The sequence below is a fragment of the Thermomicrobium sp. genome (assembly GCF_053493975.1).
In genome coordinates this window covers 1-54369 of record NZ_JBRBZA010000014.1, presented here as the reverse complement: position 1 = coordinate 54369, position 54369 = coordinate 1, and the positions used below count along the sequence as shown (strand labels likewise).

51 protein-coding genes are annotated in these 54369 nt (G+C 64.9%); 31 read left to right on the top strand and 20 right to left on the bottom strand.

The genetic code is table 11. The annotated features are described in order from the left end of the window. The 5 genes from ACWIVK_RS03055 to ACWIVK_RS03035 form a co-directional block, all read left to right on the top strand. The coding region (locus tag ACWIVK_RS03055) for a flavin reductase family protein (RefSeq protein ID WP_448575081.1) at window positions 1-216 on the top strand (216 nt) is incomplete at its 5' end. A 29-nt stretch (window positions 217-245) separates the two neighbouring features. Next, window positions 246-1091, top strand: coding sequence for an alpha/beta fold hydrolase (locus ACWIVK_RS03050; protein WP_448575080.1), 846 nt, complete (start codon window positions 246-248; stop codon window positions 1089-1091). Beyond that, window positions 1000-1320 (top strand): tautomerase family protein, encoded by a 321-nt coding sequence (locus ACWIVK_RS03045; protein ID WP_448575079.1) that lies wholly within the window; start codon window positions 1000-1002, stop codon window positions 1318-1320. The genes ACWIVK_RS03050 and ACWIVK_RS03045 overlap by 92 nt, the downstream gene beginning before the upstream one ends. 15 nt (window positions 1321-1335) lie before the next feature. Beyond that, window positions 1336-2064, top strand: a complete 729-nt coding sequence (locus ACWIVK_RS03040; RefSeq protein WP_448575078.1) for a 2-keto-4-pentenoate hydratase — start codon at window positions 1336-1338, stop codon at window positions 2062-2064. A 1-nt stretch (window position 2065) separates the two neighbouring features. Further along, window positions 2066-2869: a 2-keto-4-pentenoate hydratase gene (locus tag ACWIVK_RS03035; protein WP_448575077.1), complete on the top strand. Its 804-nt coding sequence runs from the start codon at window positions 2066-2068 to the stop codon at window positions 2867-2869. Between the two features lie 6 nt (window positions 2870-2875). On the opposite strand, the gene ACWIVK_RS03030 is transcribed toward ACWIVK_RS03035, so the two are convergent. Further along, complete coding sequence (locus tag ACWIVK_RS03030) at window positions 2876-3820, bottom strand: hypothetical protein (protein ID WP_448575076.1); 945 nt, start codon at window positions 3818-3820, stop codon at window positions 2876-2878. Between the two features lie 81 nt (window positions 3821-3901). After that, window positions 3902-5752 (bottom strand): methyl-accepting chemotaxis protein, encoded by a 1851-nt coding sequence (locus tag ACWIVK_RS03025; RefSeq protein WP_448575075.1) that lies wholly within the window; start codon window positions 5750-5752, stop codon window positions 3902-3904. 166 nt (window positions 5753-5918) lie between these two features. On the opposite strand from ACWIVK_RS03025, the gene hemE reads away from it, so the two are divergent. From hemE to hemG, 3 genes are read left to right on the top strand one after another with little or no spacing between them, the layout of a single operon-like run. Further along, window positions 5919-7007 (top strand): uroporphyrinogen decarboxylase, encoded by a 1089-nt coding sequence (gene hemE / locus ACWIVK_RS03020; protein WP_448575074.1) that lies wholly within the window; start codon window positions 5919-5921, stop codon window positions 7005-7007. Between the two features lie 19 nt (window positions 7008-7026). Further along, a complete protein-coding gene (gene hemH / locus ACWIVK_RS03015) occupies window positions 7027-7983 on the top strand; it encodes a ferrochelatase (RefSeq protein WP_448575073.1) in 957 nt (318 codons plus the stop codon). Continuing rightward, the gene (hemG, locus tag ACWIVK_RS03010; protein WP_448575071.1) at window positions 7980-9395 is read left to right on the top strand and encodes a protoporphyrinogen oxidase; all 1416 of its coding nucleotides are present in this window, start codon (window positions 7980-7982) and stop codon (window positions 9393-9395) included. The genes hemH and hemG overlap by 4 nt, the downstream gene beginning before the upstream one ends. Here hemG and ACWIVK_RS03005 read toward each other — a convergent pair. Further along, a complete protein-coding gene (locus ACWIVK_RS03005) occupies window positions 9392-10198 on the bottom strand; it encodes a tyrosine-protein phosphatase (protein WP_448575070.1) in 807 nt (268 codons plus the stop codon). The two genes, hemG and ACWIVK_RS03005, sit on opposite strands and share 4 nt — an antisense overlap. A gap of 285 nt (window positions 10199-10483) precedes the next feature. On the opposite strand from ACWIVK_RS03005, the gene tatA reads away from it, so the two are divergent. From tatA to mrdA, 7 genes are all read left to right on the top strand, one after another. Continuing rightward, window positions 10484-10687, top strand: a complete 204-nt coding sequence (tatA, locus tag ACWIVK_RS03000; RefSeq protein ID WP_015922329.1) for a twin-arginine translocase TatA/TatE family subunit — start codon at window positions 10484-10486, stop codon at window positions 10685-10687. A 141-nt stretch (window positions 10688-10828) separates the two neighbouring features. Then, entirely contained in the window at window positions 10829-11197 is a 369-nt protein-coding gene (gene crcB / locus ACWIVK_RS02995) for a fluoride efflux transporter CrcB (RefSeq protein WP_448575069.1), read from the top strand. Window positions 11198-11207: 10 nt separating this feature from the next. Then, on the top strand, window positions 11208-11567 hold the full coding sequence (locus ACWIVK_RS02990) for a DUF190 domain-containing protein (protein WP_448575068.1): 360 nt from the start codon (window positions 11208-11210) through the stop codon (window positions 11565-11567). Between the two features lie 94 nt (window positions 11568-11661). Then, window positions 11662-12096 (top strand): hypothetical protein, encoded by a 435-nt coding sequence (locus ACWIVK_RS02985; RefSeq protein ID WP_287417063.1) that lies wholly within the window; start codon window positions 11662-11664, stop codon window positions 12094-12096. 3 nt (window positions 12097-12099) lie between these two features. Further along, on the top strand, window positions 12100-12858 hold the full coding sequence (gene rnc, locus ACWIVK_RS02980) for a ribonuclease III (protein ID WP_448575067.1): 759 nt from the start codon (window positions 12100-12102) through the stop codon (window positions 12856-12858). Between the two features lie 4 nt (window positions 12859-12862). Then, the gene (locus ACWIVK_RS02975) at window positions 12863-13837 is read left to right on the top strand and encodes a ribose-phosphate diphosphokinase (RefSeq protein WP_448575066.1); all 975 of its coding nucleotides are present in this window, start codon (window positions 12863-12865) and stop codon (window positions 13835-13837) included. 103 nt (window positions 13838-13940) lie between these two features. Beyond that, window positions 13941-16115: a penicillin-binding protein 2 gene (gene mrdA / locus ACWIVK_RS02970; protein WP_448575065.1), complete on the top strand. Its 2175-nt coding sequence runs from the start codon at window positions 13941-13943 to the stop codon at window positions 16113-16115. Here the strand turns inward: mrdA and ACWIVK_RS02965 are convergent. The 5 genes from ACWIVK_RS02965 to ACWIVK_RS02945 all read right to left on the bottom strand — a co-directional run bounded on the left by ACWIVK_RS02965 (window position 16109) and on the right by ACWIVK_RS02945 (window position 23021). After that, a complete protein-coding gene (locus ACWIVK_RS02965; RefSeq protein ID WP_448575064.1) occupies window positions 16109-17662 on the bottom strand; it encodes an FAD-dependent oxidoreductase in 1554 nt (517 codons plus the stop codon). The two genes, mrdA and ACWIVK_RS02965, sit on opposite strands and share 7 nt — an antisense overlap. Before the next feature lie 12 nt (window positions 17663-17674). After that, on the bottom strand, window positions 17675-19078 hold the full coding sequence (locus tag ACWIVK_RS02960) for a cryptochrome/photolyase family protein (protein ID WP_448575063.1): 1404 nt from the start codon (window positions 19076-19078) through the stop codon (window positions 17675-17677). A gap of 203 nt (window positions 19079-19281) precedes the next feature. Continuing rightward, a complete protein-coding gene (locus ACWIVK_RS02955; protein ID WP_448575062.1) occupies window positions 19282-20655 on the bottom strand; it encodes a L,D-transpeptidase family protein in 1374 nt (457 codons plus the stop codon). Between the two features lie 94 nt (window positions 20656-20749). Beyond that, entirely contained in the window at window positions 20750-22237 is a 1488-nt protein-coding gene (locus tag ACWIVK_RS02950; RefSeq protein WP_448575060.1) for a hypothetical protein, read from the bottom strand. Between the two features lie 19 nt (window positions 22238-22256). Then, entirely contained in the window at window positions 22257-23021 is a 765-nt protein-coding gene (locus ACWIVK_RS02945) for an MBL fold metallo-hydrolase (protein ID WP_448575059.1), read from the bottom strand. A 157-nt stretch (window positions 23022-23178) separates the two neighbouring features. Here ACWIVK_RS02945 and ACWIVK_RS02940 point away from each other — a divergent pair, with 157 nt between their 5' ends. The 3 genes from ACWIVK_RS02940 (at window position 23179) to ACWIVK_RS02930 (ending at window position 27460) form a co-directional block, all read left to right on the top strand. Beyond that, window positions 23179-25374, top strand: coding sequence for a GAF domain-containing protein (locus tag ACWIVK_RS02940; RefSeq protein WP_448575058.1), 2196 nt, complete (start codon window positions 23179-23181; stop codon window positions 25372-25374). A gap of 118 nt (window positions 25375-25492) precedes the next feature. After that, the gene (locus tag ACWIVK_RS02935) at window positions 25493-26170 is read left to right on the top strand and encodes a response regulator (protein WP_448575057.1); all 678 of its coding nucleotides are present in this window, start codon (window positions 25493-25495) and stop codon (window positions 26168-26170) included. Between the two features lie 99 nt (window positions 26171-26269). Then, on the top strand, window positions 26270-27460 hold the full coding sequence (locus ACWIVK_RS02930) for a CaiB/BaiF CoA transferase family protein (RefSeq protein ID WP_448575056.1): 1191 nt from the start codon (window positions 26270-26272) through the stop codon (window positions 27458-27460). Here ACWIVK_RS02930 and ACWIVK_RS02925 read toward each other — a convergent pair. The 3 genes from ACWIVK_RS02925 to ACWIVK_RS02915 are packed head-to-tail and all read right to left on the bottom strand — an operon-like array spanning window position 27457 to window position 29594. Then, on the bottom strand, window positions 27457-28251 hold the full coding sequence (locus tag ACWIVK_RS02925) for an ECF transporter S component (RefSeq protein ID WP_448575055.1): 795 nt from the start codon (window positions 28249-28251) through the stop codon (window positions 27457-27459). The two genes, ACWIVK_RS02930 and ACWIVK_RS02925, sit on opposite strands and share 4 nt — an antisense overlap. A 14-nt stretch (window positions 28252-28265) precedes the next feature. After that, the gene (locus ACWIVK_RS02920; protein ID WP_448575054.1) at window positions 28266-29198 is read right to left on the bottom strand and encodes a cobalamin-binding protein; all 933 of its coding nucleotides are present in this window, start codon (window positions 29196-29198) and stop codon (window positions 28266-28268) included. 18 nt (window positions 29199-29216) lie between these two features. Continuing rightward, window positions 29217-29594 (bottom strand): winged helix-turn-helix transcriptional regulator, encoded by a 378-nt coding sequence (locus ACWIVK_RS02915; RefSeq protein ID WP_448575053.1) that lies wholly within the window; start codon window positions 29592-29594, stop codon window positions 29217-29219. A 207-nt stretch (window positions 29595-29801) separates the two neighbouring features. Between ACWIVK_RS02915 and ACWIVK_RS02910 the strand changes: the two genes are divergently transcribed. The 3 genes from ACWIVK_RS02910 (at window position 29802) to ACWIVK_RS02900 (ending at window position 31482) form a co-directional block, all read left to right on the top strand. After that, on the top strand, window positions 29802-30365 hold the full coding sequence (locus tag ACWIVK_RS02910; RefSeq protein WP_448575051.1) for a YceI family protein: 564 nt from the start codon (window positions 29802-29804) through the stop codon (window positions 30363-30365). A gap of 77 nt (window positions 30366-30442) precedes the next feature. Further along, on the top strand, window positions 30443-30832 hold the full coding sequence (locus ACWIVK_RS02905) for a DoxX family protein (RefSeq protein ID WP_448575050.1): 390 nt from the start codon (window positions 30443-30445) through the stop codon (window positions 30830-30832). Window positions 30833-30885: 53 nt separating this feature from the next. Next, a complete protein-coding gene (locus ACWIVK_RS02900) occupies window positions 30886-31482 on the top strand; it encodes a DsbA family oxidoreductase (RefSeq protein ID WP_448575049.1) in 597 nt (198 codons plus the stop codon). A gap of 939 nt (window positions 31483-32421) precedes the next feature. On the opposite strand, the gene ACWIVK_RS02895 is transcribed toward ACWIVK_RS02900, so the two are convergent. Continuing rightward, window positions 32422-32676 carry a hypothetical protein gene (locus ACWIVK_RS02895; protein ID WP_448575048.1) on the bottom strand — a complete coding sequence of 85 codons (255 nt, stop codon included), beginning with the start codon at window positions 32674-32676 and terminating at the stop codon, window positions 32422-32424. Between the two features lie 206 nt (window positions 32677-32882). On the opposite strand from ACWIVK_RS02895, the gene ACWIVK_RS02890 reads away from it, so the two are divergent. Further along, window positions 32883-33797: an LLM class flavin-dependent oxidoreductase gene (locus ACWIVK_RS02890; RefSeq protein WP_448575047.1), complete on the top strand. Its 915-nt coding sequence runs from the start codon at window positions 32883-32885 to the stop codon at window positions 33795-33797. Window positions 33798-33822: 25 nt separating this feature from the next. Here the strand turns inward: ACWIVK_RS02890 and ACWIVK_RS02885 are convergent, their stop codons facing one another. Continuing rightward, the gene (locus ACWIVK_RS02885) at window positions 33823-34548 is read right to left on the bottom strand and encodes a PIG-L deacetylase family protein (protein ID WP_448575046.1); all 726 of its coding nucleotides are present in this window, start codon (window positions 34546-34548) and stop codon (window positions 33823-33825) included. A 1-nt stretch (window position 34549) separates the two neighbouring features. Further along, window positions 34550-35362, bottom strand: coding sequence for a serine hydrolase (locus ACWIVK_RS02880; protein ID WP_448575045.1), 813 nt, complete (start codon window positions 35360-35362; stop codon window positions 34550-34552). 87 nt (window positions 35363-35449) lie between these two features. Between ACWIVK_RS02880 and ACWIVK_RS02875 the strand changes: the two genes are divergently transcribed. The 5 genes from ACWIVK_RS02875 to ACWIVK_RS02855 all read left to right on the top strand — a co-directional run bounded on the left by ACWIVK_RS02875 (window position 35450) and on the right by ACWIVK_RS02855 (window position 41502). Continuing rightward, the gene (locus ACWIVK_RS02875) at window positions 35450-36658 is read left to right on the top strand and encodes a DUF711 family protein (protein ID WP_448575044.1); all 1209 of its coding nucleotides are present in this window, start codon (window positions 35450-35452) and stop codon (window positions 36656-36658) included. 99 nt (window positions 36659-36757) lie between these two features. Further along, entirely contained in the window at window positions 36758-37225 is a 468-nt protein-coding gene (locus ACWIVK_RS02870) for a hypothetical protein (RefSeq protein ID WP_448575042.1), read from the top strand. A gap of 213 nt (window positions 37226-37438) precedes the next feature. Continuing rightward, complete coding sequence (metE, locus tag ACWIVK_RS02865) at window positions 37439-39730, top strand: 5-methyltetrahydropteroyltriglutamate--homocysteine S-methyltransferase (RefSeq protein ID WP_448575041.1); 2292 nt, start codon at window positions 37439-37441, stop codon at window positions 39728-39730. 25 nt (window positions 39731-39755) lie between these two features. Continuing rightward, on the top strand, window positions 39756-40109 hold the full coding sequence (locus ACWIVK_RS02860; RefSeq protein WP_448575040.1) for a cupin domain-containing protein: 354 nt from the start codon (window positions 39756-39758) through the stop codon (window positions 40107-40109). A 475-nt stretch (window positions 40110-40584) separates the two neighbouring features. Then, window positions 40585-41502, top strand: coding sequence for a hypothetical protein (locus tag ACWIVK_RS02855; protein ID WP_448575039.1), 918 nt, complete (start codon window positions 40585-40587; stop codon window positions 41500-41502). Window positions 41503-41546: 44 nt separating this feature from the next. On the opposite strand, the gene ACWIVK_RS02850 is transcribed toward ACWIVK_RS02855, so the two are convergent. Then, a complete protein-coding gene (locus ACWIVK_RS02850) occupies window positions 41547-42743 on the bottom strand; it encodes an MFS transporter (RefSeq protein WP_448575038.1) in 1197 nt (398 codons plus the stop codon). 481 nt (window positions 42744-43224) lie between these two features. Between ACWIVK_RS02850 and ACWIVK_RS02845 the strand changes: the two genes are divergently transcribed. Beyond that, window positions 43225-44160, top strand: a complete 936-nt coding sequence (locus ACWIVK_RS02845; RefSeq protein ID WP_448575037.1) for an LLM class flavin-dependent oxidoreductase — start codon at window positions 43225-43227, stop codon at window positions 44158-44160. Between the two features lie 94 nt (window positions 44161-44254). Here the strand turns inward: ACWIVK_RS02845 and ACWIVK_RS02840 are convergent, their stop codons facing one another. The 4 genes from ACWIVK_RS02840 to ACWIVK_RS02825 all read right to left on the bottom strand — a co-directional run bounded on the left by ACWIVK_RS02840 (window position 44255) and on the right by ACWIVK_RS02825 (window position 48121). Further along, window positions 44255-44908: a DedA family protein gene (locus ACWIVK_RS02840; protein WP_448575036.1), complete on the bottom strand. Its 654-nt coding sequence runs from the start codon at window positions 44906-44908 to the stop codon at window positions 44255-44257. 315 nt (window positions 44909-45223) lie between these two features. Beyond that, window positions 45224-46423 (bottom strand): enolase C-terminal domain-like protein, encoded by a 1200-nt coding sequence (locus tag ACWIVK_RS02835; RefSeq protein ID WP_448575035.1) that lies wholly within the window; start codon window positions 46421-46423, stop codon window positions 45224-45226. 10 nt (window positions 46424-46433) lie between these two features. Beyond that, window positions 46434-47495, bottom strand: coding sequence for a tartrate dehydrogenase (locus tag ACWIVK_RS02830; protein ID WP_448575034.1), 1062 nt, complete (start codon window positions 47493-47495; stop codon window positions 46434-46436). Window positions 47496-47590: 95 nt separating this feature from the next. Further along, window positions 47591-48121 (bottom strand): macro domain-containing protein, encoded by a 531-nt coding sequence (locus ACWIVK_RS02825; protein ID WP_448575032.1) that lies wholly within the window; start codon window positions 48119-48121, stop codon window positions 47591-47593. Window positions 48122-48313: 192 nt separating this feature from the next. Here ACWIVK_RS02825 and ACWIVK_RS02820 point away from each other — a divergent pair, with 192 nt between their 5' ends. Continuing rightward, entirely contained in the window at window positions 48314-49525 is a 1212-nt protein-coding gene (locus tag ACWIVK_RS02820) for an acyl-CoA dehydrogenase family protein (RefSeq protein WP_448575031.1), read from the top strand. 100 nt (window positions 49526-49625) lie between these two features. Further along, entirely contained in the window at window positions 49626-50750 is a 1125-nt protein-coding gene (locus ACWIVK_RS02815; protein ID WP_448575030.1) for a threonine synthase, read from the top strand. Window positions 50751-51272: 522 nt separating this feature from the next. Here the strand turns inward: ACWIVK_RS02815 and ACWIVK_RS02810 are convergent. Beyond that, the gene (locus ACWIVK_RS02810; protein WP_448575029.1) at window positions 51273-52094 is read right to left on the bottom strand and encodes a c-type cytochrome; all 822 of its coding nucleotides are present in this window, start codon (window positions 52092-52094) and stop codon (window positions 51273-51275) included. Between the two features lie 171 nt (window positions 52095-52265). Here ACWIVK_RS02810 and ACWIVK_RS02805 point away from each other — a divergent pair, with 171 nt between their 5' ends. Further along, window positions 52266-53882, top strand: a complete 1617-nt coding sequence (locus ACWIVK_RS02805) for an LCP family protein (RefSeq protein ID WP_448575028.1) — start codon at window positions 52266-52268, stop codon at window positions 53880-53882. Window positions 53883-54369 lie beyond the last annotated feature (487 nt).

Below are 54369 nucleotides of genomic sequence, written 5' to 3'. Positions count from 1 at the left end.
GTCTTTGCCTGGCGGGAGGGGGTGCCGCTCTTGGAGGGGGCAGTCGCGCAGGTGGTGTGCGACGTCTGGGAGCGGGTGCCCGCAGGGGACCATACGCTGGTGTTGGGACGGGTGCGCTGGCTGGACTATTGGGAGCGCGAGCCGCTCGTTTTCTTTGGCGGTGATTTCCGCTGCCTGGAGGTTCAGCTGCACGATACCAGTATGTGGTGGTGGTGAGCCGCGCTGCCGCGGAAGGGAGAGGGGACGTGACGATCGCCGAGTCGGTCGTGCACGCGGGGCGACTACCTACCCATTTCCATCGGGCAGGGCGTGGAGACCCGGTCATCTTTCTCCATGGCTCCGGCCCGGGAGTGACGGCCTGGGCGAACTGGCGCTTTGCCCTTCCTGCACTGGCGAGCGACTTCGATTGCATCGCCCCGGATCTCTGGGGGTTTGCCCGGAGCGGGCACCCTGATCCGCCACCGATCGGCGCGCGGGCCTGGATGGATCTCTGGGTCGAGCAGGTGATCGCGCTCATGGATCATCTTGGGCTCGGGCGGGCGCATCTGGTCGGAAATTCGATGGGCGGGGCGATCGCGCTCCATCTCCTCCATCGGTACCGCGACCGTTTCGAGCGTGTCGTCCTCATGGGAACAGTCGGAGCCCCGCACCGGATGACGGAACAGCTGGACGTCGCCTGGGGCTTTTACGAAGAACCGACGGCGGAACGCCTGGCCCAGATCATCCGCTGGTTCGTCTACGAGCCAGCGACGGTCGGTGGTGACCTGGACGCGATCGCTCGCGACCGCTTGGCGGCGGCGCTCGACCCAGCGGTGCGCCGGAGTTACGAGGCGATGTTCCCCGCACCGCGTCAGCAGCATCTGGATGCTCTCGTCCTTCCCGAAGAGGCTTATCGCGCGCTGGATCGACCCATCTTGCTCGTGCACGGACGCGACGACGTGGTCGTGCCGGTGGAAACGAGCCTCTGGCTCCTACCACGGTTGCCGCGGGTGCAACTCCATGTCTTCGGGCAGTGCAGTCACTGGGTACAGATCGAGAAACGCGAGAGCTTCAACGAGTTGGTCCGTGCGTTTCTGCGCGGCACGCTCTGAAAAGGAGAGCACGATGCTGGTCCTGAAGGTGACGATGGTCGAAGGGCGCACGCCGGAGCAGAAGGCCGAGCTGATTCGTCGACTTGCCGCAGCAGCTGGGCGTCATCTCGGTTTTCCCGTGGAGGAAATTCGTACCGTCATCTACGAGGTCGGACGCGATGAGTGGGGCATCGGGACGATGACGATGGCCGAGCGAGACCGTGCTGCCTCGTCGCAGTCAGGAGTCTGAGGGGAGTGTCGAGCGATGCTGAGCGAGGCAGAGAAAAAACTCCTGGAAGCGATCCGCGATGCACGAAAGCGGCGCCAGCCTCTTGCGCCGCTCGCGGAAAAACTCGGCGTCGACCTAGAGAGCGCGTATCGTGTGCAAGCTGCTTCCCTGGCCGACCACGCACTCGTCGGCTATAAGCTGGGGTTGGTGAGCCCGTCGAAGCAGCTTCAGATGGGACTGAGCAGCCCGATCTACGGTCGAATCAGCCGGGCCATGTTGCGTGAGCCGGTACTCTCCCTGAGCGAGTTCGTCCAACCGCGCATCGAGCCTGAGATCGCGGTCGTATTGCGTGATCCGGTCCGTCCCGGAGCGTCGCCCGGTACGGTTGCGCTGGCCATCGGGGCGGCCTTTCTGGGCATCGATCTTCTCGACAGCGTCTGGGAAGGGTATCGGTTCAGCGCTCCGGACGTGGTCGCTGACAATGCCTCTGGGGGAGCGTTCTTGCTCGGCGAGCAGGCCCTGCCCTGGCCGGTCGAGGGTGAACTCTCCCTCTACGTGGATGGCGAACTGGTCGCCGCCGGCGCGATCGCTGCGCTCGAGCCGGTGACCGAGCATGTCGCGTGGCTGGCACAGGCAGTCGGTGGCCTGGAGCTTGGTCACGTTATCTACCTGGGCTCGCCAGCGGCAGCAGTGCCGGCGAGAACTGGGGTGCTCGAGTTGCGCGGCCCGTCTGGAGCGGTCCTGCTGGGTCGACTGGAGGCGTGACATGGCGGATCAGGTGGTGGCAGTGGAGAGCGAGGCAGTGGCGCGCCAGCTGGAGCGTGCCCTGACGACGAAGCAGCCGATTCCCCCACTCACGGAGACACTCGGTCCCCTGACGCCGGAACAGGCGTATGCCATCCAGACACGCTGGACCGAGTTGCGGATCGCGCAGGGTGAACGCGTCATCGGTCGCAAGATCGGGTTGACCAGCCGGGCGATGCAGGAACAAATGGGGGTTCGTGAACCGGACTATGGGAGCCTCTGGGCCTCGCGCTTTTTCCCGGCTCGCGGCGGGCGAGCCGAGATTCCGACTGAAATGCTCATTCAGCCGCGCCTGGAAGGAGAGATCGCCTTCTTGATCGGTCGTCGCTTGGAGGGCCCCGGCGTCTCGCTGCAGCAGGTGCTCGCTGCGACCGAGGCAGTGGCGCTCTCAGTGGAAATCGTCGATAGCCGCATCGAGGCCTGGCGCATCAAACTGGCCGATACCATCGCCGACGATGCCTCGTTCGGTGCCTTCACTGTCGGTCCGTGGAGTCGGGCACTGGTGCACGAGGACCTTCGCACGCTCGGCATGATCATCCACAAGAACGGGGAAGTCGCGACCGAGGGAATCGGGGCAGCGGCGTTGGGTCATCCGGCTCGCTGTGTCGCGTGGTTGGCTAACAAACTCGCGGAATTCGGCATCGCGCTCGAGCCGGGGGATATCGTGCTCTCGGGCTCGCTCGCCCGCGCTCTTCCGGCGGCCCGCGGCGACGTGTTCGTCGTCGAGCTGCACGGTCAGCCACCGCTGACGGTTCGCTTCGTGTGAGCGACGCTACCAGCGACGCGGTTGGCATCCGGTCTCGTCCGGGAGAAGAGGGCGGACGAGCAGCACGAACTCCTGCTGGTCGCTCTCCCAACGCGTCGCTGTGTTCGCGGTGGCGAGTTCTTCCAAGAGACGGGGTAGCTCCTTGCGACTTTCGATGACCGCACAGCGGGCGGTCGGCCCTACCCACGGCGCAGGCTCGCCGATCTGGGACAGCGGCATCGGCAATGGCCACGGGCGGCTGCTCACGGGAATGTTCTCGGGAGACTGCGGTGCGAGGGGAGCATCGGCCGGGACAGCGACGATCTGCAGGCGCGTGATGACGTAGGGTATGTCGCGCTCGATGATCGTGTCTGCTGGTAGCCAGCTCGTGAGGTCGCGCGCCTTCGCGGCGAAAGCGGCGAGTTTCTGGCGTGCTTCCCGCTGCTCAGCAGTCAGGCGCGGATCGCTCGGATCCTCGATTCCCAGCGCGTAGACGGAGACACGGGTCCGCTTCCCAGCGGCGTTGACCGTGAAGAAGGTCGTCGGGGCATCGTAGACACCGGGGAGCGGGTAATCGGCATCCCCGGCGAGGAGACCGGCAGCGGCGGCTTCTCGGAGCAGCAACTGCAGACCGTCCTCGGTGATCCGGCTCTGCAGGAGGTTGGGAAGCGCAGGGGGTGGATAGATGAGGATCTGCGGTCCGAGCGTGATGACCGTTCCATCGCCATAGATGGAAAGCTCGGGTAACTCGGTGACGAGGACGAAGGGCGGAAGGAGCCCTCCGCTCGTCTCGATGCGCAGGATCAGGGCATCGGGCTCGCTCGGGTGTGCGATCGGGGTCGGAGTCGGTAGGGTGCCAGCCGGGCCGGCTGCGCAGGCCAAACCGAGGAGATTGACCAACACCAAAGCGACGAGCGAATAGAGACGCGGGTCGTGCCTCTGGAGTTGCTCACGTTTGGTTCGACGAGACATGACGAGCACCTACTGCCGAGAGCCTTCGAGGTTTCCTGAAGAGATGACGATCTCGCTCGGCAGGAGGTTCCCGTCGGCCGATCACTCGGCGGTGATCAAGAGTTGGCCTGTCGGTCGCTCGTTCGAGAGCGCGACGAGCTTCGCATCACCAGCAGCAGCGAAGGCGCGAGCGGAACTCCCGAGCGCTGCTGCTTGCTCTTCGATGAGCCGAGCTAGCCGTGCGGTTTCGCTCGCGATCTCCTCGAGCGCATCGCTCTCGCCGGCCACTTGTTCGGCTCGTGTGAGGCTGGCGCGTAGATGCGTTTCCAGCTCTTGCCATTGACGGTGGACCGCATGCATGGTCGCTTGGAGTTGTTCAGCGGCTGCAGCGTGCTCGCGGGTCACCGCATTGACCGTTTCGAGTAGCGTGCTGACCTGTTCGGTCGAGCGGCGCACGAGTTGGCCCTCGCGATCGATGGCGACGATGCTCTCGACGAGGGCGCGAGCTCGCTCCACGATTTCCTGAGCGGCTCGCTCGGCGTTCCCGGCCAGTTCCGAGCTCTGCTCGGCACGTTGGGCGCTTTGGCGGGCAGAGGCAGCGGCTTTGCCGATCGACTCGGTGATGGCGCCGACCAGTTCCAGGATCTCGCTGGTGGCCTGCTTCGACCGCTCGGCCAGCTTGCGGACCTCCTCGGCGACGACTGCGAATCCTTTGCCGGCTTCCCCGGCGCGGGCTGCTTCGATCGCCGCGTTGAGGGCCAGGAGATTCGTCTGTTCGGCGATCTCTTCGATCGTGCGTCCCATCTGACCGACCTGGCTGGCCAGGCTGGTCAGCTGTTCGACCTGTTCGGCAAGTTCGCGCATCCCTTCCGCCAGGAGACGAAGTTCGCCGAGCGTGACGGTGATGACCTGCCCACCTTGCTCAGCAGCGGTCAGTGCCTCGCGTCCACTCGTCGCTCCCTGACCAGCTCGCTCGACGATGGCTTCGATCCGTTGCGCGAGTTCGCGGGCCGCGCTGTGCAACTGCCGAATGGTCGTGTCCTGCTGACCGGCACCGCGGGCGATACCAGTGGCGGCTTGATCGATCTGCGTGTGGGCTGTGGCGACCTGGTCGACCAGATGCTGATCGTGCGCCATGGTGGTAGCCAGTTCCCGGCTCGCCGCAGCGATCGCCCGGGCGATCCGCTCCAAGTCGTTGCTCGTTCGCGCCAGGGCGTGGCTGAGCGTCGAAGACTGTTGGCAGCTGCCAGTAAGAGTGGTGACCGCTTCCGTGAGGCGTCGCCGCAGTTCGCCATGCTGGTCAGAGAGGTCCTCGCGAGCATCGCTGACTGGGATACTCCCGAGATCGAGACCGATCGAACGAAGGTAATCGAGGAAGAACGCGTCGGACACGGCTTGGAGATCGTAGTTGAAGACCGTGAGGATAGCGCGTTCCGCCTGCGCACGCAAGCGTGGACGAAGCCGGAAGGCACGGCGGAGTTCGTCTCGAACGAGATCCGTGTAGAGAGCGTAGCTTCCGACGTACCACTTGAGAGGAAGGTTGATCTGGTTGTGCATAGCACCGATGCGTAACCGCATCGTGTAGTAGGAGAGACCGAAGTCTCCACCGCGCGCTGCCTCCTCGAAGATGGAGCGAAAGTACGCTGCTTGGGTGCGCTCCAGGCGCTGCCTGACCTTTTCGAGCGGCATCCCGCGCTGGTTGGCGTACCGCTCGAAGAAGCGGCGCGTTTCGGGGAAGGTGAATTGGTGATCGTAGAGGCGGCGGGCGAGGCGGTCAGCGACGCGCTCCGCCCAGGGAGCGAGTTTGGCTAAGACAGCGCGATCGGTCGGCGTCAAGCGAATGAACTGGCGACGGTATTCGAGGTTCTCGTTCGTGAGCCGGAGTGCCTCAGCGAGCGCAGCTCCGCCGGCGGTCCAACGTTCGCGGCAATCGTGGTGCGGCCCTTGGCTCATCGGTATTTCCTCCTTCTTTCCTCACTCGGAAAGACTCGGCATTCGGCGATGACCGGTGCGTAGCCAATCGGTCCTATGAAGGTCCTGGTCGGCTGACTTCGCGCACAGGAGGTCGTTTGCACGGGTATGCAGAGTGGTAGACTCGGAGCGAAGCGGATGGGTCACCATGCCCATCGCGATGGCCGAAGAGGCAGAAGGCAATCGTCGATCGGATGACACAATGGTAAATTCACCGCTGCTTCGGGCATGCCGTCGAGAGACGGTCGAGGCGACCCCTGTTTGGTTGATGCGGCAAGCTGGACGCTATCTCCCGGAGTACCGTGCCCTACGGGAGCGGTATACGCTCTTGGAAATCTGTCGACAACCGGAACTCGCCGCCGAGGTGACGCTCCAGCCGCTCCGCCGTTATTCCCTCGATGCGGCGATCATCTTTGCCGATATCTTGCTGCCCGTGCTCGCGCTCGGTGTGCCGCTCAGGTTCGCCGAGGGCGAAGGGCCGGTCATCGGTACGCCGATCCGCGAGCCAGCAGCGGTCGACCGGCTCCCGGAACCGGACGAAAGTCCTCTCTGGCCGGTGGTCGAGGCGATCCGGATCGTGCGGGCGGAATTGCCGGAGCGGGTGGCAGTCATCGGCTTCGCCGGGGCTCCCTTCACGCTGGCCAGCTACTTGATCGAGGGCGGGAGCTCTCGCCAGTACGTGCGCACGAAACGCTTTCTCCTCACCGAGCGGTCTGCTTGGGAACGCTTGCTGGAACGCTTGACCGAGCTCACGATCCGCTATCTCACGCTGCAGGTTCGCGCTGGTGCCGAGGTCGTGCAGCTCTTCGACAGCTGGGCCGGTGCATTGGCACCAGCTGTCTACCGTGACGCGGTGCTTCCGTGGACACGGCGCATCGTGACAGCGGTTCGAGCGCTCGGGGTCCCGGTCATCGTCTTCAGCACCGGAACAGCCGGCTATCTCGAGCTCGTCGCTGAGACGGGAGCCGATGTCATCGGCGTGGACTGGCGGATCGAGCTCGATCGTGCTTGGGACGCGATCGGCCCGCGAGCGATCCAAGGGAACCTCGATCCGGCTTGGCTGCTGGCGCCAGCTGATGACCTCCGGAAAGCTGCTCGGGACATCTTGGACCGTGCAGCAGGTCGCCCCGGTCACATTTTCAACCTCGGGCACGGCGTGTTGCCGGAGACATCGCCCGATGCGGTCGCGATTCTCGTCGAGTTCGTGCATGAGTACAGTGCCCGTGTCCGACACTGAGTACAAAGGGAGGAAAACTGTGACACGCGAGCGCGTCGCTGTCCTGCTCATGGCCTACGGAGGTCCCGATCGTTTGGAGGATCTGCCAGCCTTCCTCCTCGACGTCCGTCACGGGCGGCCGTATTCCCCCGAACTCCTGGCTGATCTCACGGAGCGGTACCGGGCGATCGGTGGCCGTTCCCCGATCCTCGAGCACACCCGAGCCGAGGCGCTCGGGATCGAACGAGCATTGCAGGAGCATGCGGCCGAGGATGGGGTCGACTACCGCGTGTACGTGGCGATGCGGCACTGGCATCCGTTCATTCGCGAGGTGGTTCCAGTGATCCTGCGCGACGGCGTCGACCGGCTCGTCGCGGTCGTGATGGCGCCGCATTACTCCAGGATGAGCGTGGGCGCGTATCTGGCGCGGTTGGACGAGGCGCTCCGCGAACAGCAGGCGACGGTGCCCGTCCACGCGGTCGAGAGCTGGAAGGACGAGCCGGATTTCATCGCCGCCTGGGTCGACCGGATCACCACGGCGCTCCGTGCCGTTCCCGAGACGGAGCGATCCCGGACGCTCTTGCTGTTCACTGCGCACAGTTTGCCGACGCGGATCCTGGACTGGGGAGATCCGTACCGGGAGGAGATTCTCGCCTCTGTCCGGCTGGTCGCGGCGCACTTCCCCGAGTACGAGTGGCGTTTCGCGTTTCAGAGTCAGGGGGCGAGCGAGGAACCGTGGTTGGGGCCGACAGTCGAGGAGACGCTCGACGAGTTGGCGGCTGCCGGTGTCGCGCGGGTCTTGCTGATACCGATCGGGTTCGTCTGCGACCACGTGGAAGTGCTCTACGACGTCGACATCGCGCACAAGGAGTACGCGTTGTCCCGAGGGATCGTGCTCGAACGACCAGCGATGCTGAACGATCATCCCCTGCTCTGTCGAGCGATCGCGAATGCGGTGCGGCGGACGCTGCGCGAGGCGCGTGTCGAAGTACGATGAGCGCGGTGCACGCGCATGTGGTCGTCATCGGCGGGGGCATCGCTGGTCTCGCGGCGGCCTGGCGCCTCGAACGGCTGAGTCCGGCGGTCAGCGTCACGCTGATCGAGGCAGAGCCCCGCCTGGGAGGATGGATCCGGACCGAGCACTGGGGCGAGGTCATCATCGAGCATGGCCCGGATTCGTGGGTCGCGAGCAAACCTGCCGCAACCGAACTCGCCCGTGCCCTCGGCCTGGAGTCGGAGATCATCGGCTTGCGGTCGGATCAGGCCGAGACGTCGATCATGCACGATGGGCGCCTGCTGCCGCTTCCCAGCGGGCTTTCCCTCGTGGTCCCGACGCGCCTTCGGCCGTTCCTGACGAGCCCGCTCCTTTCGCCGCTCGGGAAGCTGCGGCTCCTCGCTGAGTACCTCGTTCCACCCCGGCTGGATGAAGACGACGAATCGCTGGCGAGCTTCGTACGCCGCCGCTTCGGTCGCGAGTTCGCCGAGCGTGTGGCCGAGCCGCTCTTCTCGGGGATCTTCGCTGGAGACGCGCGGCAGCTGAGCGTTCTCGCAACCTATCCGCATCTGCGGCACCTGGAGCGGGAGCGAGGCAGTCTGCTGAGCGCGATGGCCATGCCGGGACGACGACCAGCTGGACTACCCGGTGGTTCACCGTTCCTGACCCTGCGGTCTGGTATGGAACGTCTCGTACGAGCGGTCGCGAGCGATGTGCAGCGCACCGTGGTGCGGACCGGTATGACCGCGCTCGACATTGCGCCTTCCAACAGTGGATTCGCGATCGACCTGGCCGATGGGACACGGCTGGAGGCTGATGGGGTGATCCTCGCGGTACCGGCCTGGCGGGCAGCCCGACTGCTCGAGTCGTCCTTTGCTGAAGTCGCAGCGGGCTTGCTGGCTGTTCCGTACGCCTCCAGCGCGGCGGTCACGCTGGTGTACCGCCAGAGCGATCTCGCCGGATTCGCGCGGGGGCGAGGCTTCCTGGTCCCCGCACGCGAAGGGCGGCCGATTTCGGCTGTGACCTGGGTCACCAATAAATTCCCAGCACGAGCCCCAGAACATCTCGGGCTCGTCCGCGTCTTCTTCCAGACCGAGCGAGCGGGGCTCAGCGGCGATGCCCCGAGTGAGATTCTCGTCGCGGTCGCGCTTCAGGAACTCCGCTCCGTGGTCGGTTTGCGTGCCGAACCCCTGCATGCGGTCGTCTCCCGGCATGACCGGGCATTGCCGCAGTATCGCGTCGGTCATCGGCAGCGGATCGCCGAACTCTGGAGTCGCCTGGCTTCCTGGCCGGGACTGGCGCTGGCCGGCGCAGCCTATGACGGTGTAGGCGTATCGGACTGCATCGCGAGTGGCTGGCGGGCCGCCGAGGCGGTTCTGCAGGGGATCGGAGCGGTGCAGCGCGTGGGAAGCTAGAAACCGACCCAGGCGCGGACGCGTTCGAGCAGTGTCGTTGGAGCCGAAAGCACGTCAGGATCTGGACGGGGCGGTGCGACGTCCCCGTCGTGCACGACAGCCATCGCATTGGCTTGGAGCCGGATGACCGTCTCCTCGCCGAAGAGCGCGGCCACTCGCTCGAAGGCTGGTCGCAAGCGCGGAGCCCGCCAGTCTGGACTGTGCGCATCGCTGGCCAGCACGCTCACCGCACCTGCCCGGATCAGGCGGAGCGCGACTTGCTGCGCCGCGTAGCCATTCTGACCGAACAGTGAGTCAGCATTCACCTGGATCAGTGCACCGGCGGCGATCGCTTCCAGAAGGCGATCGGGCTGGTGCTGGACCGGTACGTAACGCTCGACGTGGGCGAGGATCGGGCGGAACCCAGCTGCGCGCAGTTCCAAGAGACGATCGGCGAGGTCGCTCGGCCAGGCAGTCCAGTCAGGCAACTCGACCAACACCCAGCGTGTGCCCGAGAGTGTCAAGGCGGTACCCGCGAGGAGGCGATCGACCAGATCGGGCCAGAGTTGTTCCTCCATGCCACTGGCCAGTCGCAGTGGCAGCCGTTCTCGCTCCATGACCGCCTGCAGGCGTTCGAGCGCAGCGACCACCTGGGCCGCGTCGGTCCGGCGCGCGTGCGGGGTCGCGACCACGATCTGCGTCCCGTCCGTGGCCGCGACGCGAAGCATGGCGAGGGATTGGTCGATGTCGCGAGCGCCATCGTCGATACCCGGTAGCACGTGCGTGTGGATATCCACTTGGATCGGAGGTTCCCCGTGGTGCAAGGCACTCCACCTCCTCAGTTGTCCCTTACCGAGTCTACTCGCACGGAGGCGAGCGACTGTGGCCGTACCATGTCGGCGGTGCTCTCTCGCTCGTGGAGATCGGGCACAGGATCCCCATCGTGCTCCTTCGCTGGCAGAGCGCATGCCGGTGCTGTCGAATCGGTGTGCAGCATGCGAGCCAGCGTGACAGCTGATGGCAGAGGGGAGTTGCCGCAGGCGGGCGGAGGGTGTTCAATTGGCTCAGCACGGTCGTGTGCCGTTCAGCGGAGGAGGCAAAGGCGAACGATGCCGCAACTAGGTTGGCAAGAACTCCTGATCGTCCTCTTCATCGTGATCGTCATCTTCGGCGCAGGCAAGCTGCCGGAGATCGGGCGAGGGCTCGGGCAAAGCATTCGCGAGTTCCGCCAGGCCGCACGGGAGGCACAGGAGGCGCAGCGGGCGGAGCAGGCGCAGCAGGCTCAGAGCAATCTCCCGGACAAGACCGCCTGACCGAAGAGACGGTGAGCGTCCGCTCTCCTGACCGACTATGTCGCGCGATCGGAAACATGATCGAGAATTTGTGAGGCCGGGCTTCTGATCGAGAAGCTCGGTTTCCTTTGGGTCTGACCGAGCGAAGAGAAAGCGAGCAGCATGGAGGTCGGGCTCGTCGCTCTGGGTGGTGTTCTCGGAGCGATCCTGCGTTATCTCGTGACGATCTTGGCCCAGCGTCGGGTCGATTTCTTCCCTTGGGGAACAGTCGTGGTCAATCTCGTGGGCAGTTTTCTCATCGGGATCGTGCTCGAGATGACTTTGCGCGGTTATCTCTCCAGTCATGTGCGTCTGTTGCTCGCCGTGGGTATTCTCGGAGGCTTCACGACCTTTTCGTCATTGTCATGGGAAATGTTGGCGTTACTCGAAGAGGGTGATATCCTGCCAGCGTTCCTCTATGGCTTCGGGTCGCTCGTCGTCGGGGTGTTCTGCGCATGGCTCGGCAGTATCGTCGTTCGGTGGGTATTCTGAGGGGCCAGCCATGGAGTTGAGCGGACCGGCGAAGTGGCTCCGCATCTATATCGGCGAACGGGATCATTGGCATGGGAAGCCGCTCTATGCGGCGATCCTCGATCTGCTGCGTCACGAGGGGATCGCAGGCGCGACCGTGCACCGCGGGATCGCTGGGTACGGGGCGAGCGGTGCTGTTCACACCACGCGTGTCCTCCAGCTGTCGGTCGATCTGCCGATCGTCATCGAGGTCATCGAAACAGCGGAGCGGATCGCCGCTGTCCTGCCACGACTGCGCGAAATGGTGAGCCAAGGATTGATCGTGCTGGTCGACTGCGAGGTGGTCCACAACCAGGCGGTTCGCCGGTCGGGTGCCTCCGGTCAGGACTGACGGTACCTGGTTCCCTTCTCCGTGCCTCATATGCGACAATTGCAACTGCCCGGTAGGGCGGGGCGCGACAGGTACGCAGTCGTGGTGGGGGCGCGTGGCGAGCGAAGCGCAGCGATTATTGCATTACCTCGCCGAACACTATACTGGTCGCGAGGAGGCCAAAGACCTCGAGCGGGCTTCGGCTGGGTTGGAAGAACACGAGATCGCAGCCGAGCAACGGCGTGTGATCCGGCGCGAACACCAGCTCGCCGACAAGCTCGCGCGTGCGTTCCAGCGTGGCTTGCGACGGGCGTACGAGGCCCATCGTGCTGGCGGGAATGCCATCACGCTGGACGATCGCCGGCGGGACGAGAACGAAATGGCGGAAGCGTTGATCCATTTCCTTGTCGGTCCTGGTCTCGCCAAGTCGACGACACGCGAGACGCAGCCGATGCATTACCTGTACATCATCTCGATCGATTGGGAAGCCTTGGAGCGGGTGGCGCGCGACGCGCAGGTCGATCTCGCGAGCGTGCTCGAGGCTCATTGATCGATGGAGGACCAGCAGACGAAGCGAGCCCAGTCGAGTGGGCGCGACGAGCGCGTCGAGCAGGCGATGGAGGCTCTCGGGGTCGAGTTCCGTCGACCAGACCTCCTGCGCCAGGCCTTGACGCACCTTTCGTATGTCTACGAACGGAGCCGGAGCACGCAGGCCGCGGTCGAGGAGGCGAACGAGCGCTTGGAGTTTCTCGGTGACGCCGTGCTCGAACTGCTGGTGAGCGAGTTCCTCTACCGGCGGTTTCCCGCGGCGAGCGAGGGGGAACTCACCGCGTACCGCGCGGCCTTGGTGCGTACGCCGACGTTGGCACGCTGGGCGCGGCGTTTCCGACTCGACGAGTTCTTGTATCTCGGTCGAGGCGAGGTGCCCCGACCGGGGCGGCCAGTCCGCGAGCGGATTCTCGCGGGAGCCTTCGAGGCGGTGCTCGGTGCACTCTACCTGGATCGCGGTATCCGGGCCGTGCGGCGGTTCCTGCACCGGCTCTTATTGGAAGAGGCCGAAGGACTGATCGCGATCGGCCAGAACGAGAACTACAAGGGACGGCTCCAGGAACTGATTCAAGACCGGTTGCGTATCACGCCAGTCTACCGCACCATTGCAGTGACGGGGCCGGCACACCAGCGTACGTTCACGGCGGAAGTGATGATCGGCGAGCGCCCGTACGGAGTGGGGCACGGCCCGAGCAAGCGGGCAGCGGAGCAAGAGGCAGCACGGCGTGCACTCGAGCGGCTGCGGGCGGAGGGGATCGGCTGAGGCGATGGGCGGGCTCTACGACCAACTGACGATTTTCGGTGGCAATTCCAATCCGGAACTCACCAAGGCGATCTGCGCCTATATCGACATCCCACCCGGACGAATCGAAGTCTTCAAGTTCAGCAATGAGAACATCTTCGTACGCATCGGCGAGAGCGTGCGCGAGAACGATGTCTTCGTCATCCAGTCGTTCTCGAGTCCCGTGAACGAGAGCATCATGGAGTTGTTGATCATCATCGATGCCCTCAAGCGCGCGTCAGCCGGTCGGATCACCGCGGTCATCCCCTATTACGCCTACGGCAGAACCGACAAGAAGGACCAACCGCGTGTGCCCATCACTGCTCGTCTCATCGCCGACATGATCACCGTCGCTGGAGCGGATCGCATTCTGACCGTCGATCTGCATGCCGGGCAGATCCAAGGTTTCTTCAACATCCCGGTGGACGAGATGACCGCGCTGCCGATTCTGGCGCGGTACTTCCAGGAAAAACGACTGGAGAACCCGGTCGTCGTTTCCCCCGACCTCGGGAGCACCAAGCGGGCACGCAACTTCGCCGAGGAACTGGACGCTCCCCTCGCCATCATCGAAAAGCGTCGGCTGGGGAACGACGATCGAACCGAGGTGCTGAATCTCATCGGGTCGGTCGATGACGCATCGGTGATCCTGATCGACGATGAGATCGATACAGCGGGATCGATCACCCAAGCGGCCGAGCTCTGTATCGCCCGCGGTGCGCGTGACGTGTATGCGGCCTGTACCCACCCAGTCCTGAGCGGACCAGCGATCGAACGGCTCGCCCTCAGCCCGATCAAAGAAGTCGTCGTGACCGACACGATCCCGCTGCCTCCACACAAGCGGCTGGACAAGATCACGGTTCTTTCGGTGGCACCACTGCTCGGTGAATCGATCCAGCGGATCCACACCGGGGCGAGCGTCAGCTTGGCCTACCGCAGTGCCGGGCGTCTGCCCTTGCGATGAGTTCTCCGCGCCGGGGGAAGGATGTCATCGCTTGACGTCGCCCGGCTGAGCATGCAACGCTTCTCGGGCACGAAGCCGGACGAGTGTCGGGTGAGGTGCGAGGATGCCACGCGCTACGCGCCGTTCGTCGCACCGGAGAAGCGCGTCGGGATCTCTGGTCGCTGGCCTGCTGATCTTCGCGATCGTGACCGGTGGTCTCGTCGCGGTCGCGCTCCAGTTCGGGAACCAGCATGAAACCGCGACGATCGGAGTCGCAGGTCAGGGAAGTGCACCAGCCACACCGACGCGCGCGTTCGCTGCGCCGCGGACAGCCCGCGAAGCAGCTGAACGTTTCGTGCGCGCTTGGGAAGAGCGGGACTACCGGGCAATGTATGCGCTCCTTTCGTCGGCTGCCCGTCAGCAGATCGATGAGGCGCGGTTCGTCCGTCGTTACGAGGCGATCGCGGCCGAAATGGGTGAACGCTCGCTCCAGGTCACGCTGGGAGAGGCCTTACCTGGCACCATGCGCTTTCCGATCCACGTGGTACGCGAGACGACGCGGGTCGGCCGGCTCGAGGAGGATAACGCGATCCCGGTCGTCCGCGAAGGGGACACGTTCCGGGTCGATTGGACCCCCTCGCTCATCGTCGCCGACTTGGGTGACGGTCGTGTCGAGTGGATCCCGACGGTTCCCCAGCGTGGCCGTCTCCTCGACGTGAAGGGAAGACCGCTCGCCCAGCTGGGTTTGGTGAACAAGGTGGGTGTCGTACCGGGTCAGATTCGCGACGAGCAACTTTTACTCGAGCGCTTGAGTGTGCTCTTGAACCTGCCCTCCGAGACGATCCGGCAGCGATATGCTGGTGGACAGCCGGATTGGTTCATGCCGGTCGCGACGCTCCCCGATCCGATCGATCCCGGTTTGCTCGAGCAGCTTGCCGGCATTCCCGGGGTCGTGGTGCGTCGTTGGCCCGAGCGCGTCTATCCGCTCGGCCCGGCGGCCGCGCACGTGACCGGCTATCTTTCCGAAGTCACTGCCGAAGAACTCCAGCAGCGTGCCTCTGACGGCTACGAGCCGGGCGATCGGATCGGACGAGCGGGGATCGAGGCTTGGGCGGAAGACTTCTTGCGTGGTCGCCGTGGAGGGCGGCTCGTCATCGTCGGGCCGGATAGGAGAGAGCGACGACTCCTCGCCGAGATCCCGGCACAGCCGGCGGCGGACGTGCAGACCACGATCGATGCCGACCTGCAAGAGGCAGCCTACCGCGCGCTCGGCGATCGAGTCGGGAGCGTCGTCGCGATCGATCCACGGAGCGGTGCGATCCGGGCTTTGGTGAGTAACCCGAGCTTCGATCCGAATCGTTTTATCCTCGGGTTGCGAACCGACGAATGGCAGGCGCTCACGGACGAGCAGCGACGCCCACTGATCGACCGTGCGACGCAGGTGGGATATCCCACCGGATCGACCTTCAAAGTCGTGACCATGGCTGCAGGAATGGCGTATCTGGGGTTGCGCGCCGAGAGCCGGTTCGATTGTCCGCCTACCTTCAGTCTCCCGGGAAGTTCGGTGGTCTGGCGCGACTGGAACCCGCGAGGGCAGGGACAGTTGACGCTTCACGATGCCCTGGTCCAGTCCTGCAACACCGTCTTCTTTCAGATCGGTGCGCAGCTCGACGAGCGCGATCCCAACCTACTTCCCCAGATGGCGCGTGCTTTCGGTTTCGGGTCGGAGACCGGATTGATCGAGCTGCCCGAGACGTCTGGGCTGGTCCCTGATCCCAGCTGGAAGCGTCGGGAACGTGGGGACTACTGGGCGCGCGGCGATGCGGTCAATCTGTCGATCGGCCAAGGATTCTTCCTAGCCACTCCGCTGCAGTTGGCCGCTGCCTATGCGGCGCTGGCCAACGGGGGCACGCTCTGGCAGCCGTTCCTCGTCGAGCGAGTCGTCGCGATCGACGGCAGCGAACGCTTCCGGGCCGAGCCGAAAGCGCGCGGAGCGCTCCCGTTGACACCAGAGCAGATCGACACGATCCGAGCCGCGTTACGCGATGTGGTCGCTCGGCCGAACGGGACAGCGTGGAGTGCCTTCCAAGGTTTTGCGGTTTCCGTGGCAGGCAAGACGGGTACGGCCGAGTCTGGCCAGGAGGCGCCGCATGCCTGGTTCGTGGCGATCGCGCCAGCCGAGACCCCGGAACTCGTCCTGGTGGTCATGCTGGAGCACGGCGGGGAAGGGTCGCGCGTCGCTGCACCGATCGCGCGGCAGATCCTCGAAGCAGCGCAACAGGCAGGTTTCTTTCAGTGATGGGCCATGACGGGCTCGCCCTCTCCCACCGGTGCCTGCACGCGCGGTTCCTGCGGAGCGAGTAGGAGCTCCGCACCGAGTGCTCGCAAGATCCGGCGCGCGACGCGGAGTCCCGCGAGGGCCGTCGCCGGAATCGATTGGCCGGGGAAGACGCTATCGCCTACCAGATACAAGCCCGGCACGATCTCCGTCGGCCAACCGACGAACGGGTGGCGCTGCGGAAAACCGCCGACCCAGCCCCAGGGGCGCCGGGCGAAGCGCTGGAACGCGAGGGGTGTACTCGGCAACACGGCGCGGATCGCGCCCGGAAGCCAGGGCAATGCCCGCGCGGCCGTCTCCACCATGCGCTCGGTGTAGCGCGCGACTTCGGCCTCGTATGCTGCCCGATCGGCGTGGGCGAGCTGCCACCAGTGCTCGTAGCGCGTGTGCGTGCTCATCGTGGCGACTCGGCGGCCAGCCGGTGCCCGGCGGCTGTCCCACTCTGGACTGAGCGAGAGGAACACCGAACGCCCCTCGCCGAGTTGACCGGATGCGAGAATTTGCTGGTGGATCGGCGTGCCTGGCGGGATGGCGCTACTGTCCAGGCTCAGATAGAGCATGAAGGCTCCCCAGCCGCGCGGTGGACGCGCAGTTCGGGAGCGTAACCAGTGCGGCGCCTCGGGCCAAAGACGTGCCAGTCCCCATGGCGTGAGGTTCGCCACGAGATGCGACGACTCGAGAACCGATCCTTGCCGGGTTCGGAGGCGCCAACCGGTGCGCGTGCGTTCGATCGCGTCCACCTCTTGGCGGAAATGGACCGAGCCGCCATGTCGTTGGATCGCTTCGACGAGCAGACGGGCGATCGTCCCGGTACCACCGGCCAGTTCGGCCACACCAGTATTGGGCAGGTCCAGTGCGGCGGCGCCATAGAGCGCAAAGATCTCCGCCGCGAGACCCTGCGCGGCGATGAGGAGCTGAGCATCGATGAAGCGGCGGAAGACGGGATCGTCCGGCAGATGTCGCGCCAGGGGACGCCACAAGTCGAGCACGATCGCGGGCGACGGGCGGGCAGCGACGAACCACTGCGCGCCGGCTGCGACCAGGTCACGGAAAGAGCCGAACGAGCGGGGTCGAAGCTCGGGGAGTCGCAAGGCGAAATCCCAGAGAAGGCGTGCCGTCTTCTCCTGCCACGACCAGAAGGGCAGACTGCCGGGGAAGAGCGTGCAGTACGTCTCCCAGCGTCGCTCGTCAGCGTAGCGGGGGACCACCATGCCGTCCTCCAGATGGACGACCATGGTCGGATCGCAGAGCCGTGCTGGCCAAGCCTCGATCCCAGCGGCGCGCCCGAGCAATTGGAGCGGTCCTCTCGGAGCCAGTCCAGCGACGAGGGTCGCACCAGCATCGTACCAATGGCCCTGATAGCGGAACGTGGCTGCGCACCCACCAGGGTAGATGTGGGCCTCCAGCACGGTGACTGGGACTCCCGCATGGGCCAGTGCCGCACCAGCGGCGAGCCCAGCGATGCCGGCGCCGATGACGACGATCCGTGGAGCATGCGGGGATGTCATGCGGAGCACTCCTCAGGCTTGCACTTGCCGGACAGATCGGAACCACTCGAGCGCGCGGGCACGAGCAGTCTCGTACTCGACGATGGGTGCCGGGTAGTCGCGGCCGATCCGGCAGCCTGAGCGCAACTGAACCTCGACGGGCATATGCCACGGTGCGAAGAGGTACTCCCGCGGCACTCCAGCCAGTTCGGGCAGCCAGGCTCGGACCCAGCGGCCGTCCGGATCGTGCTGTTCACCCTGCAAGACCGGGTTGAAGATCCGAAAATACGGGGCGGCGTCGGTTCCGGTCCCAGCTGACCACTGCCAGCCACCGACGTTGGCTGCCAGGTCACCATCGACGAGCTCGCGGCGGAAGACGCGTTCGCCCCTTCGCCAGTCGACGAGGAGCAGCTTGGAGAGAAAGCTGGCGACGATCATTCGAGCACGGTTGCTGATCCACCCCTCGCTGTGGAGTTGGCGCATCGCGGCATCGACGACCGGAAAGCCGGTGCGTCCCTCTTGCCAGGCCGCGAAGGCATCGTCACGCCCAGGCCAAGCGACGCCGCGGAATTCGGCCTGCATGCTCGTTTGCGCGCTCTCCGGCCAAGCGGCTAAAAGGTGCTGATAGAACTCCCGCCAGAGGAGTTCGTCGAGCCAGGCGCGGGCTCCAGCGGCCGCGTTCGGGTCATCCAGGTACCGTGCTGCTGCACACCAGGCCTCGCGTATGCTCAAGAGCCCGAAGCGGAAATAGGGCGAGAGCTGCGAGGAGCCGCTTCCGTCCAAGGTGTTCCGCCGCGTGTGATAGGACGCCAGCCCTTGGTCGAGGAAACGATCCAAACGGCGTCGTGCTGCGTCCTCACTCGGAGCGAACCGCTCTGGTACGGGAACAGGTGAATCGGGAATCGGCTCGCTGGCTACGCGTGGGACTGGTGGAAGCTGCGTGGGCGCGGGCACCACGTCCTGCGGGCTCGGGATCGGGAGGCGGAACCAGGCGCGACGGAATTGCGAGTAGACACGATACGGTTCACCGGTCGGCGCGCGGACCGAGCCGAGTGGTCGCAGGGTCAAACCCGGGACGAGTTGGAGGGGGGTACGCTGCGCCACTGCCCTGTCGCGTCGCTGAGCGTAGGGTGAGCCATCCGCTTCGGCTACGACGAGTGTCGCCCCACACTCGCGAACGACGGCGGGGAGAATCTGCTCGGGACGGCCGGTGCGAACGATCAAGCGACTGCCGCGCTGGCGGAGTGCTGCGTCTAGTGAGCGGAGCGCCGCGAAGAGGAACGCGTTGCGCCGCTGGCTACTGGTCGGGCCGGAGAGCAGGATGGGATCGAGCACGAAAAGCGGCACGAGTTCGCGCGCGTGGGTGAGTGCTGTGGCGAGTGCCTGGTTGTCGTGGAGACGGAGATCGCGTCGGATCCACCAAACGACGGTTGCCATGATCGCTCGGCCTGCTTTCTCGGTACGTCATCGGACATCAGCCGCGCGGTCGTGTCGTCGCTCTCCCGAAAGAAGGGTTCAGCATTTCTGGGTCGGGAGGACGGGGGCAAGCAGCCGCTGTTCCAGCACGATATCGCCGCCAGGAATCGATGCGCACTCGAGCGTGTTGGCAGCACCTCCGTTCGGACTCTGCGGAAGCGCCCTCAATAATGGATACTCACCACCGAGCCGATTTGCAAAAAATTCCAGAACCACTCGGCGTCGCTGTTCATCAGCCCCACGCAACCATTGGAGGTGAATCCCCCGAATTGTGCAGGCGGAGTCCAATAGTTGCCGTGGAGCGCGTAGCCACCTGACTTGAAATACTGGGTGAACTGAACGTTCGTCAGATAATAGTAGCCGGGGGAACCCGGCGGGATCCCGACAGTGGCTGCGTCCATCGTCTCGTTGCGGACGCGATAGAAGATCCGGAAGACGCCGACCGGTGTCTTCCCGTCTCTTCCGGCAGTGATGATCGCCACATAAACGGGACGATCGCCGTCGTATGCCACAGCGTAGAAGGACCGGAGGCTGACGTCGACCCACCGGCCACCGAAACGGCGCGGTGGAATATCCGGCACGAGCGGCTCGACCCAGGCGGCTGCCACGTAGCGACCGTCTCCCAGTTCGTACCAAATCGGATTCCCTCCGACCGGGTCACCGAGCGTGAGTCCACGGATGGGAACCGGATGCCGGGCATAGGTCCATGCGACTGCCGGAGCGCTGTTCGAAGGGGCATTGCGGATCGCCAGGGTAGGTGCGGTCACCCGACCGAAGATCGCGCCGTCATCGGTCGCGACGGCCCGCGACCAGCGATAGTCGAGCAGCTGCGCTGGGACCTCGATCGCATCGGGACGCTTCGGGACAGGCCGGGTATCGACTCCGCGGGCTCGAGCATACTGTGCCCCGAGCCGACCGAGCAAGACCTCGAAGGGAGTTCCTTGGTTTTCGGGATGGTATTCGAACCGGGCTCGTTCGAAGTACTGAACCGTGTAGAGCTCGCCGGTATCAGGATTCCGTTCGGTGAACTCCTCGGAGATCGGGTAGCCGAACGTGTACAGTCCCCCGTTCGCTTCCCAGTAGGACTTGAAACCGTAGGCCAAGGTGTGACCGGTTTCCGGAAAATAGCGGCGCTGCGGGTCGTTGTTCAAGGCCGCCGGATTGTCGGCGACGATCGGGCGGAAGGCCGGCTCGTTGCGTCGCGTTTCGGCGAGCCAACTGCCGAGGAGCGTGGCGAGCACCGCGTAACGTGTCCCGCTGTTCTGTGGATGGTACTCGAAGCGTGCCCGCTCGAAGTACTGGACCACCATGCCATCCTGAGTGAACGGCTCGGTGATCGGGTAGCCGAAGGTCATGAGTCCGCCGTTGCTGATCCACGCCCAGAGGAACTCTCCACTGAGGTGGTGACCCGTCTGTGGGAAATAGAGGACGAGATTTTGCCATTCGACGGCATGTGCGTGACGAACTGGCAAGAGGAAGGGCGAAACGAGCGCACAGAAGAGCACCATTCCGATGAACCACGCGAGGCGACGAGGCATCGCTGACCCCTTCCCTACCCCGGAGTGAGTTCCCGGTGAAACCGGGTCTCCTCATACAGTCTAACGCGCACTCGTCGCGATCGGTTCCATCCGTTCAGGAGGGAGCGGAGAACTCCCGAAGCTGCGCGGCATATCGATCGCTGGTCCACTGGACGATACCCACGTTGGGGCTGAACCACACCGTGCTCACGAGATAGGCAGGGACCAAGGTCGGGGGATCGCTCGTCTGGAGCGAGAGTCGCCAAGCTGGAACTACCCCATAGGGCGTGCCGACGAGTGTTTGCTCATCGACCTGGACACGCAGGGTGATCGGATGGGCGCTGACACGCGTCGAGAGATAGAGGGCAGTGGTCTCGCGGACGGTCCCCTCCACCAAGTCACCCGCACCGATGACGTGTAAGGCTGGCCAAAAGAGGACCATTTCGATGAATGTTCCTGCTCGCGTGAATCGTTCCCAGCCGGCCAGCGCGATCCCTGACTCGGTCACTCGCCAGTAGGTGATCCAGCGACTCGATCCGCGCAGTTCCTCGCGAGCGACGAGTTGCGCTCCCGCGACGAAGCGAGTATTCGGGCCGATCACCTGCCAGGTTTCGTCGCTGCGACTACTGGTCGCGAAGACGGACCGCGTACCTGGGAGCATGCCGAAGTACCCGGCGCTGGACGCGACCGCAACGGGTGGAGTCGCGCTGTACCGCCACTGGAGGTAGTGCGAACCGATATTTCCCATCTCGACCTGCCAACCTGGTGGATTGTTCGGGGTATAGGTGAGGATGCGTCGCTCGAACGGCTGGACGAGAACCCAAGTCGGTTCGCCACGAAGCCGCACTCGGATCCAGAAGGGATCAGCGATGGGATAACCGAGAACGAACAGCCAGTCGAAAAGGGGGCGTTCCGCAACCAAGCTACCACCGTGCCATACCAGCCCGGCCTGCGTCATGAATTCCCAAAAAGCGCGCGGAATGTTGTACCCGACCGGCTCACCGACCGGTCCGCTGTACGTGACATAGCGGACGAACTCTGCCCCGGGGTCACCAGCTGCTGCCGGATACTCTTGCCATCCCTGAGGAGTGAGCGAGGCGATCGCGTGCTCCCCAGTTCGATCGGGTTGCGAACGATCGATCACACTGGCCAGATCCGCATAGGTGGGAAACGGGTTATCAGGATCCCCGGCGATCGGCACGCGCGCTCCGCTGCCCGCGTCCAGGAAGAGCTGATCTCCGACCTGGATCGACCCACTGACGAGTTCACGCGTCAAGAGCCCACTCGTGACGTACCAAGGTGAAGTCGGATCACCATCCGGATGCGTCAGTTCCATGCGACCTTTGTCGAAGTATTGGACGAGACGAGCGCGCTCGGGCGCCTCTTGGTACCGTTCGTGCAAGGGACCGGTGAGCGGAGCAGGTCCCCAGACCCAGGAGCGCTGGGTCGCTCCGGCTGCAACCGGACGGTCGACGCGTTCCCAGCGCGCTGCGAAGGCAGGGTCCGCAAAACCTGGTTCAGCGCGAGCTAACCGATGACTCGGCAGCCACAGGAGAGCAGTCAGGATGCTGATGATCGAGGCGATCGAGGACCAGCGTGACACCGGACTCGCTTCCCCCTCCTCATACCCAAATCTGGAGCCCATCGTACGCGAGTTGCACACCGGGTGGAAGCTTTGAGCTCCAGTCGGCATGCATCACCTCATGACTGAGGTGGGTCAGGTATGCCCGTTCCGGGCAAACTTGCTCGATAATGGTCAGAGCTTCTGCCACGCTCAAGTGCGTCGGATGGGGTCGATCGCGGAGTGCGTTGAGAACCAGGACAGTGACGCCACGCAGCAGCTCGATGGAGCGAGGAGGAACGGTTTTCGCATCGGTCACGTAGGCGATCGGGCCGCAGCGGAAGCCGTACACCGTCCACCGACCGTGGTCGACCGGGATGGGGACGATCTCGTACCCGAAGAGGTGGAAGGGACCAACGAACTCGTGCAAGCGGAGATCCGGTTTCCCGCCGTAGAACGGCAAAGGCTCGCTGAACGCGTAGCCGTAGCGAACACGCAATTCACGAGCTGTTTCCGGATCTGCGTAGATGGGCAGCGGTGCTTGTGCCAGGTAGTTGAACTGGCGCAGATCATCGAAACCGGCGACATGATCAGCGTGCGCGTGCGTGAAGAGAACAGCCTCGATATGACTCAGGCCGGTGGCGATCGCCTGCAGGCGAAGTTCCGGAGCAGTATCGATCAACACGTTGTGTTCCCCGAGATGCAGCACTGCCGACGAGCGCGTTCGTCGATCGCGTGGATCGACCGAGGTGCAGGTTCGGCAGCGGCATCCGATGACGGGTATTCCGTTGGAGGTTCCTGTTCCGAGAAATGTCAGTCCGAGCACGCTCGTTCTACCACTCTCGTCGCTCCGACACTGAGGCTATGGCTGCCTGAGGACGAGTCTCCCCAACAGATCGGTACCGATGATACTCGCTCGACGTTGGGACGCTGTCGATCGTTTCGGTGAGTGCAGTCAGTGAACTGCACGCGAAAGGTGCAGCATGACCGAGCATCGCTTGCGTTGGCTGAGCCGCGGACAAGCGCGCAGCCACTCGGAAGCACCAGGCATGGGGGGTGGCGTAGTCCCGTTTTGGGTCGAGCGGTTGCTCGATCTGGGAATGCGTGCTAGCGCCGATCAGCTGGACTGGACCGAGCTTGCGAGGATTGCCTGTCAGGTACTGTCAGCACAGATCGCGCGGATCTGGCGCATGACGGCGCGGAGCGAGCTGGTGTTGCAGGCAGAGGTGGGCGACGGTCGGGAACCCCTTTCTTCCCCGCGGCCGACACCGACCGGATTCGACCGGCTCGCTCCTGGGATGCTGGCTGTCGGTTCGTTGGATGGTCCGCTCGCCGAAGGTTTCTTGACAGCTGAGGAGCGGGCGGCTTTGCGGCGGTCCGGTGTGCAGCACGTTCTGGTCGCACCGTTGCATGCCGGTGGGGCGATGGTGGGGCGGCTCGACGTGGCACGCACCCGGCCGGAACCGTTTTCGGCCGAGGAGCGCGCACGTGCCATCGTCCTGGCTGCACTTCTCGGCCCGTTGGTGGGGCGAGTCGTGGGAGCGGGCGAGCCGCTGCCTGCCGACCAGGCAGCGGAACTGGTACGGCAGGCACTGGCGTTTCCAGGGAGCGCGCGCGAAGTTCTGGCGCGGATCTCGGAGACGCTGCGCTGGCGGGTCCGAGCGAGTGCGGTTCTGTTGCTCCGCTGGCTGCCCGAGGAAGGCGTCGAACTGCTCGCGGCGTCGGCCTCCTCTGAACTGATGCCCGATCCGACCGCCTTGACTTCCGCCCGCGTCCTCCTGCTCGTGCGGAGCGTGTTGGAGCACGGCCGGCCGCAGCGGTGGCGGGCCGGCTCCGGGAGCGAACTGATTTTCCCTGTCGTGATGGCCGAAACCCTCGCTTTTCCGCTTCCAGTCACCGGCACTGCTGCGCGCGGCGTTCTCGTTCTGGCTTGGCGAGATCGTGACGAAGGGGGAGAGGAGCGTGCCCAGGTTCTGGTCCCCGAACTCGCCCCGAGCTTGCTGACGCTCGTGGGATTCGTCGAGCGGGAGGAGCGAGCGATTGCTGACCAGGCTGGCATCGAACGTCGCGAGCTTCTCCTGGATGCTTTGTTGCGTGCCAGTGGACCGACCGTCGTCGCTGAGGCGTTCTGGCGCCGTGCGCAGAGCGTACCCGGGGTCATCGCGACCGGTATCGTCTTGGAGCGGGACGAGCGTTTCGTCTGGTTCTGGGTTGTCCAGGGGGAACCGCGCGTGCTCGTGGAGACCGATCGTGAACGCTCCCCGGCCCAACTGGCTTTTCCCCAGCGTCCTGTAGCGGTGTTCGGCCCAGAGCGTTGGGCGACGTGGCGACCGGTGGTGCCGCTCAGCCTGGAGCGGGCCTGGGTCATGACTGCCCCGCTGGGGACAGTGCGTGGTAGCCTGGTCATCGTAATGCATGAGGAGCAGGCTACAGCGAAAGCGGAACGACTCGTCACCGACCTGGTTTCCCTCTTGGAGGCAGGCGCGGCTGGCCTCGTTACTCGTCTGGATCGTGATCTCGCGGAGATGCGTCGTCAACGCGCCTTGGGCGATGCGTTGGTCCAGCATGCGGAGGAATGGCGGACGCTCGTCGACGCCATCCATACGACGATCCTGCAAGGCCTGGCCTCGTCGCTATACCGGATCGAGTTGACGGCGCGGCGTGTCGATCACCAGCCGGTGGAACAGACGCTCCTCGAATTAGAACAGGTGCGCGATCTCCTGGCTGGCCACATCGCAGCACTGCGGGATACCATTTTCCGGCAACGCCCGGCTTCGCTGGAGCATCTCGGGCTCGCAGCTGCTCTCCGGGACTATGCCGTACAGTTGCAGCGCGCCCATGGCCTGGAAGTGGAGTTCTTGGGGGAGCTGTGGCAGCGTCCCGAGCGGCACGTCGAGGAATCGCTCTTCGGTCTGGTTCGGCTTTTGGTGGAGCGGACACGGCTGCCGCTCGGCGTGCGCAAACTGGTGATCCGGCTCCGTCAGCGAACGGATGGCACGATCGTGCTCGTCATTGCTGACGATGCTCGCTGGACTGGGCGCGCTGCCTGGGATGAGTTGCCCGGTGCTGCGCTGGCGGGCGAGTGGATCCGATTGCTCGGTGGCACGCTGCACGTCGCAGGACTGCCGGATGGCGGGACAGCCATCGCATGCACCGTGCCGCTCAGGCCAGTGTCGTGAGCACCATCGGAAAGATCAGGACGTTCCGGTGATGACAACTGAGCGAGACTTGGAGTTGAATGAAGCAGAAAGTGAGCAGAGCCCAACCTGTGATGGGTAGGCTGAGCGGGAGCGCGAGATGGGGAACGAACGTCGGATTCGGGTTCTGATCGTCGATGACCATGACCTCTTTCGCGAAGGGCTGCGCCAGCTGATCGAGACCGATCCTGCGATCGAGGTCGTCGGTGAAGCAGCCAATGGGCAGGACGCGCTACACATGGTCGCCGAGCTCCAGCCAGATGTGGTGCTCATGGACATCAACATGCCGGGAATGGATGGAATCCGTGCGACGGAGGCGATCGTGCAACAGTACCGGCATGTTCATGTCGTCATGCTGACGATGCACGACGACGAGGAGTATGTCCTCCACGCTATTCGCGCCGGAGCGCGCAGTTATCTCGTCAAAAACAGCAAGCCGGAGGAATTGCTGCGGGCGATCCATGTCGCTGCCGAGGGTGGTGCCACGATCGACCCGGATCTTGCCCCGATCCTGATGCGTGAGTACCAACGGCTTCTCACGAAGGCACCGACTCGCGGTCAGGAACTTTCGGATCGTGAGCTGACCATGCTGCGGTTGTTGGCACAGGGGTACAACAATCGCCAGATCGCGGATGCGCTCAATCTGGCTGAGAGCACGGTCAAAAATAACCTTTCTGCCCTGTTCCAAAAGCTGGGAGTGCGGGATCGCACACAAGCGGTGATCTACGCCATCTCGCACGGCTTGGTTCCCCGTCCGACTGACGTGCCGCGTCGCTGAGTGTGGCGCTGCGAGCTACCATGTGGCACAGTATGTGATGCGCCACCGGTGTCGGTGGCGTTCGTCGTTGTCTTTGGATGGGTGGGAGGCGAAGGGATCATGGAGCGACTGCCCCTCAGCGGTGTGCGCGTCGTCGATCTCACGCGCGTGATGGCTGGCCCCTACTGCACGATGCTCCTCGGTGACCTCGGTGCAGACGTCATCAAGATCGAGCGCCCCGGAGCCGGCGACGATACGCGAGCCTGGGGACCACCGTTCATCGATGGTGTGAGCGCCTACTACCTTTCGGTGAATCGGAACAAGCGGAGCATCACCCTCGATCTCAAGCATCCAGCGGGCCAAGAGGTGTTCTGGCGACTGGTCGATCGCGCTGACGTCGTCGTCGAGAACTTCAGCCCGGGGACGGTCGACCGACTGGGTATCGGCTATCAAGCGGTACGGGGGCGGCGCCCGCAGATCATCTACTGCTCGATCTCAGGTTTCGGCCAGACCGGACCAGGCAAGGACCGCACGGCGTACGACCTCATCGTGCAAGGGATGTCAGGCCTCATGAGCGTCACTGGGTTTCCTGAGGGGGAGCCAGTGCGCTTCGGTGTCCCGATCGCCGATATCGGTGCCGGCATGTTCGCTGCTCTGGCGATCGTTGCCGCACTCTATCATCGTGCCCAGACCGGTGAAGGGCAGTACATCGATACCTCCATGCTGGGTGGCCAAGTCGCGCTCCTCACCTACCAAGCGGGGATCTACTTCGCCACGGGGGAAGCACCCAAGCGGACCGGGAACGCGCATCCGATCGTCGCGCCTTACCAGACGTTCCGCAGTGCCGATGGGCACGTCAATATCGCGGCGGGGAACGATGCGATCTTCACGCGCATGTGCCGCGCGCTCGGGTTGGACGACTTGCTCGAGGACGAGCGATTCGCGACCAATGCCGGCCGGATCACCAACTTGCCGGAGCTGGTCGAGCGGATCGAGTCGGTAACGCGCACGCTCACGACTGCCGAGATCGTGCAGCGGCTCGATGCTGCCCAAGTGCCGTGTGGGCCGATCTACACGGTTCCGGAAGTCTTCGCTGATCCGCAAGTGCAACACCTCGAATTGCACCAGCGCATCCCACACCCCACATTGGGTATGGTCGACCAGACCGGTTTTCCCTGGCGTTTTTCCCGTACGCCGGCTCGTATCCAGCGTCACCCTCCGCTCTTGGGCGAGCACACCGAGGAAGTGCTCGGCGAACTCGGTTACACGTCGGATGAGATCGCGGCTATGCGCCAGGTAGGAGCCATCTAGTCAGTCGGGAGCTCGTACCAGGGGTGCCAGTGCGAGCGAACTTTCCAGCGTTCCAGCACCATGACGAGCGGTTCGCCGAGCAAGAGAAGCAATGCGGCATTGCCCAGTGCTCGCGTTCCATCGAAGAGGAGGGAGGTCGCGACGTAGAAGCGCGCGTAGGCAGCGATCGTCTCGCGCAGCGTCATGCCTGGTGTCCAGTAGATGCCGCCGCTCGCCGCGACGCCAGGTGCTGCGAACGGCCAGAACCACAGGTTCATGAGCGCGCCGAACGCGAACCCCCAAAAGGCACCGAAAGCGACGAGAACGAGGCGGCGCGGCCATCCTCGCCACTGGGGGAGCCAGCTGGCAGTGAGACCCATCCATCCGGCTGCCAGCATCTGAAAGGGTAACCAAGGACCGATGCCGCCCGTCAGTGCGGCCGAGACGAGCAAGGTGAGGGCACCCATGAGAAAGCCGAACCGTGCTCCGAAGACATAGCCGCTGAGCACGATCAGGAGAAAGATCGGACTGGCTCCGATCAGGCTCGGGACGAACCGGAGCAGGCTATCGACAGCGACCAGTACGGCGAGGACAGCGATCGTCCTGGCTCGATCTGCGAAGGTTCCCGCGTCATCGGCGAACCCGGTCACGAGCACGATGAGCGAAAGCAAGGCGAGGGCGGCAAAGAGCAGCGGTACCTCGATGCCTCGTGTCGGACCTGGATCGTAGCCGGCTGCCGCGAGCAGAAACGGATAGAAAAACGCGAGCAGCCCGCCGATGCTGGCGAGCAGCAGACTTGCCGTGCTCGTCACCCGCAAAAGCATCGTCATGCTTGAGCCAGTAGAGTACCGGTACGCACGGGAACAGCGAGGCGCTGCACCTCGCTGCTGCAGCGTTCCGGATGCAAGATGGCGGCGAGAATTTCGACGCCACGCACGATGCGCGGACCGGGGCGACTGAAGTAGGCGGAGGCATCCACCGCCCAGAGCGCACCCCGCTGGACCGCCGGGATCGACTCGAGGATAGGGTGGCGGAGGAGCTGGCGAGCCAAATCGACCGTCTCGGAAAGGGTGTACCCACAAGGCATAGCGACCAGAACATCCGGCTCGAGGGCTGCTATCTGCTCCCAGGTCACGGTGTACGAGGGTTGTCCGGCGATACCCAGCACGTCTGCGCCACCGGCTGCCGCGACCATTTCCGGAACCCAGTGACCTGCGACGATCGGGGGCTCGAGCCACTCCAAGCAGATGACTCGCGGCTCTGCCGTTCGACCAGCCAATCGCGCCGAGATCCACGCGAGCCGCTGGCGAAGCGCCGAAACAATGGCGTGCCCCGTTCGCTCGCGCCCGGTCTCTCGAGCGACGAGTTCGACCGACGTCAGGATTTCCTCGAGCGTCGTCGGCTCGACCGACAGCACGCGTGGTGGACCGGGAAGAGTAGCGGCGAGCTGGCAAACGTCATCGATCGAGACAGCACAGACCGGGCAGAGCGCTTGGGTCAGGATGAGATCCGGCTGCAGGGTGGCGAGGAGTTCCGTATCGAGCGCATAGAGCGGCAACCCTGCGGCAGTGCGCTCGCGGACCGCTGCATCGATCTCCGCGTGGCTGAGGCCTGGCGGCAGCAGGCTGCGCGTGACGCGCGGTTTGGAACGCACTGCGGGCGGATAATCGCATTCGTGCGTCACGCCGACGAGTTCGTCGCTGAGCCCCAATGCCCAACAGATCTCGGTGAGACTCGGTAGGAGCGAGACGATGCGCACTGGACTTCCCTCTTCGTTTCATGCGTCGCCTGAAGCTGGCTCGACGAACTCGAGGTCAGCGTTCTCGGGGGGTTCCGGACTCAGCCAACGTTCACCGTATTCGCGCAGTTGGTCGATGAGCGGAAGAGCAGCCCGTCCCTTTTCGGTGAGCGCATACTCGACGCGCGGAGGGATCTCGGCGTATGCATGGCGGGAGACGAGACCTTCGGCTTCGAGGTACCGCAAGCGCTGCGAGAGAACGGCGGGGCTGATTCCGGTACCGAGAAGAAGTTCCTGGAAACGACGGTTCCCTCGACCGAGTTCGCGGAGAATGAGGAGCACCCAGTGGTCACCGAGCAGTCGAGCTGCGCGTGCGATCGGACAGGTGGCTTCGTGTGCGCTCTCGCGTCGCATCATCCAACCTCGCTGTTCTCATTGTACTGCGCTACTCTCCTGGGACGTGTGGTGCCATCCTCGACGGCAGAACTGACCAGGAGACCAGCGACCGAGCCGCGCAGGCCAGCGATGTCAGGATCGCGCTCTTGACAGCTCGCCATGCGATCACTATGCTAGCCGTAGTTGCTACGGATTGCGTAGCGTCGGACGGGGAAAGGAGGATCCGAGGTGACGACGGTCGCGCCGGAACTCACAGGCTTGACCCGTTGGGAGATCGACCCTGCCCACAGCCAAATCACCTTCGCGGTTCGGCATCTTATGGTGACGACCGTGCGTGGGCAGTTCAAGTCGTTCTCGGGATGGGTCGAGTTCGATCCAGCGCACCCGGAGAATGGCAAGGTCGAGGTGACGATCGATGCAGCGAGCATCGATACGCGCGAGGAGCGACGAGACGCGCATCTTCGCTCAGCGGACTTTCTCGACGTCGAGCAGTATCCGACGATCACCTTCGTGAGCAAGCGCATCGAGCCACTCGGAGGAAACCGTTACCGAGTCGTCGGTGATCTCACGATTCGTGGAGTGACCAAGGAAGTCGTCCTCGACGCCGAGTTTCACGGTGTCGCCAAGGATCCCTGGGGAGGTGTTCGTGCCGGGTTCGAGGCGCGAACGAAGATCAACCGGCATGATTTCGGGGCCAGTTGGAACGTGGCTCTGGAAGCCGGTGGCTGGCTGGTCGGTGACACAGTCGACGTCTTCATCGAGGTCGAGTTGGTGCGCAAGGACGCGGCGTGAGAAGCAAGGGCGGGGGCTTCTTTGCGCCCCCGCTTCGCTTTCGCTGCAGCTCGATGAGCGACAGAGAGGGGGAGAATATGGAGTGGGCCTTTTTGGCTGGTCGAGTGATTTTCGGGCTCTTCTTCGTGATCAACGGCGTCAATCACTTGGCGATGTGGCGAGCGATGAGTGGCTATGCTGCATCCAAAGGAGTTCCAGCCCCGGAGGCCGCGGTCATCATCACCGGGATCATGCTGCTCCTCGGTGGTGCGAGCGTCGCGACCGGGTACCAGCCGGTCATCGGTAATCTCCTTCTCATCATCTTTCTCGTGCCGGTTGCCTTTTGGATGCACAATTTCTGGGCGGAAAGCGATCCCATGATGCGGGCCAATCAGATGGCACACTTCTTGAAGAATCTCGCGCTGGCTGGGGCAGCGCTCGCTTTCCTCGGGGTGCCGACGCCGTGGCCGCTCAGCTTAGGGAGCTGACCGTGACCATCGTCGTCGAGTTCTTTCACGACGTTCTCTGAGCATGGTGCGCCGTGGCGTCGCCACGGTTGCGACGAGTAGCGGCCCGTCATCCTGAGATCCGTTTCGTGCACCGGTGCTTTGCCTTGGCACCGACACCGGAGGCGATCGTCGCGCTCTTCGGCTCGAAGGAACGCGGCAAAGCCGAAATCCTCGAGCACTGGCGGATGGCCAACCGATACGATGACGAGCACCGCTTCCGACCCGACCTGATGGCGACACGACCATTCGATTATCCGTACTCCTTACCTGGTCTCCGTGCCTGCAAGGCAGCCGAAGTGCTCGGTGGCCAAGCTGCGCATTGGGACCTGTTCGATCGAATTCAGCAGGCGCATTTGATCGAATGCCGCAATATTGCCGACGAGACGGTGCTGCGCGAGTGCGCAGCTGACGTCGGCTTGAATGTCCAGGCGTGGGAAGAGGCGTACCGCAGTCAGACTGTCCTCGACGCTGTGCGGGCAGATTTGTCCCGGGCGCGGGAACTCGGTGTCTGGGCGGTGCCGACACTGGTCGCCGCTGGGGAGTATCTCTCGAGCGGTGCGCGCAGCGAAGCGCAGTACGAGGCTTGGTTGCACGCGGTGGAGGAACGGCTGGCTCGCACGTCTCAGTAACGGTGGGTCAGTGCGGCCCGCTCTGTCCACTCTGTCCACGCACTCTCCTTTCCGGCAGTGAGTGCCGACGCGGTCGTTGCTGGAGGTGGTGGGAGGTCGGATGGGTCGTGACGACGGGCATATTGCGTGCGCGAGTCGGCGCAGGTCGCAGACCTGGCGAATCTCGACCTGGTGACCGTTCAGGATCACCCTACCGGACTCGATGTTCATGACATCCTGCACATTGCTTACTGAGCTCGCTGCACACAACGAAATGGGACACTTGGCACATGTAGGAGCCAATCTTCCCTCGGCTCAGCTAGGAGTCCTGGCGCGAGCTGCGGCCAGTCTCGACCGCGTGACGCACCAGCGTCCTCGCGTTAGAGGATCGCGAGGCGGTCGCTGCGTGGGATGCTCTCGAGACCACGGGTGGTTCACGCCCTCACCTCTGAGAGGCAGTCATGGTGCTGAGCGAGGCTTTCGTTCACTCCGGTTGGCTGTCGGACACGTGCGCGATTGGACTCACGGTGACCGGAGGATATCGAGAGGAGCGAGCCGCGAACCGACCCCGGTCCACTCGATCGAGGCCCTGATCGGTAGAGGCTGGCCACGGATGCGATCGTTGCTCGGCAAGAGCTGATGAATGGCTGCCTCCACGCGTCTCTCTGCCGAGGCTTTACGACGTGCGGGGCGCCCAGTCACTGGAGGGGACACGCATCGAGAACTGGGCACATTGCTGTGCAGCGGCGTCCGACGACCGCACGAGCGTTTTCTGGCTCATGCCGAAGCAATGCGGACTACCCGTTCCCGGACGCGCGTTCGCCGTACGCACCACTCCCCAGGTCGATCGAGCGAGTCCGGTTCGCTCGATCCCAGCCAGGATCAATCGATCGTTCGACCGAGCGGTTGCCCGCTTGCCGTATGCTGGACTCGTCCAGCCGTACGATGCCCCCGAGGTCGTCAGCAGACGGTGACGATCCGCAATGGCTTCCAGCCCAGGATGACGCGCGCAGGGGACGAGACCTGAGCGGTCATGCTCGCGCTGAGCCGCTCACGGTGCTGGTGGAACTGCGAACGATGGGTGAGGCGGTCGAGCGGATCGATCCCGCGGCGATCGCTTTCGTACACTGCTGGCAAGACCGGTTCACCAGTCTGTGGTTTTGGCCTGCGGCGTTGGACGAGCCGGATCGAGTGTGCAGCTTCATCGCGCCGCAACTGCAGACACCATACATTGCCTGGACCTCCAACGTTCGCTCCGAGCGCGTTCTCCAGTGCGATCCGGAGGCTGCAGCCGACTCCTCGGCAGCCATAGAGCGATGCGACGATCCGGTGAACGCGTTCCGGCGCGAGTTGGTCGTCATCCTACAACTGCTTAGGTGGAGAAAGAGGAGCAGTGCGCAACTGGAACGGGGGTACCGACGGTGCGTGAGCGAGCGAGCTTGGCCTTCGGACTGAACATCGACCCAGTCATCGATCGTCCATGGGAAGTCGAAGCACTGGCCCAACTCGCAGATACCGCTGGCCTCGCCCTAGTGGCGATGCAAGATCACGCCTACAACCCGCGCTTCGCGGAGACGTGGACAGTCCTGACAGCCGTTGCGCTGCGGACCCAGCGCGTCCATGTTCTGATCAATGTGGCCACACTCGCTCTCCGTCCAGCGCCGATGCTGGCAAAAGCAGCAGCGACCCTCGACCGCTTGACCGGAGGGCGGGTCGAGCTGGGATTGGGATCGGGTGCATTTTGGGACGGCATCGCCGCGATGGGTGGACCCCGTTGGTCGCCAGGTGAGGCGCTGGCAGCGATCGAGGATGCGTTGCGACTCTGCCGGCTCCTGTGGGAGAAGGCGGCGAGCGGTGAGCCGGTCACCTATGAGGGGTCGATCTTTCGCGTCGATCATCTCGCGTTCGGGCCTGCGCCGACTCGCCCGATCCCGCTCTGGGTCGGTGCGATCAAGCCACGAGCGCTCCGACTCGCCGGCGAGCTGGCCGATGGCATCACTGTCTCGACGCCCTACGTTCTCCCAGAACAGTTATCGCAGGTGAACCAGTGGGTGAACGAAGGTGCCGAACGAGCTGGTCGCGACCCTCGCACCATCCGTCGGCTCTATAACCTGCTCGGGGTGCTCGACGTTCCGGGCGGCCGATCTTATCGGGTCACGCGCCCGGGTTTTCTGAGCGGGCCAGCGGAGGCATGGGTAGACGCCATCGCGCGCTTCGTCGAGCTCGGTATGGACACGTTCATCTTTTGGCCGGTAGCCGGCGATTATCTGGCCCAGGCTCGCCACTTCGTCGAGGAGGTGATCCCGCGCGTCTGGGATCGGGTCGGGCTGCCGTGAGTTGCGGCGCACCGTTGCAGCGTGCTCACTCGAGGTCGACCCACAGGAATGCTTCGGCGAGTTCCAACCCTGCTGGTGCGCCAGCCTCGCGGGCGCGCGTGCGTACTCGGGTTTCCAACCCTCCTGGAAAGGCGTTGACTTGACTGGCATGACGGCGGAGCGCAGCGAGCTTCCGTTCGAAAACGGGTGCGATGTCGATGAAGGTATCGGGCCGGTCGGTACCGAAGAGCAGGGCGACTCGAACGGTATGGGGCTCGAGCCCAGCTTCCTGTTGCTCAGGGAAGAAGGTGGCCAAGCGGCTCGCTGGGAAAGCCGCTGCCAGGGCCGCTGCTCCCACCGCGCGGTGATCGGGATGCTGGCGGTAAAGTCGCGTCAGCGGATCGTGTGTCAAGACGATGTCGGGACGAAAACGCCGAATTTCCGCAGTGAGTTGAGCACGCAGGTCGAGCGTATCGAACACTTCACCGTCAGGGAGACGCAAAAACGTCACACCCTGCACGCCGAGTTCTTCAGCGGCAGCGAGCTGTTCGTACTCGCGAACCGTGCTGAAGGGACGAGGATCAGCCCAGTCCTCTGGTAGTCCCTTGTCGCCCGATGTCACGACGACATAGTGGACGATCGTCCCGGCAGCGATCCAGCGGGCGATCACCCCGGCACAAAAGAATTCCGGATCATCGGGATGGGCACCGATCACCAGGACGCGCTGCGCCGCCGGCGGTGCCCCGACATGGCGCAGCAGGACATCGGACATCTCAGTGTCCTCCTCTCGTCGATTCGCCTCGCTGCCTTGTCTGTTGCCAGTGCTCGACGATCTCTTTGGCCAGATCAGCGAGCGCGCGTCGGGTCGCTTCGAAATCCGTCACCTCGCTAGTGAGCAGAACGAGCACAGCCCGTCCGAACGGGGCCCAAAGCAGAGCAGCATCGTGCACATAGCCGGGGAGCGTACCGGTCTTGTTACCGACGATGATCGCTTCTGGCAGACGTGCCGGAATGATGTCTCGAAATTGCTGTGCGCGGAGCAGCCTGCGCAGATCGTCCAACCAATGTCCTTCTGGGACGATGTGACCGAGTTCCAGAGCAGCGAGGAGCGTGGCGAGATCGCGGGCGGTCACCAGATTTTCCGGCTCGCCGGGGTAGGCTGCGCGTCCCCAGAACGGGCGTCGCAGTGCGGTGCCGGTGAGGCCGAGTTCGACGACGAGTTCCTCCATCGCCGCGAAGCCGAGCACGTCGATGAGTGCATTCGTTGCGACATTGTCGCTCACGATCGTCATCAAAACAGCGAGGTCGCGGAGCCTCAGCGGAGGCGGCTCGGCCAACCAGCGCAGGACTCCGCTTCCGGGCACGAGCTGGTCAGATGCGATCCGCACACGGGCTCGCGGATCGAGCTGCTGGCGGGCGAAGGCGCGATAGAGTCTGGCCAGCACCAAGAGCTTGATCGTGCTCGCAGCCGCGACGGGACGGTCGGCGTCATATGCGATTTCGAGATCCTCGTCGAGGTCGCGAAAGAGGAGCATGACGCGAGCAGGCACCTGTCCGATGAGTTGCTCGATCGTGCGCTGCAGCATCGGGCGTTCCCCGCTGCTCCCCGCCCTCGGCACGCATGGCAGATATACGCCGGTGAAGGACCGGCGATATCTCGTGGGAGGCGAGCCGTGCGTGTCCGAGCGGTGACCGTCGGGTGGACGACCAGCTGGAACGGTGGGCGGATCAGGGGTGGAGAAGAGCTCGGTCGCGTCGTCGAGCGGGTGCGTGCTGGCTGTGTCGAGAGCGGTCTCGAGCTGCAATCGGTACGGCTGGCCACGCAGCCGTTTCCGACGATCGTCGCTCCGGGGGAGACGGGAGCGCTGGCGAGCGCCCTGTGTCGGCTGGCGGAGGCGTGGGGTTTCGACTATGTCTCGATAGGGCCAGTCCGTCCTCGGGAGCTTGCCTGGTGTCCGGGTCTGCTCGAGGCAGTGGTGGCTGAGGAACGCCTTTTCGCGGCACTCGCAGTGACCGACGAAGAGGGGACGCTCTCCTTGCCAGCAGTCCGCTGGGCCGCCGAGATCATCGCAGCACTCGCTCGCCGAACACCGGGAGGTCTAGGCAATTTACGTTTCGCGGCGCTGGCACTCTGCCCACCCGGAATCCCGTTCTTCCCGGCAGCGTACCATGACGGTGGACCGCTCGCGTTATCGGTCGCATGGGAAGCGGCGGACGAGGCCGGCGAGGCCTTCGCCGGCGCGCAGTCATTGGCTGAGGCTGAGCGTCGGTTGCGTGAGCGCTTGACGGCCCGGGTGCGCCGACTCGTCGCTGTCGCGGAACGAATGGCGGGCGAGGTGGGGGCGCGCTTTCTCGGCATCGACCTCTCCCTGGCACCGCACCCGGAGATCACGCGCAGTATCGCTGGCGCGATCGAGCGGCTCGGTGTCCAGCCCTTCGGGGGAGTGGGAACGCTGACGGTGATCGCGTCACTGACACGGGTCCTGCGCGACATTCCGGTGCCGCGCACCGGGTTCTGTGGCGTGATGTTGCCGGTTCTCGAAGACGGGGTACTCGGGATGCGAGCGGGCGGTGATCCGGTTTCGCTGCCGTTTTTGCTCGCTGCGGCTGCGGTCTGTGGCGTCGGGCTCGATGTCGTTCCCTTGCCCGGTGAGACGACGGTCGAGCAGCTCGCCGCGATCGTTCTCGATACTGCGACGCTGGCTATCCGTTTGGGGAAACCACTGACTACTCGTCTCATGCCTGTGCCAGGAAAGAGAGCTGGAGAACTCGTCCAGTTCGATTTTCCGTATTTTGCGCCGGCCCGCGTTCTTCCGGTATTGGGGACGATTCCGAGCAGCTGGTTCGCTCTGATGGATGAACAGAACACTCAGGGAGAGTGAGCCGGAAGAAAAAGGGTGGATAGGAGGACTTGCGTGAAATGCAGTGTGAGAGTATGATTCGTGTGTTGATCATGAGGATCGGTATTTCGGGAGGAAGCGATGGCGCGGATCGTCATCACGATCGAGGGAGACTCGCAAGAGATCGGGGCGATTCAGGAAGTGCTGCAACGACTCGCTGGACTGACGACAGGAGAGTTCGAGGTCAGTGAGAGCATGCGGCCACTCGGTGAGCGCGAACCGTGGACGTTCGAAGAGTTCCGCCAATTCTGGAGCCGCCTGCAGGACGGCGCGCGGCAGATTCTCGCGGAGATCGCCAAGCGTCCTGAGGGGTACCCGATGGTGGAACTCGAGCGGGCACTCGGGGTACCGGCCCGTGTCATCGGCGGGCGACTCAGTTCGGTTGGCCACGCGATGCGGCGTTTCCCACACAAAGAGGATCCGGTCGAGTTTCGGACGGGTGGAGACGAAGCTCCAGGCCGGCGAATCTACTTCATGAAGCCGGAGGTCGCGCGCATGATCCGGCGACTGGTGAGTGAGGGAGTCAGCGCCGACGGTGCCGAGTCCTGAAGAGATCGGCGCTCGAGAAAGGCGGGGAGGTGCACACCAACGTGCCTCCCCGTTTCTCGTCCGGAATGCCAGGTTTCGGTTGTGGCCAGCTCGCGATGCAGCGAGCGCTCGTCAGCCCTTTGACGATGCACTCGTCGCGTGTTATCGTCGCCGAGCGAGTCGTGGTGAGCGATCGCGAGTCTGAGTGAACCCAACGGAGGAGAGAGGGAGCACATGGCCCAGAGCTCGGTCCTCGGCTATCCCCGAATCGGCAAGCAGCGTGAACTGAAGCGGGCCCTCGAGCGCTACTGGGCCGGTCAGGCTGATGCAGCGGCCTTACAAGAGACGGCTCGGGCAGTCCGCGAAGCAGCGTGGCGCGTGCAGCTTCAGGCCGGGATCGATCAGATTCCATGTAACGATTTCAGCCTCTACGACCATGTCCTGGATGCGATCTGTCTGGTCGGGCTCGTGCCGTCCCGGTTCGGCTCGGCCGAGCCAGAGGTCAGTCTGCCGACCTACTTCGCCATGGCGCGGGGGGCACCGGGTGTTCCAGCGCTCGAGTTGACGAAGTGGTTCGATACCAACTACCACTATCTCGTACCGGAATTCGATGCACCCGGCCCCCGTCTGGCCAGCGCCAAGCCCTTCCTCGAGTTCGCCGAGGCGACGACGCTCTTGGGACGACCGGCCAAGCCGGTTTTGCTGGGTCCGGTTTCGCTGTTGCTCCTCGGCAAGTATCACCAGCGGCCGTTGCGCGAGCACCTGGAGCAGTTGCTCCCGATCTACCAGGAGGTCTTGGAGCGGCTCGCACAAGCTGGCGCCGAGTGGGTCCAGATGGACGAGCCGGTTCTCGTGCAGGATCGCAGCGACGAAGAGTTGCAGCTGCTCCGGGCAGCCTATCGCGTGCTCGGCGAGGCGAGCGCTCGTCCGAAGCTGATGCTGCAGACCTACTACGGCAGTCTCGACGATGCGAGTTGGGATGTCGTTATGAGTCTGCCGGTCGAAGGGATCGGCTTGGACTTCATCCGGGACGACGGCAACCGAGCTTTGCTCAACCGGCACGGCTTTCCGCAGGGGAAAGTGATCGGCGCCGGGGTCGTGAACGGGCGCAACATTTGGCGCACGAATCTCGTGGAAGCGCTCGAGAAGCTGGAAGAGATCGCCGAGCATGTGGAACCGGCCCGCATCTGGGTGCAGCCGTCCTGCACGCTGTTGCATCTCCCGCACGACGTGCGACTGGAAACCAAGCTCCCGGCTGCGGTGCGCGCATTGCTGGCGTTCGCCGAGCAACGACTGGAAGAGTTGGTGATCTTGACGCGCGCACTCAACGAGGGACGTGCGGCGATCCTGGAAGAGCTCGAGCAGAACGCGGAGGCGTTCCGCCTGGCGCTGGACGAGGTTCGCGTCTACCGGCGCGACGTCCGCGAACGACTGGCCGCGCTCACCGAGGACGACTTCCGGCGTCGGTCGCCGTACGAGCTGCGTGAACCGCTCCAGCGAGCGCGATTCCAACTTCCCCTCTTTCCGACGACGACGATCGGCAGCTTCCCGCAAACGCCGGACGTCCGCCAGGCTCGTGCACGCTGGCGTGCCGGCAAGCTCTCGGATGAGGACTATTGGGGGTTCATTCGCGAGCGGATCGCCGAGGTCATCCGGCGTCAGGAGGAGATCGGGCTGGATGTCCTGGTGCACGGCGAGTACGAGCGTGCCGACATGGTGGAGTACTTCGCCGAGCAACTGGAAGGTTTCGTCCTGACCGAGCATGGCTGGGTGCAGTCGTATGGCAGCCGCGTGGTGAGACCGCCGATCATCTTCGGCGATGTGGCGCGGCCACGACCGATGACAGTGGACGTGAGTCGGTATGCACAGTCGCTCACCGGGAAACCGGTCAAAGGCATGCTGACCGGTCCGGTGACGATCCTGAACTGGTCGTTCGTCCGCGAAGATATCCCGCGCCGTGAGGTCGCCTACCAGATCGCGCTGGCGCTGCGCGACGAAGTCCGTGACCTGGAGGCTGCCGGAATCAGCATGATCCAGATCGACGAGCCGGCACTCCGGGAGGGGCTGCCCTTGCGTCGAGCGGACTGGTCGGAGTATCTCGAGTGGGCCGTGCGCGCCTTCCGCTTGGCGAGTTCGGGTGTTCGCGACGAGACGCAGATCCACTCGCACATGTGCTATAGCGAGTTCAACGACATCATCGAGGCGATCGACGCGCTCGATGCGGATGTCATCTCGATCGAGAACAGCCGGAGTCGGGGAGAGCTCCTGCAGGCTTTCCAGGAGTACCGCTACCCGCGGCAGATCGGTCCGGGTGTCTACGACGTCCACTCCGCGCGGATCCCGAGCGTCGAGGAGATGCTCGAGCTGCTCGAGCGCGCGCTCGCCTTCCTGCGACCGGAGCAACTGTGGGTCAATCCGGACTGCGGGCTCAAGACCCGGCGTCCGGAGGAGGTTTGGCCATCGCTCAGCAACATGGTCGAAGCCGCGCGGCGACTCCGTGCGCGCTTCGCAGCGCCGGTTCGGTGAAAGGGAGGGACGTGGATTGGGGGCGATGATGGGCCGAGCAGTCGATACGCGTTCGCTCCCCGCCTTGCCGTTCGGCGCATTCACCTTGCGGCCCTTCACCGGCGATCGGCTCATGCTCGTTCGCGTGGAGGCACCACGCGGAGCGAAGACGCCGCCGCATGCCCACCCGCACGAACAGATGTGTCTCGTCATCAGTGGCCGGCTGCGCTTCCGCATCGGTGACGAGGAGCGGGTGCTCGGCCCGTTCGAGGCGATCCATATCCCTTCGGGTGCGGAACACGAGGCAGAGGCGCTCGACGCGGTCGTCTTTTACGATATCTTCCATCCGGTTCGGGAGGACTATCTGGAACTGCTCGCTCCGTCCGACGAGCGCGCCTGAGGAGCGAGGAGCAGCCGAGCGGTCGGCTGACTCCTGGCGGCAGGCTCGCAGGCGAGCGGACTCGATCGCGGGCGCGAGACCCTGGGGATGTCACGAGTCACTCTGCATCGTCGCGGCGCAGAGCATCGCTGCGTCCGGCTGGTGCTGCGCTCCGGGGACGCGGGTCGCAGCGGCGGGCCTTCGACTGCGCTCGTCACTCGCGCCGGGGGCACCGGTGTGCGGTCGGGTGCGGCGCATGTCGGTGTCTCCGGCGCGGTCCAGCGAGGTACCCGGCCTCGCTGATCGAGCGGCAGGACGCTGCAGAGGGCGAGCGGAGGCTCCGGGTTCGACCGGACCGCTGCGAGCGCGGTTCGACGACGGGGGCTGGCCGGCATGAGCCGCGAGCGAACTGCCCGGGACGGGAACACCTGTGTTCTCGTGCCGAGGCCAGACTGACGATGACGGTCGGTCCGGACGAGCGCAAGGAGGAGGTCAGATGGACGACATCAGCTTCTATGAGAGGTTCGATGATGGTTATTACGAATGCCTCTACCAGGAAGCATACCGCGGCTGGTACGACAACGAGGGTTATTTCGAGGCAGAGCTCGGTGATCTCAGCTATTGGGCGTGCTGGTTCGGCTCCCTCGTCGATTTGGATGAGCTGGAGACGCTGTCCGAGGACTCTTGGGAGTATTTGCGAAAGGAAGCTCCTGATCTCGGGATGTGCCGGTTCGTCTACCACTTCGGCTCGCTCGGGAAGTACGGTTACGAGCTCGCGCGCGAACTCGGCGTCGAAAAGTGGCTCGATCTCGCGTGCGCCGATCCGGGTGAACCGGTTCCCGGCCATGCCGGAATGTGGCTCGGGATCGACGAGCCCCTCGGTTGCGACTGGGTGCGCGAGTCGTTGGGAATCGTCTATAAGCCAAGTGTGCAGACAGGGATCGGCGAAAAGCTCGGGCTCACCGTTGAGGAGACCCGCGGGTGCTGGCTCTGGACCAAGCGGGCGATGCAGGCACTGTCCAAGCTGGCTAGGCCAGTGGAAGCCGCTGGCTGTCTGCTCGAGGGCATCATCACCGCGGACCCCAGGTTGGAGCGCGAACTCGGGCGCCCGCTCTGGAACATCGAGGAGGACTGGAGGCGGGAGGAAGTCGGTTACGAGACGGTCGTCAGCGTGGTCGAGACGATGATCGAGGCGATCCGCTCGGTCGACCGCTACGCCATTCTCCGGCATCTCTTGTCGTACTTCGAGGACTACCGGGACTTTCTCGTCAAAGTGTCGCTCGGACAGATCGAGAACCCGGGTGAGCGCGCCCTGATTCCGCAGAGTGGCGAGCAGTTAGTGGCTGCCGCTCTGAAGATGGACGATCGCTACATTGAGTTCGCCTACCGACGCTACAGCCCGAAGGGATGGTGAGCGCAACGCTCACCGTCCGCGCCGGACTAGTCGGATCCGTACCGTCACGAGCGGCCGCCAGCCGGTGCGAGCGCCGGGCGCCGCAGGGCAGCGGCCGGGATCGACCAGCAGAGCACGAGGGCAGCGGCCAATGCCAGTGCAGTGAGGCCGAGCGCTGCCTGCAGGCCGATCCGGTCAGCGACCCATCCCGTCACCGGTGCACCGATCCCGCCGGTGACGAAGCCCATGCCGAGGATGAATCCGGATGCGACGCCGGCGCGACCAGGCAGCAAGCGCTGTGCAGCGACCAGGGTGACGGAGACGGAGGCATCGGCCACGAGACCGAAGCTGGCTGCAGCGAACAGACCGACTGGACTGGTCGTGGCAGCGAACGCCAGCAGGGCAGGGATCGCGAGTCCCAACGAGCCCAGCAGGACGCGCCAGGAGCCGAGGCGGTCAGCCAGGAAACCGCCGAGGAGAGTCCCGGCGGCTCCACTGGCGACGATGACGGTCGCGACGACCCCGTAAAGCACGTCGTAACCGAGTTCGCGATACCAGACCGGGGCGAAGGTGGCGACGGTCATGAAGGCCCAGCTGCGCAACATGACCACAGCGAGGATCGGGAGGAGCGCTCGCCAAGCGATCGCCTGACGAGTCGCGCTGTTGCTCTGCCGGCCCGACGGCGGGAGCGACTCAGCGAACTGACCGAGTCCCCAGCGGACGAGTCCCGCGGCGAGGAGCCCGATCGGGACAGCGATGAGCGTGCCCGCGAGCCCGAAGGCGCGGAAGAGGATCACCCCAGCCAACGGGCCGAGTGCATAGCCGATGGTGCCGCTCACGGTATAGATCGACATCGTCGTGTTCCGCTGGTGCTCCTGAGCGAGCGCCGCGGCCCGCGATGCACCGATCGGGTGGTACGCGCCCGATCCGAACCCGGCCAGGAAGGCGAACGGGTAAAGCAGTTCCGGGCGGCGGACGAAACCGTACAGGCCGAGGAAAATGCCGGACCAGAGGAGACTGAGCGGCGCGAGCCACCGCACACCCCAGCGATCCGCCAGGTAACCGAAAAACGGCTGAGTCAGGGAAACGGCCGCGGTATAAGCCAGGGCGAGGGTACCGATCTGGCGGTAATCGAGGCCGAGTTCGCCCGCGAGCAGTGGATAAAGGGCCGGCAGGAGCCCGCTCATGAAATCGACGCTGAAATGGCCGAGCATGAAGGTCGCCAGTCGTGCTCGCTCTCCCGCGCGACGCCCGCGTTCCATCCTTCCCTCCCGTGCCTCATCCTAGCGCACGCGACGACGCTCGCGTACAGGCTGGAGCAGCGAGCACGCACGCGCTTGGTTCTGCCATGGGGCTGGTACGGGCTGAGTCCGGTTGCGACGCGCATGTCGCTGATCCTGCGCGCTACCAGGTACGCGGTGGCTTCTCGATGCAGCACCCGCGTCGGCGCGTCGGTCGGCGCGAGTGATGAGTAACCCGCTCTGCCCACGCTGACAATCGAGCCTGATCGCGCGGCCGGAACGATCGGTCGTGGGCTGATCGGTGTGGCACGAACGCCATCGTTTCCCGTCGTCGTCAGAGGCGCGCTCGTCGCCGTGGGCGCGACGGCTGATCGTGACACTCGCTGTGGTGCCAGGAGGCCACCGTGGTGCGCCGTTTCTCCCAGGCTCGTTGCACGCTGTCCGCGAACGCGCGAAAAACGATCTCGGATGCAGGGTCGAGGAGAGCGAAGGGAGACGGCGAATGACCAGTTCGGTGCGCAACCGACCGCTTCGGATCGGTATCCTGGTCCCGCAAGGGGAATATCGCTGGAACGGGCGTCTTCCGCGCTGGAGCGATCTCGAGGCGATGGCACGCCTCGCCGAGGAGATCGGGCTCGACTCGCTCTGGGTCGTCGATCATCTCCTCTACCGCACGCCGGATGGGGAACCTGAAGGCATTTGGGAATGCTGGTCGCTCCTTTCCGCCTTCGCCGCGGTCACGAAACGGATCACGCTGGGAACACTCGTTCTCTGCACCAACTGGCGCAATCCGGCACTGATCGCCAAGATGGCGGAAACGGTCGACGAGATTTCGGGTGGTCGACTGATCCTCGGGTTGGGAGCCGGGAACACGGAGTCGGAATTTCGCCGCTTCGGTTTTCCCTGGGATCGACGAGTCAGTCGGTTCGCCGAAGCGCTGGCGATCGTCCACGGTCTGCTGCGCAACGGTTGGATCGACTACGAGGGGGAATTCTACACAGTGCACGACTGCTTGCTGCGACCGCGTGGTCCACGCCCTCAGGGGCCACCCATCCTGGTCGGTGGGAACGGGCCGAGGGTCCTTCGACTGGCTGCCCAATATGCCGATATCTGGAATACCTACTATGATTTCACGGGAAACCGAGCGAGCGGGCTCGGGCCGCAGATCGAGGCGTTTCGAGCCGCCTGTCGGGATGTCGGGCGGGACTGGTCGAGCGTGACGCTCTCGGCCTCCGCGTTGGTCGCCTTCCCCGGCCACGGCCGGATCTATGGTGTGGTCGCCGATCCGGTGCGCGGCACGCCGGAGGAGATCGCCGAGGAGTTTCGCGCGTACGCTCGTGCCGGAATCCACCATCTCCAGCTGCGGATCGAGCCGAATACGCTGGAAGGACTGGAGCAGCTGGGTCGCGTTTTGGAGGTGCTCGACCGCACCGAGTGAATCGCCGAGGGTCGGTGCGGCTGTTCACCGGGTATGCCAGCTCACCGGTGACCGCGCGGTCGTGCTCGTGCGTCCGCGCGACGAGTCGGCTCGCCTATCGACGGTTCTCGCGATGGTGCGACGACGGTGCCTGCTGGCGGAGGACACGCGGGAGCCAGCGGGAACGGCGCCGGATCGCGAGCGCGCTGAGCACGGCGAGCCCGAGTGCGGCCAGCACGATGACCACTGTCGTGTAACGATCGACCCAGTCGGCAACGAGTTCCCAGTTCTCGCCCAGTAGCCAGCCGCTCCCGATCAGGGCCGTGTTCCACGCCGCGCTCCCGACGATCGTCAGGACGCTGAAACGCCAGAAGGGCATGCGGAAGGTACCGGCCGGAACCGACACGACGCTGCGGGCGACCGGCACGAGCCGACCCCCGAGCACGACGAGCGATCCCCAGCGGAGGAACCAGCGATCGGCTGAGGCGACCGTCGCGGGATCGAGGCGCAACCATGCTCCGAAACGGAGGAGCGCGCTCCGGCCGCCGAACCGTCCGACCGCATAGAGAAGCGTCGCCGCAGTGTAGGAGCCCAGCGTCGCGACGACGAGAGCGAGGCGGACGTCCAGGTAGCCTCGTCCGGCGAGGAACCCGGCGAGCGGCAACACCACTTCGGACGGGATCGGTGGGAAAATCGTCTCAGCGACGAGGAGCAGAAAGAGACCGAGGTAGCCCAGAGCGATCAGCGTCTCGGTGACCCACTGTTGCACGCTCGCGAGCGCTCCTTCCTGGGACGGGTTCGAGAGAGTGACCGTTCCGGCCAGGTCACGCCTCCGGACTGCCCTTGAACAAGCATAGGGAACAGCCTGCTTCGCTGCATCCTCTCTTTCGGGCCGCGGCTCGCTGGCGACCGATCCATCGGCTTCGACTCGGGTATTCGGAAGGCAGCGAGTCGCCCGGTCGCCACGACACCGTAAATGACCGTCGCTGCCGGAGAGTCCGCTGTGCTCGGGCGCGATGACCGTGTCGCGAGCTTCGCGGTGTCTCAGCCGAGCAGCCGCGGAGACACGATACCGCGAGTGGCGTCATGCTTCCCAGTCGAGTTCGCGCTCCTCCTCGATCTTGGCGGGATCGAGTTCCACGCCCATACCGGGCTGGGTCGGAACGCGGATGATGCCGTTCACCGGCTGTACCGGCTCGCGGAAAAAGAACTGCAGGAGTTCGTTCCACTTGAGCAGATACTCGACCCACGGCGCGACCGGTTCAGGAAGCGCGGCGAGCAGTTGGACTGTCGCTGGTACCGAGTGCCCGTGGGGGATCAGCGGGATACCGTAGGAGGAGGCGAGCGCAGCGATCTTGACCGTCTCGCTGAGGCCACCTGCCCAGTAAATGTCCGGTTGCAGGACGTCGAGCGCGCCGCGCATCAGCCAGGGAAGGAATCCCCAGCGCGTGTACTCGTGCTCGCCGCCGGCGATGGGGATCGAACTCCGGGCGCGCAGCGCGACGTAGGCCTCGAGTTGATCCGGCAGGAACGGCTCCTCGATCCAGCGCAGCCGCAGCGGCGCGAGTTCCTGAATCGCGGCCACGGCGAATGGCCAGTCCCAGCTCATCCAGGCGTCGAGCATGAGTTCGACGTCATCGCCGACGGCGGCGCGCAGGGCGGCGAAGAGCGCGACCGTTCGCCGCAGCCGAGTCCGTGGGTCGCTGGACGGCCAGCGCGGAAACCACTTCTGGGCGCGAAACCCCTGGGCGACGAGCTGGCGCGCCAGCGCGGTGGCTCGCTCGAGTTCCAGCGAGTAGCCGAGCGTGCTGGCGTAGACGGGCAGCTCGGTCCGCACGGGACCACCGAGCAATCGATACACGGGATCACCGTTCCAGCGACCGCGCAGATCCCACAGGGCACAGTCGATGGCCGAAATCGCCATCATGACGACGCCCTTGCGACCGTGCACCTGCCAGCGATAGAGCTCGTCCCAGATGCGCTCGATCGCGAGCGGGTCGGCACCCAGGAGGCGAGGTCGCAACTGAATACCGATGACGCGCGCGACATCGCGGGTGAGTGGGCCGGCGAGACCGGTGACTCCCTCGTCGCTCTCGATCTCGAGAAAGATCTGGCGGAGCCGGTACGGGCCGGGACCCTCCTGTTCGGGAAGCCACCACTCGCGCGGATCGGCGCGATGCTCCGGGTAAATATCGAGCGGGCGACTCAGTCGTTCCTCCCAGAACGACCCAGTGTACGGGAACGTGCCGACGACTTCGCGCAGGCGAACAGCCGTGATCCGCATGCCGGTGCTCCTATCCATCCAGGAGCTCGATGATCCGCTGTGCGACCTGCTCGGTCGTGGCTGTGCCTCCGAGATCGGGGGTGAGCACCTTCCCCTCGTCGGTGAGCCGCTCGATCGCGCGCTGGATGCGTCGGGCAGCGTCGGTCAGCCCGAGGTGCTCGAGCATCATCGCACCGGCCCACACGGTGCCGATCGGGTTCGCGATACCACGACCGGCGATATCTGGAGCGCTGCCGTGCACCGGTTCGAAGAGCGAGGGCACCCCGGGTGCGGCAGCCAGGTTCGCACTCGGTGCGAGGCCGAGGCTCCCCATCAAGGCAGCACCGAGATCGGTGAGGATGTCGGCGAAGAGATTGCTCCCTACGGCAACGTCGAAGCGTTCCGGTGCGCGGACCATGAGTGCGGCCGCAGCGTCGACGAGCAGCGAGGTGACCGAGACATCGGGATAGTCGCGGGCGACTTCTTGGACGACCTCGTCCCAGAGGACCATGCCGAAGCGCTGCGCGTTGCTCTTGGTGATACTCGTCAGGTGCTTGCGCCGGGAACGCGCCAACTCGAAAGCGAACCGGACCACCCGCTCCACGTTGAAGCGCGAGAAGACGCTGGTCTCCAGCGCAACCTCATGTGGCGTGCCGACGTGGATGCGACCGCCTACCCCGGCGTACTCACCCTCGGTATTCTCTCGGACAAAAATCATATCGATGTCTTCGGGACCCTTGTCCCGCAGTGGGCCGCGGATACCCGGGAGCAGACGGATCGGTCGGACGTTGACGAAGAGATCGAGTTGCTTGCGGATCGGGAGCAGGAGTCCCCACAGCGTCACGTGGTCGGGAACATGGGGAGGGTCGCCGACCGCTCCAAAGTAGATCGCATCGAAACGCCGGAGCTGCTCGACGCCGTCCGGCGGCATGAGCGCACCCGTCTGGCGGTAAAAGTCGGATCCCCACGGGAAGAGGTGCCAGTCGAGTTGAGCCTCCTGCGCGACGGCAGCTTCCAGGACACGTTGACCTGCCGGAATCACCTCCTTGCCGACGCCGTCGCCGGGGATGACAGCGATGCGAAACCGCTGCATACAGCCTCCTCGTGTGCGTCCGATATCCCCCGAGGCGCGTGTTCCTCGTCGGCCGCATCATACCCAGCGTCGAGTCGATTGGGAACGAAGACATTTCAGCTCATGCTGGCGATCGCGCGGCGGAACGCGTCGGCTGCTTCCTCGCTGCGGACGACGAAGACGACCCGCTCCGGCAACGTTGCTCCGCTCCTCGCATGGTCACGAACAGCACGGATCATCGCGGCCGCACAGGTGGTGAGATCGAGGCCGCCGACTCCTGTTCCGAGTGCCGGGAAGGCAACGGATCGCAGGGAACGCTCAGCGCACCGCGTGAGTGCTGCGCGCGTGGCAGCGTAGACGGTCTCCGGCGTAGCGGGAATCATGGCTCCGCGTTCGTCGTAACCCATCGCAGCAGCATGGATGACTGCTGCGAAGGGGAGCCGTCCCGCCGTCGTCACGACGGCTTCCCCGACCGAGATCGGCCCTTGGGCGACTGCTTCGCGCTCGATCTCCTCGCCGCCCGCCCGCTTGATCGCTCCGGCGACGCCGCTGCCCATCCACAAATAATTATTAGCCGCGTTCACGATCGCTTCCGTCTCGACTGCCGTGATGTCGCCAACCTGGACCTCGAGAAGCGGTGCCGCCATGCCGCCACCTCCTGATCGAAAACGAGTCGAGTCGGTCATCGCCCGTATCCTATCCTGTCTGCTGGGTCGGGAGAGATTCACCTGCAAGCCCGAGGCCGTACCGACCGCGGTCACGTGACTTCTGGACAAGATACTCGGTTCATGCCTGAATACATCGGTGGTGGGGCGATGCCTGCGCGAAGGGAGGCGAGCGTGGACTTCTCTCTCACGGCGGAGCAGCGTGTACTCCAGGAGCGAGCGCGGCGATTCGCGGAAACGGTCGTGAAGCCGGCAGCAGCATATTACGACCAGGAGGAACGGCATCCGCACGAGTTGATCGTACGCGCTCGCGCGGAGGGATTGACCGAAATCACGATCCCGCGGGAGTACGGCGGGCGCGGTCTCGGGGTGCTGGAACTCGTCCTCGTCGCTGAAGAACTGGCCTGGGCATGTGCGGGATTCACCGCTGCGGCCTGCTCGAGTTGCCTGGCAGGCGAGCCGATCCTCATCGGGGGAAGCGAGGAACAGAAGCGACGATGGCTTCCGCGCTTGGCGGCGGGTGAGTATGCGAGTTTCGCCTTGACGGAGCCGGACGCGGGTTCCGATGTCGCAGCGCTCGCTACCCGCGCCGAGCGACGCGGTGACGTCTATGTCCTCAATGGTCACAAGCGGTGGATCGGCAATGCACCCATCGCGAGTTTCTTCGTCGTCTTCGCCAAGACCGATCCGCAAGCTGGGCACAACGGGATCAGCGTCTTCGTGGTCGAGCGCGAGTCGACAGGCATCGTCACGCGACCACTCCGCAAGCTGGGGCAGCGAGCGATCTCCAACGGGGAAATCGAGTTCCACGACGTGGTTGTCCCAGCCGACCAACGGATCGGTCGTGAGGGTGACGGGTTCGCGATCGCGATGCGGACTCTGCGCCGAACGCGCCCGATGGTCGCAGCGTTCGGCGCAGGGATCATCCGACGCTGCCTCGACGAGTCGCTGGCGTATGCACAGCAGCGCCGCACGATGGGACAACCGATCATCCGCCACCAGGCTATCGGTCACAAGTTAGCTGAAATGAAGATTCGCTTGGAGGCCGCACGGCAGCTGACCTTCCTGGCTGCCTGGTTGGCGGATCAGGGGGAGGACAACACGATGGCAGCTGCTGTCGCCAAGGCGTTCGCTGCCGACAGCGCGATGTGGGCGGCGACCGAAGCAGTACAGGTGTTCGGTGGGAACGGTTACAGTCCTGACTATCCGGTCGAGAAACTGTTCCGCGATGCCAAACTCTTGCAAATCTACGAGGGGACCAGCGAGATTCAACGCAATATCATGGTGCGCGAGCTCGTTCGCCGGTCTCGCGGGAAGGATCGGCGCACTGGCGAAGAACGGCTCGAGTTAGGGGAGCAGTCACCGGCGCCGCCCGGTCGCCCGTGATCGGTGGGTTACCCGCAGCGCACGCATGACCACACCGATTCCATCGGCACAGCGTGCCGCCGGGAGAAATGATCGACTCACTCATCCGGGGGATAGAACGATGCCCGAGCAGTGGATGTTGCGCTGTCACGACTGTGGATGGAGCAGTTCACTCGCAGTGACGGTCTGGCGCTGCCCGGCGTGCGGGGGGCTCCTCCGGCTGCAGTCGGACGTGCGGTTGGAACGACGAACCGTCCGGCAAGACGATCCGACACTCTGGCGGTATGCTGCTTGCCTGCCGGTACCGCGACCAGCGCGGTCGCTCGGTGAGGGGATGACGCCGCTCGTTGCGGGGGAGTTGGAGGGACGACCGGTTCTCTTCAAATTGGATTTCCTGCTCCCGACCGGCTCCTTCAAGGATCGGGGGGCCAGCGTGCTGGTGGCGGCTTTGGTAGCAGCCGGTGTGCGGGCGCTCGCGGTCGATTCGTCCGGCAATGCCGCGGCGGCCTTCGCAGCGTATGCTGCACTCCATGGCGTGGAGGCCCTGGTCTTCGCGCCGGCTCGTACCTCGCCGGCCAAGCTCGCCCAGGCGCGTGCCTACGGTGCGAAGGTAGAACTCATCGAGGGCTCGCGCGAAGCGGTCGCTCGCGCTGCCCAGCAGGCAGCCGAGCAGCCAGGAGTGGCCTATGCCAGTCACAACTGGCATCCGCTGTTCGTCGAGGGGACGAAGACCTGGCTCCTGGAAGTCTGGGAACAACTCGGCTACTGCTGGCCGGCTGCTTGTTTCTTCCCGGTGGGAGGCGGGAGCATTCTCGCCGGTGCGGCCCTGGCTGCGCATGCGCTCGGGGAACGCGGACCCCTGCTCGTGGCGGCGCAGCCGGAGGCGTGCGCGCCGCTCGCCTGCGCTTGGACACAGCCGGGGCGTCAACTGGAAGCAGTCGAGCCTGGTCCGACGATCGCTGAGGGAGCGCGGATCGCGGCACCACCCCGTGGGTCGCTCTTGCTGACCATGCTCGAGGAGAGCGGTGGCTGGCCGGAGGCGATCTCGGAACAGGAATTGATCGAGACGACGCGCCAGCTGTGGCGACACGGCCTGTATGTCGAGCCGACCGCTGCGCTCGGGGCCGCAGCCTTCCGCCGGGCCGTCCGGCGCGGGTGGGAACCCAATGGCCCGGTCGTCATCGTGCTGACCGGGAGCGGGCTCAAAGCGAGCAGTGTGGTCGAGCAGCTTTTAGAGACGTCATGAGGACTGTTTCAGGACACCCCTCCGGCGCGTGATCCCGCGGGAAAATGGAAAAACCCGTCGCGGAGCATCAGCTCGAACCCGACTGGGCGACTAGGCGGGGAACGACAAAAAACGCGGTTCCGACGAGCCTCCCGGTTCCCGCTCGCTCCGTGAGCCGCGACGAGGTTTCACCTCCTCACTCGGCGCCGGATTCGGCGATCAGCGCGCACGTTCCAGGGCCGTGCACGCCTTCGTCCGATCCGGTTGTCCGGAACGGTCACCCAGCCTTCGCCGGGTGCCTCCGAGCGGGTCGTTGCCGACTCCTCGGAACCGCACCCTCAGTACACCACATCCGTGTCCCTTTGTCAAGGGGGTACGGCAGGGTTTTCCGAGCGAGCGTCAGCCGCGCGCTTGCTCGCCCGTCCGCGGCGCCCGACGTGCGGAAGACACAGTCCTGCTGGAACGATCACCGTTCGAGTGGACGCCCAGCCGTGCGACCAGGTCGATCGGTCACGTCCGATGGCCGCTACTTGGAGCCTGCGCTCACGGACTACAGCGGAACGTCCGGATGTGCGCCAGCACGGCCTGGAGGTCGGGTTCGGACAGTAAGCTGACCGGATAGGCGGGCATACCCTCGTCGGTGCCCTCGCGGATAGTGCGGACGGCGCGCCGATCCGTTGCCCGCAGCTGGAGCCGGCCTGGGGCGTTGCCTCCTATGCCGTGGCAGTTGCTGCAGCCGAGCGCGACGAAGAGGGCTGCCCCCCGTGCGACTGCGTTACCAGTCGGATCGGCCCGAGCGAGTTCGGCACTGGACGGTTGCGGGACAGAGGGAAGCGCGCCGCTCGCACCAGAACCCACGCTGCGGAGATAGGCGACGACGGCCCAGATCTGCTCCTCGCTGAGACGATCCTGGAAGCCAGGCATGCCGGTGAAACTCAGACCGTTCGCGATGATCCAGTAGAGTTCGGCATCGCTCCGAGCCTGGGTGTCGGCGTCGTTCAGGGCGCTTGCCGGTGGGTAGGTAAGCGCGCCCAGCCACCCCTTCCCGTCAGCGTCCGCCCCGTGGCACTGCGAGCAGGCACCGAGATAGACGATCCGCCCGTGTTCGACTGCCCGTGCCCCGCTCAGCGGGCGCGACGGGACGTCCTGTGCTCCTCGGGCGGCCGCACGATCGACGAGGGTCCGTGCCAGGCGACGCTCGCCTGGGAGATCGCTCCGATGAGCCAACAACCGTGGCGCGAGTACCCATCCGGCGATGCCGAGGAGGAGGAGCGTCGAGAGCATCCCAGCGGTGAACCAGCCGATGCGGCCGATCCACCGCTGGCGAATCGTTCGCTGCGTCTTTCCGCTTGCGACCCGGTCCACCGTACGACTCCATGGTCCACCAGCGACGACTGATCGCGACGAGCATAGCCGACGGTCGGTAAACACAGGGTAAACGTGCATCGAGCGTCGGCGAACACGGTGCGGTGCATGGCTGTCCCTTGCGCGGTATCATGGAGCGATCCACCGTGAGTGCCCGAGCGGAGTGTCCGCATGCTGCTCGATGATGCTGACCTGGGGCGCCGACCACCGCGAAAGAGCGCTGTCCAGGCATTCGCTGGCTGGCGCGCTACGGTCGCGCTCGTCACCTCGGTACTCTGGCCGGGAGCAGGTCACTGGATCGTCGGGCGCCGGTGGCGCGGGCTCGCTCTCGCAGTCCCACCCGCGCTCGTGCTCGCCTTTCTGCTCTGGCAGGCGAGCCAGCTTCCCGGTTGGGGAGCCACCTGGTTGCTGCGCCCTCGTGTTCTGCGCGGCTTCGTGATCGGGAACATCGTTCTGGGTAGCTACCGGGCTGTCGCACTGCTCGATCTCGTGCGTATCGCTCTCCTGGAGCGGAGTCGAAGCGGTGCGGGGAAACACAGACCGTACTTGGTGCTCGCAGCGCTGCTCGTGGGGTCGGTCGTCGCTCCTCATGGTGCAGCCGGCTTGGTACTCGCGCGCTGGTCACACTTCCTCGATACGACGTTTCCCGCTGCAGCCGAAAGTTCGATCCAGCCTTTACCCGTCGCTGCGTTGCCAGCAGGTCCGCGGGACTCGACGTTCGCTTCGGCACAGACGACCTTGATCGTGCCGACGCCGAGTCCATTTTCCACTCAGGCAGCCCTGCTTCCGCCAAACCGCGAGCTCCCTCCGGCGCAGCAGCGGATTGCGTCTACGCCGGGAGCGGAGGTTCCTCCAGCGATATCGGTTCCGCAACGGACTCCCAGCGCAATCGAACCTGCCCTCGCTGACGGTCGGATCGTCGTGCTCCTGGTCGGTACGGATGCAGGGCCGGGGCGATGGAGCGCTCGTGCTGACACGATCATCATCGCTGCCCTCGATGTGGAGTCCGGGCGCGGCGGGCTGTTCGGGGTGCCGCGCAATCTGGTCGGACTCCCCATTCCGCGAGAACTGGCGGATCTGTATCCGGACGGCTCTTGGCCGGGATTGGCCAACGCGCTGTACACGCTCGGCTCGCAGCGAGCCGAGCGGTTCCCGAATGCTGTCGATCCGGGCGCGGCTGCACTCGCGCGCTCCCTGGAGCAACTGATCGGCATACCGATCGACTACAGCGTCGTGGTGGACATGGGTGGTTTCGTGCGCGTCGTGGACGCGTTGGGAGGTGTGACCATCGATGTCCCGCGGCCGGTCTCGACGTGGCTTTCGCCACCCCTGTCCGGTGAAGACTGGGTGTACTACGAGATCCCAGCCGGGCGACAGCATCTCGATGGACATGCAGCGCTCGCCTACGCCCGCTCCCGCACGGGGACGAGCGACTACGACCGGATGCAACGCCAGCGCTGCTTGCTCGGCGCGCTCTGGCGCCAAGCGGACTGGCCCACGGTGCTGTTTCGGTTGCCACAGCTGCTCGCTGCGGTCGAAGGGGCTGTCCGCACCGATATTCCCCGCGAGGCATTACCCCAGCTCGCCCGGATCGCACTCGGTGTGCGCGCTGAGGCGATCGTGACGCTCGGCTTCACTCCTCCACGGTATGTCGCTGGCTGGGCACCCGGTGGGTACCCGATTCCGGACCGTGACCGGATTCGGAATGCGATCGAGGACGCGCTCGCTGGGTCGGTCGAACCGGAACCAGAAACGCGTCTAGCGAGCAGCTGTTCCTGGTCACCCTGACGTCATGCCGGAGCGCTCGCCACAGCGCCGACCGGGGAGCGAGCTCAGTAGGTCGCCGGCCGGGAGAGCTAGACCGCGGTGAACGGCTCTCCCTGAGCTGCCGGCGAGCGGCTGCCCCGAGCGTGGTGCGACCTGGGCTGGTGGGCTGGCGCGTGGCGTGCTCAGCGGCGTCGGCATCGTGGCGGGACCAGCAGCCGGACTCGGCGATGGCACGACCGTTGGGACAATGGTCGGTGCGGGAGTGACCGTAGCAGCTGGGGGCGAGGGCGTCGGCTGAGCGGTCGGTGTAGGATTCGGTATCGTCCATTCGGAGACATGGATCGTTCCCTGCATTCAGAGGGCCTGATAGTTGCCGACCGGGCACTCCATTTCCCAGTCAACTGACGCGCCGAAGGTGAACGTGGCCTCTCTTGGCTCGCCAGGCAGGAGATTCGTCGCGAACGACCGTTGTTGAATCCCGCGGAACTCCAGTTTCACCACCAGATCG

Excerpts from the sequence above, each read along its gene's own strand:
- ACWIVK_RS03045 (WP_448575079.1), top strand. The coding sequence starts at position 1,000 with ATGTCTTCGGGCAGTGCAGTCACTGGGTACAGATCGAGAAACGCGAGA.
- ACWIVK_RS03040 (WP_448575078.1), top strand. The coding sequence starts at position 1,336 with ATGCTGAGCGAGGCAGAGAAAAAACTCCTGGAAGCGATCCGCGATGCA.
- ACWIVK_RS03035 (WP_448575077.1), top strand. The coding sequence starts at position 2,066 with ATGGCGGATCAGGTGGTGGCAGTGGAGAGCGAGGCAGTGGCGCGCCAG.
- ACWIVK_RS03030 (WP_448575076.1), bottom strand. The coding sequence starts at position 3,820 with ATGTCTCGTCGAACCAAACGTGAGCAACTCCAGAGGCACGACCCGCGT.
- ACWIVK_RS03025 (WP_448575075.1), bottom strand. The coding sequence starts at position 5,752 with ATGAGCCAAGGGCCGCACCACGATTGCCGCGAACGTTGGACCGCCGGC.
- hemE (WP_448575074.1), top strand. The coding sequence starts at position 5,919 with ATGCCCATCGCGATGGCCGAAGAGGCAGAAGGCAATCGTCGATCGGAT.
- hemG (WP_448575071.1), top strand. The coding sequence starts at position 7,980 with ATGAGCGCGGTGCACGCGCATGTGGTCGTCATCGGCGGGGGCATCGCT.
- tatA (WP_015922329.1), top strand. The coding sequence starts at position 10,484 with ATGCCGCAACTAGGTTGGCAAGAACTCCTGATCGTCCTCTTCATCGTG.
- crcB (WP_448575069.1), top strand. The coding sequence starts at position 10,829 with ATGGAGGTCGGGCTCGTCGCTCTGGGTGGTGTTCTCGGAGCGATCCTG.
- ACWIVK_RS02990 (WP_448575068.1), top strand. The coding sequence starts at position 11,208 with ATGGAGTTGAGCGGACCGGCGAAGTGGCTCCGCATCTATATCGGCGAA.
- rnc (WP_448575067.1), top strand. The coding sequence starts at position 12,100 with ATGGAGGACCAGCAGACGAAGCGAGCCCAGTCGAGTGGGCGCGACGAG.
- ACWIVK_RS02975 (WP_448575066.1), top strand. The coding sequence starts at position 12,863 with ATGGGCGGGCTCTACGACCAACTGACGATTTTCGGTGGCAATTCCAAT.
- mrdA (WP_448575065.1), top strand. The coding sequence starts at position 13,941 with ATGCCACGCGCTACGCGCCGTTCGTCGCACCGGAGAAGCGCGTCGGGA.
- ACWIVK_RS02965 (WP_448575064.1), bottom strand. The coding sequence starts at position 17,662 with ATGACATCCCCGCATGCTCCACGGATCGTCGTCATCGGCGCCGGCATC.
- ACWIVK_RS02960 (WP_448575063.1), bottom strand. The coding sequence starts at position 19,078 with ATGGCAACCGTCGTTTGGTGGATCCGACGCGATCTCCGTCTCCACGAC.
- ACWIVK_RS02955 (WP_448575062.1), bottom strand. The coding sequence starts at position 20,655 with ATGCCTCGTCGCCTCGCGTGGTTCATCGGAATGGTGCTCTTCTGTGCG.
- ACWIVK_RS02940 (WP_448575058.1), top strand. The coding sequence starts at position 23,179 with ATGACCGAGCATCGCTTGCGTTGGCTGAGCCGCGGACAAGCGCGCAGC.
- ACWIVK_RS02935 (WP_448575057.1), top strand. The coding sequence starts at position 25,493 with ATGGGGAACGAACGTCGGATTCGGGTTCTGATCGTCGATGACCATGAC.
- ACWIVK_RS02930 (WP_448575056.1), top strand. The coding sequence starts at position 26,270 with ATGGAGCGACTGCCCCTCAGCGGTGTGCGCGTCGTCGATCTCACGCGC.
- ACWIVK_RS02915 (WP_448575053.1), bottom strand. The coding sequence starts at position 29,594 with ATGATGCGACGCGAGAGCGCACACGAAGCCACCTGTCCGATCGCACGC.
- ACWIVK_RS02905 (WP_448575050.1), top strand. The coding sequence starts at position 30,443 with ATGGAGTGGGCCTTTTTGGCTGGTCGAGTGATTTTCGGGCTCTTCTTC.
- ACWIVK_RS02885 (WP_448575046.1), bottom strand. The coding sequence starts at position 34,548 with ATGTCCGATGTCCTGCTGCGCCATGTCGGGGCACCGCCGGCGGCGCAG.
- ACWIVK_RS02880 (WP_448575045.1), bottom strand. The coding sequence starts at position 35,362 with ATGCTGCAGCGCACGATCGAGCAACTCATCGGACAGGTGCCTGCTCGC.
- ACWIVK_RS02870 (WP_448575042.1), top strand. The coding sequence starts at position 36,758 with ATGGCGCGGATCGTCATCACGATCGAGGGAGACTCGCAAGAGATCGGG.
- metE (WP_448575041.1), top strand. The coding sequence starts at position 37,439 with ATGGCCCAGAGCTCGGTCCTCGGCTATCCCCGAATCGGCAAGCAGCGT.
- ACWIVK_RS02860 (WP_448575040.1), top strand. The coding sequence starts at position 39,756 with ATGATGGGCCGAGCAGTCGATACGCGTTCGCTCCCCGCCTTGCCGTTC.
- ACWIVK_RS02855 (WP_448575039.1), top strand. The coding sequence starts at position 40,585 with ATGGACGACATCAGCTTCTATGAGAGGTTCGATGATGGTTATTACGAA.
- ACWIVK_RS02850 (WP_448575038.1), bottom strand. The coding sequence starts at position 42,743 with ATGGAACGCGGGCGTCGCGCGGGAGAGCGAGCACGACTGGCGACCTTC.
- ACWIVK_RS02845 (WP_448575037.1), top strand. The coding sequence starts at position 43,225 with ATGACCAGTTCGGTGCGCAACCGACCGCTTCGGATCGGTATCCTGGTC.
- ACWIVK_RS02835 (WP_448575035.1), bottom strand. The coding sequence starts at position 46,423 with ATGCGGATCACGGCTGTTCGCCTGCGCGAAGTCGTCGGCACGTTCCCG.
- ACWIVK_RS02830 (WP_448575034.1), bottom strand. The coding sequence starts at position 47,495 with ATGCAGCGGTTTCGCATCGCTGTCATCCCCGGCGACGGCGTCGGCAAG.
- ACWIVK_RS02825 (WP_448575032.1), bottom strand. The coding sequence starts at position 48,121 with ATGGCGGCACCGCTTCTCGAGGTCCAGGTTGGCGACATCACGGCAGTC.
- ACWIVK_RS02815 (WP_448575030.1), top strand. The coding sequence starts at position 49,626 with ATGCCCGAGCAGTGGATGTTGCGCTGTCACGACTGTGGATGGAGCAGT.
- ACWIVK_RS02805 (WP_448575028.1), top strand. The coding sequence starts at position 52,266 with ATGCTGCTCGATGATGCTGACCTGGGGCGCCGACCACCGCGAAAGAGC.